At 42.5% G+C, this 42,818-nt stretch carries 37 protein-coding genes and 1 rRNA gene; 17 read left to right on the top strand and 21 right to left on the bottom strand.

Annotated features, from left to right (window positions below; genetic code table 11):
• Positions 1-301 precede the first annotated feature (301 nt).
• The 9 genes from FTU36_RS13185 to FTU36_RS13145 all read left to right on the top strand — a co-directional run bounded on the left by FTU36_RS13185 (position 302) and on the right by FTU36_RS13145 (position 6,809).
• The gene (locus FTU36_RS13185; protein ID WP_078191625.1) at positions 302-1,015 is read left to right on the top strand and encodes an FKBP-type peptidyl-prolyl cis-trans isomerase; all 714 of its coding nucleotides are present in this window, start codon (positions 302-304) and stop codon (positions 1,013-1,015) included.
• A 54-nt stretch (positions 1,016-1,069) separates the two neighbouring features.
• Positions 1,070-1,762 (top strand): FKBP-type peptidyl-prolyl cis-trans isomerase, encoded by a 693-nt coding sequence (locus tag FTU36_RS13180; protein WP_180118217.1) that lies wholly within the window; start codon positions 1,070-1,072, stop codon positions 1,760-1,762.
• Between the two features lie 193 nt (positions 1,763-1,955).
• Complete coding sequence (locus FTU36_RS13175) at positions 1,956-2,696, top strand: dienelactone hydrolase family protein (protein ID WP_180118215.1); 741 nt, start codon at positions 1,956-1,958, stop codon at positions 2,694-2,696.
• A 59-nt stretch (positions 2,697-2,755) separates the two neighbouring features.
• On the top strand, positions 2,756-3,115 hold the full coding sequence (locus tag FTU36_RS13170) for an HIT family protein (protein ID WP_078191628.1): 360 nt from the start codon (positions 2,756-2,758) through the stop codon (positions 3,113-3,115).
• A 155-nt stretch (positions 3,116-3,270) separates the two neighbouring features.
• The gene (gene mutY / locus FTU36_RS13165; RefSeq protein WP_180118213.1) at positions 3,271-4,317 is read left to right on the top strand and encodes an A/G-specific adenine glycosylase; all 1,047 of its coding nucleotides are present in this window, start codon (positions 3,271-3,273) and stop codon (positions 4,315-4,317) included.
• A gap of 67 nt (positions 4,318-4,384) precedes the next feature.
• Positions 4,385-4,912, top strand: a complete 528-nt coding sequence (locus FTU36_RS13160) for a M23 family metallopeptidase (RefSeq protein WP_168379469.1) — start codon at positions 4,385-4,387, stop codon at positions 4,910-4,912.
• A 15-nt stretch (positions 4,913-4,927) separates the two neighbouring features.
• Positions 4,928-5,173 (top strand): hypothetical protein, encoded by a 246-nt coding sequence (locus FTU36_RS13155; RefSeq protein ID WP_180003637.1) that lies wholly within the window; start codon positions 4,928-4,930, stop codon positions 5,171-5,173.
• Positions 5,174-5,192: 19 nt separating this feature from the next.
• Positions 5,193-5,762 (top strand): DNA-3-methyladenine glycosylase I, encoded by a 570-nt coding sequence (locus tag FTU36_RS13150; protein ID WP_180078956.1) that lies wholly within the window; start codon positions 5,193-5,195, stop codon positions 5,760-5,762.
• A 24-nt stretch (positions 5,763-5,786) separates the two neighbouring features.
• Complete coding sequence (locus FTU36_RS13145) at positions 5,787-6,809, top strand: NAD(P)-dependent alcohol dehydrogenase (protein WP_180118211.1); 1,023 nt, start codon at positions 5,787-5,789, stop codon at positions 6,807-6,809.
• Between the two features lie 82 nt (positions 6,810-6,891).
• On the opposite strand, the gene FTU36_RS13140 is transcribed toward FTU36_RS13145, so the two are convergent.
• Positions 6,892-8,316, bottom strand: a complete 1,425-nt coding sequence (locus FTU36_RS13140) for a PLP-dependent aminotransferase family protein (RefSeq protein ID WP_180118209.1) — start codon at positions 8,314-8,316, stop codon at positions 6,892-6,894.
• A 107-nt stretch (positions 8,317-8,423) separates the two neighbouring features.
• Between FTU36_RS13140 and FTU36_RS13135 the strand changes: the two genes are divergently transcribed.
• A complete protein-coding gene (locus FTU36_RS13135; RefSeq protein ID WP_257222997.1) occupies positions 8,424-8,852 on the top strand; it encodes a hypothetical protein in 429 nt (142 codons plus the stop codon).
• A 32-nt stretch (positions 8,853-8,884) separates the two neighbouring features.
• Here FTU36_RS13135 and FTU36_RS13130 read toward each other — a convergent pair whose 3' ends face one another.
• Together FTU36_RS13130 and dapB are read right to left on the bottom strand one after the other, a co-directional pair.
• On the bottom strand, positions 8,885-9,529 hold the full coding sequence (locus FTU36_RS13130) for an START domain-containing protein (RefSeq protein WP_078191634.1): 645 nt from the start codon (positions 9,527-9,529) through the stop codon (positions 8,885-8,887).
• A 58-nt stretch (positions 9,530-9,587) separates the two neighbouring features.
• Positions 9,588-10,409 (bottom strand): 4-hydroxy-tetrahydrodipicolinate reductase, encoded by an 822-nt coding sequence (dapB, locus tag FTU36_RS13125; protein WP_078194102.1) that lies wholly within the window; start codon positions 10,407-10,409, stop codon positions 9,588-9,590.
• Positions 10,410-10,607: 198 nt separating this feature from the next.
• Here dapB and FTU36_RS13120 point away from each other — a divergent pair, with 198 nt between their 5' ends.
• Positions 10,608-12,251 carry a PglL family O-oligosaccharyltransferase gene (locus FTU36_RS13120; RefSeq protein ID WP_180118207.1) on the top strand — a complete coding sequence of 548 codons (1,644 nt, stop codon included), beginning with the start codon at positions 10,608-10,610 and terminating at the stop codon, positions 12,249-12,251.
• Between the two features lie 84 nt (positions 12,252-12,335).
• Here FTU36_RS13120 and dnaJ read toward each other — a convergent pair whose 3' ends face one another.
• From dnaJ to FTU36_RS13100, 4 genes are all read right to left on the bottom strand, one after another.
• On the bottom strand, positions 12,336-13,454 hold the full coding sequence (gene dnaJ / locus FTU36_RS13115) for a molecular chaperone DnaJ (RefSeq protein WP_111885156.1): 1,119 nt from the start codon (positions 13,452-13,454) through the stop codon (positions 12,336-12,338).
• A 106-nt stretch (positions 13,455-13,560) separates the two neighbouring features.
• Positions 13,561-13,938 (bottom strand): hypothetical protein, encoded by a 378-nt coding sequence (locus tag FTU36_RS13110; RefSeq protein WP_078194105.1) that lies wholly within the window; start codon positions 13,936-13,938, stop codon positions 13,561-13,563.
• Between the two features lie 133 nt (positions 13,939-14,071).
• Positions 14,072-17,209, bottom strand: a complete 3,138-nt coding sequence (locus FTU36_RS13105; RefSeq protein ID WP_180118205.1) for an efflux RND transporter permease subunit — start codon at positions 17,207-17,209, stop codon at positions 14,072-14,074.
• Positions 17,209-18,315 (bottom strand): efflux RND transporter periplasmic adaptor subunit, encoded by a 1,107-nt coding sequence (locus FTU36_RS13100; RefSeq protein WP_180118203.1) that lies wholly within the window; start codon positions 18,313-18,315, stop codon positions 17,209-17,211. The genes FTU36_RS13105 and FTU36_RS13100 overlap by 1 nt, the downstream gene beginning before the upstream one ends.
• 151 nt (positions 18,316-18,466) lie before the next feature.
• Between FTU36_RS13100 and FTU36_RS13095 the strand changes: the two genes are divergently transcribed.
• From FTU36_RS13095 to FTU36_RS13080, 4 genes are all read left to right on the top strand, one after another.
• Positions 18,467-19,090, top strand: a complete 624-nt coding sequence (locus tag FTU36_RS13095) for a TetR/AcrR family transcriptional regulator (RefSeq protein ID WP_180110863.1) — start codon at positions 18,467-18,469, stop codon at positions 19,088-19,090.
• A 153-nt stretch (positions 19,091-19,243) separates the two neighbouring features.
• On the top strand, positions 19,244-21,928 hold the full coding sequence (ppc, locus tag FTU36_RS13090; protein ID WP_180118201.1) for a phosphoenolpyruvate carboxylase: 2,685 nt from the start codon (positions 19,244-19,246) through the stop codon (positions 21,926-21,928).
• 297 nt (positions 21,929-22,225) lie between these two features.
• Positions 22,226-23,530 carry a solute carrier family 23 protein gene (locus FTU36_RS13085; RefSeq protein WP_078191643.1) on the top strand — a complete coding sequence of 435 codons (1,305 nt, stop codon included), beginning with the start codon at positions 22,226-22,228 and terminating at the stop codon, positions 23,528-23,530.
• A 114-nt stretch (positions 23,531-23,644) separates the two neighbouring features.
• A complete protein-coding gene (locus FTU36_RS13080; RefSeq protein WP_180005351.1) occupies positions 23,645-24,547 on the top strand; it encodes a LysR family transcriptional regulator in 903 nt (300 codons plus the stop codon).
• 9 nt (positions 24,548-24,556) lie between these two features.
• Here FTU36_RS13080 and FTU36_RS13075 read toward each other — a convergent pair whose 3' ends face one another.
• From FTU36_RS13075 to ilvD (FTU36_RS13040), 8 genes are all read right to left on the bottom strand, one after another.
• A complete protein-coding gene (locus FTU36_RS13075) occupies positions 24,557-25,294 on the bottom strand; it encodes a sulfite exporter TauE/SafE family protein (RefSeq protein ID WP_168379429.1) in 738 nt (245 codons plus the stop codon).
• A gap of 163 nt (positions 25,295-25,457) precedes the next feature.
• Entirely contained in the window at positions 25,458-26,123 is a 666-nt protein-coding gene (locus FTU36_RS13070) for a hypothetical protein (protein WP_180005352.1), read from the bottom strand.
• Entirely contained in the window at positions 26,123-26,974 is an 852-nt protein-coding gene (locus FTU36_RS13065) for a PAAR domain-containing protein (protein ID WP_180005353.1), read from the bottom strand. The genes FTU36_RS13070 and FTU36_RS13065 overlap by 1 nt, the downstream gene beginning before the upstream one ends.
• Positions 26,967-27,416: a PAAR domain-containing protein gene (locus tag FTU36_RS13060; protein ID WP_180005354.1), complete on the bottom strand. Its 450-nt coding sequence runs from the start codon at positions 27,414-27,416 to the stop codon at positions 26,967-26,969. The genes FTU36_RS13065 and FTU36_RS13060 overlap by 8 nt, the downstream gene beginning before the upstream one ends.
• A gap of 146 nt (positions 27,417-27,562) precedes the next feature.
• Positions 27,563-27,850, bottom strand: coding sequence for a chorismate mutase (locus FTU36_RS13055; RefSeq protein WP_078191648.1), 288 nt, complete (start codon positions 27,848-27,850; stop codon positions 27,563-27,565).
• A complete protein-coding gene (locus FTU36_RS13050) occupies positions 27,831-29,153 on the bottom strand; it encodes a hypothetical protein (RefSeq protein ID WP_180118199.1) in 1,323 nt (440 codons plus the stop codon). Before FTU36_RS13050 ends, FTU36_RS13055 begins: the two co-directional genes overlap by 20 nt.
• 151 nt (positions 29,154-29,304) lie before the next feature.
• On the bottom strand, positions 29,305-30,990 hold the full coding sequence (gene ilvD / locus FTU36_RS13045; RefSeq protein ID WP_180009589.1) for a dihydroxy-acid dehydratase: 1,686 nt from the start codon (positions 30,988-30,990) through the stop codon (positions 29,305-29,307).
• A 686-nt stretch (positions 30,991-31,676) separates the two neighbouring features.
• Entirely contained in the window at positions 31,677-33,506 is a 1,830-nt protein-coding gene (gene ilvD / locus FTU36_RS13040; RefSeq protein ID WP_111885144.1) for a dihydroxy-acid dehydratase, read from the bottom strand.
• 437 nt (positions 33,507-33,943) lie between these two features.
• Between ilvD (FTU36_RS13040) and fmt the strand changes: the two genes are divergently transcribed.
• Positions 33,944-34,903, top strand: a complete 960-nt coding sequence (gene fmt / locus FTU36_RS13035) for a methionyl-tRNA formyltransferase (protein ID WP_180005357.1) — start codon at positions 33,944-33,946, stop codon at positions 34,901-34,903.
• Positions 34,903-36,210, top strand: a complete 1,308-nt coding sequence (gene rsmB, locus FTU36_RS13030) for a 16S rRNA (cytosine(967)-C(5))-methyltransferase RsmB (RefSeq protein ID WP_180026227.1) — start codon at positions 34,903-34,905, stop codon at positions 36,208-36,210. Before fmt ends, rsmB begins: the two co-directional genes overlap by 1 nt.
• Before the next feature lie 82 nt (positions 36,211-36,292).
• Here rsmB and FTU36_RS13025 read toward each other — a convergent pair whose 3' ends face one another.
• The 6 genes from FTU36_RS13025 to rrf form a co-directional block, all read right to left on the bottom strand.
• Entirely contained in the window at positions 36,293-36,403 is a 111-nt protein-coding gene (locus tag FTU36_RS13025; protein WP_180005359.1) for a methionine/alanine import family NSS transporter small subunit, read from the bottom strand.
• Position 36,404: 1 nt separating this feature from the next.
• Positions 36,405-37,889, bottom strand: coding sequence for a sodium-dependent transporter (locus FTU36_RS13020; protein WP_180005360.1), 1,485 nt, complete (start codon positions 37,887-37,889; stop codon positions 36,405-36,407).
• 367 nt (positions 37,890-38,256) lie between these two features.
• Positions 38,257-38,787 (bottom strand): DUF1287 domain-containing protein, encoded by a 531-nt coding sequence (locus tag FTU36_RS13015; RefSeq protein WP_373685143.1) that lies wholly within the window; start codon positions 38,785-38,787, stop codon positions 38,257-38,259.
• Positions 38,788-38,904: 117 nt separating this feature from the next.
• Positions 38,905-40,350: an aldehyde dehydrogenase family protein gene (locus tag FTU36_RS13010; protein ID WP_180118197.1), complete on the bottom strand. Its 1,446-nt coding sequence runs from the start codon at positions 40,348-40,350 to the stop codon at positions 38,905-38,907.
• Positions 40,351-40,709: 359 nt separating this feature from the next.
• Positions 40,710-42,083: an MFS transporter gene (locus FTU36_RS13005; protein ID WP_180041594.1), complete on the bottom strand. Its 1,374-nt coding sequence runs from the start codon at positions 42,081-42,083 to the stop codon at positions 40,710-40,712.
• A 630-nt stretch (positions 42,084-42,713) separates the two neighbouring features.
• Positions 42,714-42,818: ribosomal RNA gene (rrf, locus tag FTU36_RS13000) — 5S ribosomal RNA — on the bottom strand; the annotation flags it as partial.

Genomic DNA, 42,818 nt, shown 5'->3' with positions numbered 1-42,818 from the left:
CAATGGCTTTTATGGCTTCAGCTTTAAATTCTGCGGTGTAAGTCTTCTGTTTCTTGCTCATGGTAAACTCCTAATGAGTATGTATAGTTTACCAAGTTAAACCCTCCTGTTTTTTAAGCACACATCATTCTGTATAAAAAATGTTTTATATATTCATACCGTTATAGTATAAAAATAAGAACATGACTATGATGATCTTTCCTGCACCTTACCTGATCATAGAGATAGGTAAGCGCTGAACAGGAAAAGTCTGCTAGAATTTCAGCAACTTTTTACATATAAAATAATTGTGGGAAAATATATGAGTAAGGCCCTACCTATCGCTGTCGCTGTATTACTCGGCGGTGCCGCACTTGTTCCTGTTTACTATGCAACTAAAACACCTGCTACGCAATCAGCAACATCAACTCAACCAGCTGCAAATGCTTCTGCTGTCGCTAAAATCAGTTATGCCCTTGGTTATGAAGTTGCCCATCAAACGCCTCCAGAATTAGATATTGATAGCTTTGTCACTGGCGTTCGTGCAGGCCATGCTCGTGCAAAACCTGCATATACTGAAGAAGAATTACAAAAAGCATATGCTGAGTTCCAGCAAGAAATGCAAAACAAGCAGCTTGAAAGCAATAAGCAAGCACAAAGTAGCAGTGATAATTTCTTAACGGAAAACAAAAGCAAAGCGGGGGTTAAAACCACTGCTTCTGGTTTACAGTACCTAACAACGAAAGAAGGTACAGGTAAACAACCGCAAGCCACATCAGTTGTTAAAGTTCACTACACAGGTAAGTTAGTGGATGGCACAGTATTTGATAGTTCAGTACAGCGCGGCGAGCCAATTGAATTCCCATTGAACCAAGTAATTCCGGGTTGGACTGAAGGTCTGCAGTTAATGAAGGAAGGTGGCAAAGCTACTTTATATATTCCCTCAAACCTAGGTTATGGTGCTCAAGGTGTTCCAGGAACGATTCCACCGAACAGTACTTTAATTTTTGATGTAGAACTCATTGAAGTTAAATAATAAAAACGGTACAGGAGAGCTTTTCGCTCTCCTGCTTTATTTTGAGACTCGGTCATGAAATTACAGATCAGTATGTTGTGTTTGGCACTCTGCTCAAGCACTGTATTTGCCAAAGACGTCAGTAATAAAAGTAGTGCTGCAGAACAAGTCGGTTATAGTTTTGGTTATTTAATGGGACGCAGTAATGCTGAATCCATTAAGGACTTAGATATTGATGCTTTTGTTGCAGGTTTAAAGGCAGCATCTAAAGGTCAAACTTCGTCATTAACAGATGAAGAAATGACCCGTGCCTTAACCCAATATAAAAAGCAAACCGAAGCGAAACAACTGATTGAACTGAAGCAAAAAGCGGATGCGAATGCCACCATTGGTGCAGCTTTCCTTGCTGAAAATGCCAAAAAACCGAGCATTCTGGTCACGAAATCTGGCCTGCAGTATCAAGTCATTCAAGCCGGCAAAGGTAAATCACCCAAAGCCAATTCAACAGTGAAAGTTCACTATGAAGGTCGCTTAATTGATGGCACTGTTTTTGATAGTTCAATTGCACGTAACCAACCTGCGATGTTCCAAGTGAGTCAAGTCATTCAGGGTTGGACAGAAGGTCTACAGTTGATGAAAGAAGGTGCAAAATATCGCTTCTTCATTCCTGCAAATTTAGGCTATGGTCAAATTGGTTCAGCAGACGTCATTGAGCCAAATAGCACGCTGATTTTTGATGTAGAGCTCATTGAAGTTCTCCCGAAATAACAATACTCTCTTTAGGAGCATCGACAAATCTCGGTGCTCCTCAATATTTCTTCTTTCCATTATTTTCTTTTACAATTTTTTTGATTGATTTGACTTAAAATTCACATTGATATCTTATATTTATTTCACAAAAACTCATTTCCCTTTATTTTAAATCTTCATTAACTGCGTAGCCGCACATAAGGATTTGACCATGACCGTTAAAATTAAGACGCGCGAAATTCAATATACAGCAGCGGATGGAACTCAACTTTTTGGCTATTTTGCCGCACCAGAGTCAGACACTGCGATCGCAGGTGTATTAGTTGCCCCTGAATGGTGGGGACGCAATGAATATACCGAACAACGTGCGCGTGAATTGGCAGAACAAGGCTATGCTGCTTTCGCTTTGGATATGTATGGTGACAAAAAAGTCACCACAGATGCCAAGCAAGCTTATGAATGGATGATGCAGACTTTTGATCATGCCGACACCATTGTGACCCGTGCGTCTGCTGCATTAAACACTTTGGCACAGCAAAAAGAAGTAAATGCAGATAAACTCGCAGCTATAGGCTTTTGCTATGGTGGAAAAGTCGTGCTGGATTTAGCTCGTTCAGGTGCTGCATTAAAAGCCGTGGTGACTTTCCATGCAACACTTGCTACAGCGACTCCTGCACAAACAGGACAAGTCCAAGCAGAGATTTTAGTGCAACATGGTGCGCTCGACTCGATGGTGAGCTTAGATGATGTTGCAACCTTTAGAAATGAAATGGATGCTGCCCAAGTGCAGTATCAAATCAATATTTATGAAGGTGCAAAACATGGCTTTAGCAACCCGATGGCGGATGAACGTGCCAAAGCCAACGGCGTAGATTTAGCTTATAACGCTGCTGCAGAACAGCAAAGCTTAGCGGCCATGTATGCCTTGTTAGCACGCCAGCTTGGTTCTTAAAGCCATAAGAGCCAATACCAATATTTAATTCTAAGGTTTATAAAAATGAGGAGAGCACAATGACAGAACTCAATTGTCCATATTGCAATTTTGACGAATATGACGTTATTGCAAAAAATGATTTTGGTGTTGTACTTCCTGAACCACATACACTGTCTAAAGGACATGCTGTCATTGTCCCACTACGGCATGTTGGTTCATTTTTTGAAATTACTGATAAAGAACGTAAAAGTTTAATGTCCTTACTTGAACAAGCGCGTAATGAATTAAATTTACGCTATCAACCCACTGGTTTTCATATTGGGTTTAATGATGGACAAGTTTTTGGCGAAGCCACTGAACATGTGCATATTCACATTATTCCACGTTATGAAAACCAAACATTGGCGCTTGATACCCGCTGGGGCTTTAAAAGCTAAAATTTAAAAATTGACACTCACTAAGGAGCTTCGGCTCCTTTTTTGATAGCCACTATTTTTGCATTTCCCCTGATATACAGTTTTCGTTTTGAACAAAAAGAATGCCTATTGAAAGATGTATACTAGGCAGGTTTTTTCAATTTTGACTGTATTGCATGTTTAACTTTTCTGATGCCCTTCTCGACTGGTTTGATGTCCATGGTCGTCATGACTTACCGTGGCAAGTGAAGGATGACCCTTACAAAGTGTGGGTTTCAGAAATTATGCTGCAACAAACCCAAGTCAAAACTGTCCTACAATATTTTGATCGATTTATTCAACGATTTCCGACTGTTGAAGATTTAGGCCATGCCTCTTGGGATGATGTGGCGCCCTATTGGGCTGGCTTAGGCTACTATGCACGGGCTCGGAACTTACACAAAGCCGCGGGTATTGTTGCACGTCAGGGACATTTTCCAATCAATCTTGAGCAGTGGATGGAACTACCAGGCATCGGCCCGTCTACCGCAGGTGCGCTGATGTCTTTGGGTTTAAGACAATATGGCGTGATTATGGACGGCAACGTCAAGCGAGTATTGTCTCGATTCTTTGCTATTGAAGATGATTTATCGAAACCTGTACATGAACGGGCCATGTGGCAACTGGCGACAGAGCTCTGCCCCATTGAACGCAACCACGATTATACCCAAGCGATTATGGATCTGGGTGCAACGGTATGCACGCCGAAAAAAACACTCTGTTTATATTGTCCCATGCAACAGCACTGCAAAGCACATGCTCAGGGTTTAGAGACTGAATTACCTTATAAAAAGCCTAAAAAGCCTGTTCCAGTGAGAGAGGCCCAAGTCATGCTGATTCAATCTGCAGGAGAATGGTTGTGGATACAACGTCCGAATAGCGGTCTATGGGGTGGTCTGTGGTGTTTACCTATTTTTGATCAACCCCATGAGTTTCAATCCTACACTCAGCAGCTTGGACTGAAGCCTACCACTACTCAAGTGCAAATATCGCATAGTTTTACCCACTTCACTTGGCTTTTAGAAGCTACTGTATTTACTGTTGCTGCCGATCAAAAAGAGCATTTAGCGATTGAATGCAACGGACAGTGGTTTAGCCCGATACAAGCCACTGCACTCGGTATTCCAACCGCCATGAAAAAACTCATTTCTACGCTAGAACTCGAAAGCCATTCTATGCCATAGTTTTGAACTGCTCATCAATTGAATAGGGACAAATGTGACTCAAGGATTTTTTCAGCTTCGCAAAGGGTTGTTCGGCGGTATTGGTTTTATTTTGCTTTTACTCAGCGCCTGTACGTCGACTCCACCCAAACCATCAGGCAGTACATTGCCTGCTCATGAAGTGAAAAAATTACAAAACATGCGTTTATCCAATCAATTGCCTGTTCCTGTTCATCAAGTCAAACGAAGTGCGCTCAAGGATACTTGGGGCGCAGCGCGTAGCCAAGGACGAAGCCACGAAGGCATTGATATTATTGTTCCACGTGGAACAAAAGTTCTCAGTGCTACAGAAGGTTTAGTTGCTGACTTACGTAATAACAATTTGGGTGGTAAAGTGATATGGATTATGGGGCCCGCAGGTTCTTGGCATTATTATGCGCATCTTGATGGTCATAAACGTGGCTTAAATGTCGGCGACTATGTCAAAAAAGGTGATGTCATTGGCTATGTAGGTAATACTGGCAATGCTCGACATACTGCACCACATTTGCATTATGGCATTTACTTGGGTGGTAAAGGTCGCAATGCCGTTAACCCCTATCCGTATTTACGTTAATTTTAGGAAACATACATGTCAGAAGCGTTGATCAATCGTCTGGTGGAATTTGCAGAATCTGGTAATCAACAAAAAATCAGCCTCAATGGACAGTCTTATCAGGGCTGGATCATGGAGATCACTGAAGAAGCATTACTCATCAGCACCGGCTACGCAGACAAATCAGGTAAAGATGTATGGATTCAATTTGCCGATCTCGATCAAGCGGAACTGTTGTATTGGGACAATAAAAACGACCAATGGACAGCTTTTAAAATTTAATTCAAAAGGAGCATTCAACATGACAACACAACGCTGTGCTTGGTGCTCCGAAGATCCTTTATATATTGCCTACCACGACACTGAGTGGGCTAAACCTAGTTTTGATGAGCAGCATCTCTTTGAAATGCTGTGTCTTGAAGGACAACAAGCGGGGCTGTCTTGGATCACTGTGCTGAAAAAGCGGGCTTGTTATCAGCAGCATTTTTTTCAATATCCCATTGCCGAAATCGCAGCGTTGAGTGACCTTCAATTACAAGAAAAATTACAAGATTCAGGTTTGATTCGTCATATCGGCAAACTCACTGCCATTCGAGATAATGCAAAAGCATGGCAACAGTTAAAAGCCCAAGGGATTCATCCTGTGGAATTTCTTTGGAGTTTTGTCGAAGGTCACATTGCCAATAATGATGTAGTTGAATATCGTAGCGCCCCTGCACAAACCGCTCAAAGTCAGGCCATGTCCAAAGCATTAAAAAAGCATGGCTTTAAATTTGTCGGCCCAACGACTTGCTATGCTCTGATGCAAGCTATCGGCATGGTCAATGATCATGAAAATCACTGTGACTTTAAATACACGCACGCAGAATGACCTCAAAACATAAAGGATAGAATAATGAGTGACAATACAATCCACGCCTATGCAGCAATGAACAGTGGTGAAGCCCTTGTTCCCTACCAATTTGATCCAGGTGAATTACAAGCCCATCAGGTTGAAGTCAAAGTCGAGTATTGCGGTCTTTGTCACTCAGATATTTCTATTATCCAAAATGATTGGAAATCTTCGGTATATCCTGTGGTCCCAGGGCATGAAGTGATTGGAACCATTACCCAACTCGGCAGCGAAGCAAAAGGACTCAAAGTCGGACAACGTGTAGGCATTGGCTGGACAGCAGAAAGTTGTCAACACTGTGACTCGTGTATCGATGGTCGCCAAGTGCAATGTACTGGAACCAAGACAGCGACAATCGTCGGTCATGCAGGTGGCTTTGCCGACAAAGTCCGTGCTGGCTGGCAATGGGTTATTCCGCTTCCAGATGATCTTGATCCAACCAGTGCTGGTCCTCTGCTCTGCGGCGGGATTACGGTATTTGATCCCATTTTACAGCACCAAATTCAGGCCATTCACCATGTTGCCGTGATCGGCATTGGTGGTTTAGGTCATATGGCGATTAAACTGCTCAAAGCTTGGGGCTGTGAAATTACTGCGTTCAGTTCAAACTTAGATAAAACCGATGAACTTAAAGCCATGGGAGCTGACCATGTGGTGAATAGTCGTGATCTTGCTGCAATTAAAGCACAGCGTGGGAAGTTTAATTTGATTTTAAGCACGGTCAATGTGACGTTGGATTGGCAAGCCTACCTTTCGACTTTGGCACCGAATGGAAGCGTTCACATGCTCGGCCTAGCACTTGAGCCGATGCAAATCCCCGCAGGTATGCTGATCAGTGGTGCTAAATCAGTCACAGGCTCATCAACTGGCTCTCCTGCAGCACTGCGTGAATTACTTCGATTCGCTGCACGTCAAAATATTGCTCCACAAATTGAAATGTATCCAATGTCTCAGGTGAATGAAGCGATTGAACGTTTGCATTCAGGAAACGTGCGTTATCGTATCGTGTTGAAAGCTGATTTTTAACGGCAAAAATCTAAGCCCAAAAAGCCTGCTGCATGCAGGCTTTTTTGTGTCCTTTATACACTCATCAAAATTAGACGGTATTTCAGTTTATGTATTCCTTACGCACCCAATCTGCAAGCAATAAAATGGCCTGCTGAATTTCTGTCGACAACTCATGCCCTGCATTTAGGCGAATACAATTGTTATAACGATTGTCCTCACCAAAAATTAAACCTGGCACAATATTGATGCCATGTTTTTGCGCATGGTAATACAACGCCAAACTGTCTATTTGTTCAGGCATCTGCAACCACAGTGCATAACTGCCTTGTGGCCGATTTAGACGGATATCAACCCCTTGAAAAGCATCGTAAATATACTGACGATACTGCTCGACTTGCACCATTAATTTAGGACGCAATTCAGCAAGATGTTGGCGATACGCACGACTAAAAATCAAATCTGCAAGCCCTAACTGCAAAGGCGTATTCACCGAATCATTTTGCAAAAGTAATTTGGGACGCAAATGTTGCAAATGTGGTGGAAGACAAAACCACCCCACCCGATAAGAAGGCGATAAAGATTTTGAAATCGACGCACAATAGATCACATAGCCCGCCCGATCCCAATATTTGATAGGCAATGGTCGCTTTGCATTGAAACTACACTCAGCATAAATATCATCTTCAATCACATAACATTGATATTTTTCAGCCAGTTGTGCAATTCGTTCCTTATCTTCATTACTTAAACAAAAACCCAAAGGATTTTGAAAATTTGCAGTCAATAAGCATACTTTCGCGCCTGAATCCCGCATCGCCTGCTCTAAACGCTCTAAATCAAAACCTTCCGTATTGGCAGGAATTTCAACAATTTTCCGCTTCAATAAAGCCAATAATTGCAATTGCCCGTTATAGTTCGGCGTCGGAACAATGACACTCTCCCCTTCCGCACTCAGATTTTGCAACATCACTGACAAAGCAGGCATACAACCATTGCTGATGTAAATATCATCCTTAGGCATGTAAAAACCATCTTCAGCCCAATGTGCCGACAACGCTTCACGCAATTGTGGATGACCTTGCCGATTGTTATATAAAAAATCTTCTGGTTTACAATGCTTTAATGCCCTTTGGATTGAACGTCTGATTGCTTCAACAGGAACAAAATTGGGGGACAACTGAATTGAACCCAAATGAATCAGGCGACTATTTGCAGATGCTTCATGAATCTGAATTTGCAATTCTAAATTCGAAATTTCACGAGGTCGGGAATCAAAATCAGGATGATTCGGCACGGCAATTTGCTGGGCTTTCTGTGAGGATTGTACAAAATAACCAGACTTTTCTTTGACATAAATGAGGCCTTTGACTTCAAGTAATTCATAGCAGCGTTTCGCGGTATTTAAACTGATCTGATGCTGCTGTGAAAATTGACGTAGCGCATACAGACGCTGCCCTGCGGCCAATTCACCACTATAAATTTTCTGTGCCAACTGCTGCGCAAGCTGCTGATATTGAAAAGCCATCTGTACCCTTTTTTTAATCATTCTTGTATCTGTACCCATTAAGTTAACAGATTTAAGCTGATGGCATCAGGTTGATATCTCAAAAATAACGATAGGGGGACAATTAAATGAATGACTTCACACAGCTTCGAGCGGGTCTAATCATCATCAGCACACTCACGCTTATGGCGTGCCAACCCGAACAGCACACTCAAGCTCAAAGCCAGCAAAATTTTATCTGTAAATCTTTAATTCAAGGTTTTTTGAGTGCCCAAAAACTGACGCAATATGAACTTGAGCAGATCCAACCGATCACTAGCGGCGGGTTACATCAGCAGCTATATATTTATAAAGCCAAATCTGAAAACGGCATGAATATCATGCCGCAGCAAGCCAAACTTCGCTTTGCCTGTGAACAAATGACCGCGCGGCAATTTCAAATCAAGCTACATCCGCATCAATTTCCAGAACAGACCTTACTCAGTATCGAACTTCCAGAAGCACAGCACATGCAGCAGTTGACTGCTTTTCGCCTGCCTGAGATGCAAAGTCATTGATCGTTCATATTGAACTGAATCATTGCTAAGGCTTATTTTAAAATTTCGGGAAATGCCGTTGCAGTTTTGCTTTTACCCAACTGCACTTTCATTTTTTGTAGCATTTGATAAGGCTGTTGCTGCACAAACATATTCACGAAACTGAGCGGAATGGAACCTTCCGGATTGGCGTAGCCATAGGTCGACACTTTGACCTTTTGATTGCCTAAACGCTGGAAGGTCCAATCACCCTCATAGTCGGTTAGGCGTACATAATTGGGATTGATCGGATAACCTTTTTTAACTGCTTTATTTTGGATGCTAATAATGCCCTGTGCATCTTTACGCATTTTGCCTTGTACCACCAAATCACGGTCTTTTAAGGGAAAAGGAAAATCCAACACCATATATAAACTGAATTCACCTTTCTGGTCATCGCGGGATAAGACTTTGACACTGCCCATATAAGGGACCCAATTCACTGCATTTTCCACATCTAAAATCAGGGAAACCGCTTTTTCGATGGGCACATCAAAACTGGTTTCAGCTTTGTATTGAAAGACAGGATTTTGAGCATTTTGGTAGGTCCAAACCTTAATATTATTTTTATTAATCGTGAGTTTGGCATTATCCATAGTTTTCGCTTGTACTGCCGCAGTGAATGCGACAGCACAGGCCATAAAGATGACTTTTTTCATTCCATTGATCGTCTTATTTTAATTTTATGCTGTTGTTATAACGGATTTTAACGCGCTTTTATACGTCAATATCGTTAAAACCCAGTACATCTTTCATATCGTACTTACGTGCTTCACGACCAACTACCCATGCAGCTGCACGTACTGCACCAGAGGCAAAGTTCATACGGTTAGTCGCTTTATGGGTAATTTCAACACGTTCGCCATCCGCAATAAACATCGCAGTATGTTCACCGACAATGTCACCACCACGAATCGTTTGGAAGCCAATGGTTTGACGTTCACGTGGACCCGTATGACCTTCACGGCAATACACAGCATCTTGTTTTAAGTCACGTCCTAAAGCACCGGCAATGGCTTCGCCCCACATTAGCGCTGTACCTGATGGTGCATCAACTTTATGACGATGATGGGCTTCAATCACTTCAATATCCACAGTATCGCCAAATACTTTTGATGCCAATTCAAGAAGTTTGATTGAAACGTTTACACCGACAGAATAGTTCGCTGCATAGACCACTGGAGTTTCTGTTGCTGTTTCATCGAGATAAGCTTTTTGCTCATCATTCATACCTGTGGTACCAATGACAATCGCAACACCTGCTTCACGGCAAAGTTTAAGATGCTGTGCCGTTGCTGCAGGAGCAGTAAAGTCGATCACGACATCACAATCTTTTAAAACTTCAGCAAGGTTACCAACAACCTTTACGCCAACCGCGCCAATCCCTGCAAGTTCACCGGCATCTGCACCGACCAAGCTACTTTCAGGACGTTCTACCGCAGCAGCCAATTGATAGCCAGCTTGCTGAACCGCCTGAATTAAGATGCGTCCCATACGACCGCCTGCGCCCAAGATACCAATACGTGGAGCTGCTGACATAACATTTTCCTAATGTTGATTCGAAATTGGTCTTACTATATCAAAACTCCATGCGCAGGCTAAGTTACAAACAAAAAAATCCTGCATTTTCCGAAGGACTTTTGCAAATCAACTTCTACCACAGACGCTGACTATTCCCTCACCAAGTTTGGGTATTTTCACGGTATGATAGGCACGTTCTATTGATCTTGAATATTCATGAAAACCCTATTGTATCTTTGTGCGGCAGTCTGTATTGCACTGGCATGGCTGATTCCGATTCATTACCGACCTTGGGCCACGTATACCGGTGAGCTTTATACCTTTTTTGCCCTGTTTGCCTTAGCGGCAACATTCTTTAAAGAAAAGCTCATGGTGGCAAAAATTTCCTTGCCCCTGTTGCTCTTAGCGCTGATTCCCTTCATCCAACTGGCTTTTGGGCAGGTGTATTATTTTAGTATTGCCTTACTCTGTATGCTGTTTGTGTTCAGCTTCTGGCTGTGTATCAATCTAGGTTTTAGTCTCTCGCAAGGTACAGAAAAACGCGAAAAAACCTTCCTGTACCTAAGCTATACCTTTGTTGCTTCTGGGGTCATGACCGGACTCATCGCAATATGTCAGTGGTTAGATTTCGACTCGTTTCTTCCTTTTGTGATGAAAATTAGTGGAACTACGCGCCCATTTGCAAACTTTGCTCAGCCAAATAACATGGCCACGTTTCTGCTCATGTCCTTGTTAGCCTGCTTATATGTTTATGAACAGCAAAAAGTTAAAACCCGCTATTTGGTCGCTTGTGCAATTCCTATTTTAATTGGGGTCGCGCTCAGCCAATCTCGCACCTCTTGGGTGGCAAGTATCTGTGTCCTAGTCTATTTGGCTTATGCACAGTACAAAGATTATATCCGTCTTCGCTGGTTTTACAGCTTGGCCTGGTTTATGGGCTTTGTGGCACTGATTGTATTGATGCCAAAATTAAGTCAAATCATGAGCCAAATATCCGACATGAATATTCAAGAAAGTCGTGACGTAGCCGAACGTGCTAGTGGAGATATGTCTCGTTTAGCCATTTGGCAACAAATGGCGCATGCCGTAGCTGCACAGCCTTGGTTTGGCTATGGTTGGCATCAAACCAGTAGCGCGTTTGTCTCGATCTCGGACACGGTACAAGGGCCTGTATGGATTCGTAGCTCACACAACTTTATTTTGGATTTCTTATTGTGGAATGGCGCCATTATTGGTGTGCCGTTCTTGGCCTATTTCGCTTATTGGGGCATCCAATTACAGAAGTTAGCCAAGTCTGCATTATCTGTGATTGGCCTATTGATGGTCGGTGTCTTCGTTATTCATGCCATGTTGGAGTTTCCGCAAAACTACGCATACTTCTTACTGCCTGCGGGTTTTATTATCGGCATTCTTCAAGCAGCGAAGCCAGAGACGGCTACATTGAGTCTGTCTCCGTGGTTTATCCGCATTGTTTTCGTGATTGGCGCCGTGCTGATTACGGTGATTTATCGCGATTATGCCAATGCAGCGATTCAGCTGGGTCAGGCATCAAAATATGAAAAAACACCGGAGAAAATCACCAACCATGCGCCGATCTATTTACTCACGGAATTTAGACATCGGGTAGCGATTATTCGTTTAAATCCATATTCCATCGTTTCTGAACAAACCATTCAGGATACTGAAAAATTGGTTCGCAGCTATCCAGCGAAATACCACATCATTAAATATGCACGTTTATTGGCATTTAATGGTCGTGAGGCTGAAGCACGTCATCAGCTACAGCGTCTTAAAAATATCTATAGGCTCGACATGAGCTATGAGAGTTTATTACCGCCTACAGCACAGCCGAAACCTTAAAACGCTCAATAAAAAAGCCTGCAATTATGCAGGCTTTTTTATACCTGAGTTCACATCACAGCGAACTCAAGCAAATCATTTCAATTAATCAAACAAACGGTCGAAGAATGATTTTTTCTTCGGAGATGATTTATTGTCATCGCCATCCATCGTGTCTTGTAACTCTTTCAACAATTCACGTTGACGAGCCGTTAAGTTCACAGGCGTTTCCACCACGATACGGCAGAGTAAGTCACCGGTCATGCTGGTACGTACAGGCTTCACACCTTTACCACGTAAGCGGAACAATTTACCAGTTTGAGTCCCTTCAGGTACTTTCAAGCTCACACGACCATCGAGTGTCGGAATTTGAATTTCTTTACCCAATGCAGCATCTGCAATGCTTACAGGCACATCCATATATAGGTCAGCGCCATCACGTTGGAAGATTTCGTGTTCACGTACCACCACTTCTACATATAAGTCGCCTGCTTGGCCATCACGGATCGCCTCGCCTTTGCCACTTAAACGTACGCGGTCGCCATTGTCCACACCTGCAGGAATGGTCACCTCTAAAGTTTGCTGACGGTCAGAAACCCCTGAACCATGACATTTATTACATGGGTTCTTAATGATTTTACCTTGACCACGACAGGTGCTACAGGTTTGCTGCACAGAGAAGAAGCCCTGTTGCATACGCACTTGACCGGCACCATGACAGGTTTTACAGGTTTCAACGTCATTCGGATTTTTAGATCCTTTACCATCACAGGCATCACATGGCGCTGGCGCAGTAAAGGTAATGGTTTTTTTCACGCCCTTCACAGCTTCCTCAAGGGTAAGCTCCATAACATAGCGTAAGTCTGAACCACGGCGTGCACGTTGCTGACCACCACGGCCACCACCGCCAAATGCGCCACCGAATATGTCACCAAACTGACTAAAGATATCTTCTGCGCTAAAACCGCCACCGAAGCCACCGCCGCCGCCCATGCCGCCTTCAAAAGCTTGATGTCCCATACGGTCATACATACTACGTTTTTCGCTGTCCGATAAAACTTCATATGCTTCTGCAGCTTCTTTGAATTTTTCTTCAGCTTCTGGGTTATCTGGATTACGGTCAGGGTGATACTTCATCGCCAACTTACGGTAGGCTTTTTTAATTTCATCATCACTTGCGGTTTTAGATACACCTAAAACCTCATAATAATCACGTTTAGCCATGTCTGGCGATGCTCCTCACGGAATTTAATTTAATACTTAACTGTGGTCTGAAATTGGGGAATCAAACCATTTTTTCAAGGGGTAGGCAGGAAAAAAATAAATCGACTTAGAAAACAGCCTTATTTTTAACGAATTTGGATAGACCTTGGATCCATGCATTTAATAAATACAAAAAGGCAATCGCAGCAAAGACCACACCAATTACCGTGCATGCAGTCACCCAAAGATAGGTGTCCCAATAATAGAAAAATAAAGGAATAAACCACAGTGCGGCAAAAATGGCCATCATGGAATAAATCACGACGGTGCGCATGACCCAAAGCGCTTGGGCTTGGAGCCAAACTTCTGCAGAATCGATTTGAGTCACTTTGCGTGCAAAGCCGTAGGCAAATACACCACTAATCAGGGTAAATAAAGCGAAAAACATGAAGACATAAGAAATCGCAACATAACGGCGATACTTAGCTAAACTCTCTGCTGTCATCTGTGATTCAACCCCGTACACCACAATATGCCGCGCTGCACTTGTGGTTGTTTTACTTTTTAAAAATGTCTTTGTAGATCAGGTGCTACTATAGAGAAAAATTCAATATTTCGCACCCAATATTATGGCACTTTTAAGGATTCTGCTGAGTTTTTTTCACTTTAAACCACTGTGCATATAACGCAGGTAAAAAGAACAAGGTCAGCAGGGTCGCCACGATCAATCCACCCATAATCGCCACGGCCATTGGACCGAAGAAAATACTGCGAGAAAGTGGAATCATCGCCAATACAGCGGCCAATGCAGTCAGCACAATTGGACGGCAACGACGTACCGTCGCATTGATAATCGCATCCCAAGCCGACTCCCCAGACTGAATATCTTGTTCAATCTGATCAATCAAAATCAGCGAATTGCGCATAATCATTCCTGACAGTGCAATCGTGCCGAGCATTGCCACAAAACCAAAGGGTTTATTGAACAATAACAGGAATAACACCACGCCAATAATGCCCAAAGGTGCAGTTAAAAATACGATCATCGCCCGTGACATGCTGCGTAATTGAATCATCAACAAAGTCATGACAACTGCGAGGAATAATGGCATGCCCGCATTTACAGAAGTTTGACCACGTACTGACTCTTCCACAGTACCGCCTACTTCGAGGAGATATCCATTCGGCATCTCTGCACGTAACTGATCAAATGAATCTTTTAACTCACCCACCACCGTTGCAGGTTGCAATTTACTGCGAATATCCGCGCGCACAGTAATGGTCGGTAAACGGTTACGATGCCAAATCAAACCTTCTTCAAAGCTATACTCAATTTTCGCAATCTGCGCCAATGGCACTGAACCACCATTGCTGGTCGGTACAGCCAAACTGCTGAGAGAACCGACATCCAATCGCTCCGCTTGATCACCACGCATCCGAATTTCAATCAGCTCTCGTTTCTCACGATACTGATTAATCACTGCGCCACTGATTGAACTATTCAGGAAATTGGACAGATCTAGACTGGAAACCCCCATTTGACGTGCGCGATCTTGGTCGATGTCCAGTTTAATGACTTTGCTTGGTTCACCCCAATCCAAATGCACATTGGTGGTGTTCGGGTTTTCACTGACTTTTGCAGACACCCGTTGTGCCCACTCTCGAACCAAGCTCAGATCTTCACCCGACACGCGGAACTGCAATGGATAACCCACAGGTGGGCCATTTTCTAAAAGTGAAACGCGAGTACGTACTTCAGGTAAAAGCTTACGGATTTCTTCTGCTAATGACTGACGAATTTCATTGCGATCATCTAAAGATGAAGCCAATACCACAAACTGAGCAAAACTGGCTTGGGGTAGCTGTTGATCTAGAGGTAAATAAAACCGCGGTGAACCTGTCCCCACATAAGCCACAAAATTATCAATGCCTTGTTTTTTCGACAAGAACGCTTCGACTTTTTTTACGGCCGCTTCTGTGGCTTTCAGAGATGCACCTTCCTCGAGCTTTAAATCCACTAAAATTTCAGCACGGTTTGACGGTGGGAAGAACTGCTGTGGTACAGTTTTAAACATTAAAATCGATAACACAAAGATGCCAACCGTCGCGGCAATCACCGTCTTACGATAGGTCACACAAGTGTCAACCCAACCACGGAAACGTTGATAAAACGGAGACTGATAAGGATCATGATGTTCGCCGGCATGATGCACCATTGGCTGAGGTTCAGGTTGTTTGCGCAAACGTGCCCACAGGCGCTGATACCATGGGGCTTTTTGTACCAAATCTTTGTTGAAGTCGGGTAGTAATTTATCCCCCAGATATGGAACAAACAGTACTGCTGCAAACCATGACACCACCAATGCAATAGTGACCACTTGGAAAATCGAGCGGGTATATTCGCCTGTGCTCGATGCGGCTGTGGCAATCGGCAAAAATCCTGCAGCCGTAATTAGCGTGCCTGTCAGCATTGGAAATGCAGTGGTCCGCCATGCATGTCCGGCGGCTTGTAACCGGCTATAGCCCTGCTCCATTTTGATCGCCATCATTTCGACGGCAATAATCGCATCATCCACCAATAAACCGAGTGCGAGAATTAACGCCCCCAAAGAAATCTTGTGCAACCCGACATCAAACATCTGCATGCCTGCAAAGGTCATGGCCAAGACCAATGGAATGGAAAAAGCCACAACCAATCCCGTACGGAAACCCAAGGAGAAGAAACTCACCAATAGGACGATAATCACCGCCTCAGCGAGGACTTTCATAAACTCATTGACGCTGCGCTTCACGGCTACAGGCTGATCAGAAACTTTTTTCAGTTCCATACCCAAGGGCAAAGTTTTTTGCAAGCGGGCAAATTCTGTTTCTAGGTTTTTACCCAAAGCCAGAATGTCGCCACCTTTACGCATCGACACGGCAATGCCTAAACCATTTTCGCCCATAAAACGCATACGCGGCTGTGGTGGATCACTAAAGCCACGATGTACATCAGCCACATCACCCAATTGAATCGTTCGACCATTCACCAATAAGGGCATCTGACGCAGTTCATCAATGTTTTGTAAATTGCCGCTGACACGCACTTGAATCCGGTCTGAATTGGTTTCAAAAAAGCCGGCACTGGCAACTGTGTTTTGCTGCTGCAAGGCTTGTTGAATCGCCGTCACGGGTATGCCCATTTGTGTGGCTTTGGTGTTGGAAATTTCAATCCAAACTTTTTGATCTTGTAGACCAATTAAATCCACTTTCGCAACGTCTTTGACCCGTTGTAACTGGAGCTGTAAACGGTCGGCATATTCCTTCATGATGGCATAGTCAAAGTCTTTGCCGGTCAGCACATAGATATTACCAAAGGTGTCACCAAACTCATCATTAAAGAAAGGACCTTGCACCCCAGATGGCAATTGATGGCGAATATCATTGACCTTTTTACGCACGGTGTACCAAACATCGGGGACTTGCTGCGAACGTAAACTGTCCTTGGCCACAAAGGTCACCATGGATTCACCCGGACGTGAATACGCCATGATGCGTTCATACTGCCCCGTGGTCATCAGTTCTTTTTCAATTCGATCGGTGACCTGCATTGATACTTCTTTGGCTGTTGCACCAGGCCAATAGGTTTGAATCACCATGACTTTAAAGGTAAATGGCGGGTCTTCACTCTGCGACAATTTGGAATAAGAAAATATCCCAACGATGCCCAGTAGAATCATAAAATAAAGGATTAAGCCTTTATTTTTTAGTGCCCACTCAGACAAGTTAAAATTCATTATTTAACTCCTGCCTGAATGTGTACCGCTCGATTTTCACGATCAACAGGTTGTATTTTTTGTTTTTCGCGGAGCAAATGCACGCCGCCAACCACCACAAAATCCCCTGCTTGCAGACCACTAAGTACGGGCACGCTGTCACGTCCGTATTCGCCTAAAGTTACTGGAACTTTACGTACCGTATTATCTGCATTGACCACCATCACATACGCCTGCTGACCACTCGCAGACACACTCGATAACGGCACATGCAAAACATTCTGCTGTGCTTTGGTTAAAAATACCCGTGCACTTTGCCCCAGTTGAATGGCGCTATTGCCTTCACGTAATGCCACTTTGACACTATAAGTACGAGACTGATCGGCTGCAGGACTAATTTCACGCACATACGCAGCAAATTTTTCCTGTGGTTTAGACCATAAAGTGACCCAGGCATCCTGCCCGGCTTTAATATCGGTTACAGCTTGTTCCGGCACCCCAATCACCACCTCACGTTCACCGGCAATCGCCAACTGATAGGCGGGCTGACCGGCTGAAATCACTTGGCCAATTTCAATATTACGCTCAGTAATCACACCATTTTTATTGGCGATTAATTGGTTATAACCGGTTTGATTACGACTGACATCATAATTGGATTGCGCTTGTTTTAAATTCGACTGCGCTGCTTTATATTGGTTTTCTACCGCATCGTACTGCGAGCGACTCACGGCATTGACTGGTAGTAATTGCTTGAAGCGCTTTAATTCATCTTCAGCAATTTGCGCTGCGGAACGTGCGCTTTCAAGCTGTGCTTGCGCAGCATTGAGTTGTAATTGTGCATCTTTGACGTCTAATTTTGCCAAGACTTGCCCGACTCGGACTTGGTCTCCAACATCGACATAGCGCTCAGTGATTTGACCGCCAACCCGAAACGCTAAAGCTGTTTGCTGGCGTGCTTGTACATCACCCGCATAACTTTTTTGTTCAAAATGTGTGGCGCCTGGCTGAGTCACCATCACAAATGGCACTTCCTGTTCCGTTTGGGCTTTATCCTTGCTGCATCCCCATAAGGTCACACTGCAAACGATAATCATGCTGACAACTGTGATCTTAATCGTACTCATGAAGTTCGCTCTTAATAAAAAGTCTTTTTTAGGGCAGAATATTATTCAATTAATTTGGTTATTTTTTAATTAATAAACCATGCGGTACATTAATTAGATTAATTATCCTAAATCAATGACCTTTTCGCCTTTTTTGGAATTTTTTCAGCAAATGAATGTCGGCCGCCCAAAAGACTTAGAAAAACGACAACGGATTTTAGAGTCTGCAAAACAATTATTTTTAGAAATGGGCTATCACGGTTGCAGCATGAATCAGATTGCGCAACATGCAGGAGTCACCAAACTGACGGTCTATAACCATTTTCAGGACAAAGCCACTTTATTTACCAGTGCAATTGAAGATACCTGTGAATATATTTTAAATACTCGCCCGCGACATCTGCACAGCGAAAGTCATTTTATGCAGGCTTTCGTTGAAATTTGTGAGTTGGGGCTGAACATCATGAATTTGCCAGAAGCCATTAAACTGGACTTATTACTTTTGGAGTTGGCTGCCGAACACAGTCCCTTGGTGGAACAGTTTTTCCGTGCCTCACATTTAAAAATGCGCCAAGTCTGGGAAAACTTTTTTCAAGACGCAGCAGCTTTAAATTTCATTCAGCAGGATCACCCTGCCCGACAAACTGAACTGATTGTGTCGCTACTGATGGGACTACGCCATCAAGAAGTCTTATTGGGCATGCGCCCAGTACCTGAAACAGCAGAGCGACAGGCCATTATTCACTCTGCCATCGACATCTTTATGCTGAAATATCAACTCGGCACACAGAGCTAAGCATTTTCTGAAATATTTCAAGGCTAAACTGAAACAAATGGCATAGCTACTGCTCATTTACCTAGAAAAGTCATCCGACTTTTGTCTGTACCCCCCTTTTGCCACAGCACTTTCGGGGTATAGTCGAGACAGGAATACGCGGAGAAATAACAAATGATTCAACAAATTGATGCTCCATTACGTGAAGACGTGCGCTTACTGGGCAATTTATTAGGTGAAACCCTAAAGCAGCATGCAGGACAAGATTTGTTTAATCAAGTAGAGCAAATTCGTGCTTTGTCTAAAGGCGCGCGCGATGGACAAGTTGAAGCTGAAAAACAGTTAGAACAATTATTTTTAAATTTAAAAGATGAAGAAATTCTGCCACTGACCCGTGCATTTACGCACTTTCTCAACTTTGCCAATATTGCCGAACAGTACAATGTTGTGCGTAGCCGTCGCCAAAGTGAGTTTGATGAGCAGGCACCCTCACCGAATCCACTGGATCATTTATTTGAAAAATTTAAAAGCAATAACATCAGTGCAGAACAACTGTTCCAACAAATCTGTGAATTAAAAATTGAACTGGTCCTGACTGCACATCCAACTGAAGTCAGCCGCCGTACCTTGATCCAGAAATATGATGGGATTAATGATTGCCTGTTTAAAATGGATCAACAAAAACTTACGCCACGCGAACGCAAAGCCGTACTGGATGATTTAAAACAACTGATTTGCTCGGCATGGCAAACAGATGAAATTCGTCAACATCGCCCGACGCCTGTCGACGAAGCCAAATGGGGTTTCACAACCATCGAACAGACCTTGTGGAATGCTGTACCCAAATTCATGCGTGAATTGGATGGCATGGTTCAAGATCATTGTGGCAAGACGTTGCCTTTAAATGTTTCCCCTGTGCGCTTTGCATCTTGGATGGGCGGTGACCGTGATGGCAACCCAAACGTCACCCATAATATTACTCAAGAAGTGCTGTGGCTTTCACGTTGGAAAGCTGCCGACTTGTATTTACGCGATATCGAAGACCTGCGTTGGGAACTCTCTATTCAAGAATGCAGCAAAGAGCTTAGTGATGCCTTGGGTCATTTCCACCCTGAACCGTATCGTGAATATCTACGTGATGCACGGGAACGCCTCAAAGCCACTCGTCACTGGTTGGCACTAAAACTCCGTGGTGAAGATGCGGACGATAGCCAAGTCATTAAAAGCCGCCATGAACTGCTTGATCCACTATTGGTTTGCTACCGTTCACTGATTGACAGCGGTTTACCTGAAATTGCCAATGGTCAGTTACTCGACTTTATTCATCGGGTGAATTGTTTCGGTATCGAATTACTCAAACTCGATATTCGTCAGGAGTCGACTCGTCATCGCCAAGCCATTTCTGCCATTACGGAATATTTAGGTTTAGGCAATTTTGAAACATGGACGGAGCAAGCCCGTCAAAATTTCTTGATTCAGGAACTGCAAAGCAAACGTCCATTGCTACCGAAGTTTTTAAATGAGCCAAAACAAAGCCTGATTGAACATCCGGATGTACAAGAAATCTTTGCAACCATGCGGACTTTGGCAGAGCAACCACCTGAAAGTTTAGGGGCTTATATTATTTCCATGGCAGAGCATCCGAGTGATGTCTTGGCCGTATTGTTACTGCAAAAAGAAGCGGGCATCAAACAAGCGCTACGCGTTGTGCCACTGTTTGAAACTTTAAAAGATTTGGATGGTGCCGCCCGTACCATGAATACCCTATTCAATATGCATTGGTATAAGCAGCATATTCAGGGTAAACATGAGGTGATGATTGGCTATTCAGACTCAGCCAAAGATGCAGGCTTTATGTCAGCAAACTGGGCACAGTATCGTGCGCAGGAAGAATTAACCGCGGTTGCGAAAAAACATGATGTACAACTGACATTATTCCATGGCCGTGGCGGTTCAATCAGCCGTGGTGGTGCGCCGACACAGCAAGCCCTATTTTCACAGCCACCAGGTTCGATTTCAGGAGCGATTCGTGTCACAGAACAAGGGGAAATGATTCGCTTCAAGTTTGGATTAGAAGGCATTGCCTTACAAAACTTAGAAATTTACACCGCAGCGACCTTAGAAGCGACCTTATTACCACCGCCTGAACCGAAACAGGAATGGCGTCAGCTCATGCACAGCATGACGGATCTGTCGGTACAGGTGTATCGTCAAACCGTGCGTGAAAATCCGCATTTTGTAAAATACCTACGGACTGTAACGCCAGAACTGGAACTACAAATGTTACCGCTCGGATCACGCCCAGCCAAACGTAAAGTTAGCGGTGGGATTGAGTCATTACGTGCGATTCCGTGGGTGTTCGCATGGACGCAAATCCGTTTGATGCTTCCTGCTTGGCTAGGTACTGGTGCTGCGATTAATCAAGTGATTGATCAAGGTCAAAAGCAGACACTCGAAGAAATGTTAGAGCAATGGCCTTATTTCCAAACGTTAATTGATATGTTGGAAATGGTCTTGTCTAAGGCTGATGGTCATGTGGCGCTGTATTATGAGTCTCATCTGACGGATGACTCAGACCTCAAACAGTTGGGTGAAGAGTTACGTCAGCGTTTACGTGATGCGGTACAAACGCTATTAGCACTCAAAGGTGAATCGAAATTACTCAGCAGTAACGATGTGCTCGACCAATCCATGAAGGTGCGTAAGCCTTATTTATTGCCGCTACATTTACTACAAGCCGAACTGATGAAACGCCGCCGTGCATACCTTGCCGAGCGTCAAGCTGAAAATACCCCAGTCGACCATGCGTTGATGGTCAGCATCGCGGGTATTGCGGCAGGTTTGCGTAACACTGGCTAAATCTTCCAAGTTTTCAAAAAGCACACAGAACTGTGTGCTTTTTTTTTGATCAGTCATATTGGTTTTAATTTATTTTGGAATATATAGAATAAGAAAAATTTATGAAGTATTGACTCTTATCCTATTTGATTAATTGCATGATTTAATGCCTTTTTTACACCCTTAAAACTTTTACCATTTGGTAAATTTACATGTAAAGTCATGTAATTAGTTTGAACAAAATATTTTTAAAAGAGATTAAATCTTCTAAAAAACAAGAGTATGATGTGCACAATTTATCTATTGAGTGCTCATTTTATGTCCAATTGGTTTCCCAAATGGCGCCCTTACGAAGGCAATATTGATGCACGTCCTGTAGGTACAAATGAGTACCTACCTCCGGTGCAAAGTGTTGTATTGGGGATACAACATGCCTTTGCAATGTTTGGTGCAACTGTCCTTGCGCCATTTTTGATGGGCTTTGATGCCAACCTTGCGATTTTAATGTCGGGGATCTGTACCATCCTGTTCTTCTTTATGACAGGTGGTCGTGTACCAAGTTATTTAGGCTCTAGTTTTGCCTTTATTGGTGTGGTGATCGCGGCAACCGGTTATGCAGCATCAGGTACTGGCGCGCCAAATGCCAATATCGCAATGGCGGCAGGCGGGATCATGGCCTGCGGTATCTTATATGCCATTTTTGGTTTTATCGTGATGGCAACGGGTACGCGTTGGATTGAAAAACTCATGCCACCTGTCGTTACAGGTGCGGTGGTGATGATTATTGGTCTGAACCTAGCTCCTGTGACTATTAAAGGGGTTGCAGGCAACAACTTTAATATGTGGATGGCATTAGTCACTGTACTATGTATGGGTTCGATTGCGGTGTTCACGAAGGGCTTATTACAACGCTTATTGCTGTTGGTGGGTCTGTTACTGGCATATTTGGTGTATTACATCATTTCCAATGTCATGGGTCATGGTACACCAATCAATTTCGTTCCCGTACAAGAAGCCGCTTGGTTTGGTGTTCCGCACTTCCATTCACCCGTCTTTGACTTCAATGCCATGCTTATCATTGCACCGATTGCGTTAATTTTGGTTGCAGAAAACCTTGGGCACATCAAAGCTGTGGGCGCGATGACAGGTGAAAACCTCGATCCGCACATTGGTAAAGCCTTCGTTGCAGATGGTGTTGCGACTACACTTTCAGGCGGTGTCGGCGGTCCGGGTATGACCACTTATGGCGAAAATATTGGTGTGATGGCAGTAACGCGTGTTTACTCGACCATCGTGTTTGTATTTGCAGGTGTATTCGCCATCTTCCTTGGTCTTTCTCCAAAGTTTGGTGCGATTATTCATACCATTCCGCAAGCCATTTTGACAGGTGCATCGATTGTTGTATTTGGTCTAATTACCATTGCAGGTGCGAAAATTTGGATTGAAAACAAAGTCGATTTCTCAAAAAATAAAAACCTGATGGTGGCAGCAGTCACGATTATTTTAGGTACAGGTGACTTTGCACTTCAATTCGGTAACTTCAACTTAGGTGGTATTGGTACTGCTACATTTGCAGCGCTGATTTTGAACTGGTTCTTTAGCTTGGGCGACAAATCAGAATAAGCCCCAAGACATTTAAAAAAGAATACAACATTCATTTGAAAAGCGACCGAAAGGTCGCTTTTTTTTATAGCTACTCTTTCGGTAAGATAAGGCATTAGCCAAGGAATGCACCGTATGCGACTGGATTTATTCGACCTTCAATTGGTACTGCACATTGTAGACAGCGGTAGTCTGACCAAAGGCGCTGCTCGTTCTGCCATCTCGCTACAAGCAGCCAGTGAACGAATTAAAAAACTCGAACAGCATTACCGCACGACCCTGTTCACTCGCCAAGCCAAAGGGGTCAAACTGACCCTTGCCGGTCAAACCTTGGTTGAACATGCACAGCGCATCTTAGGTGAGGGGCAACAATTAGAACACGCGATGCTGCCCTTTGCCCACGGGCTAAGTTCCAATATGACCTTATGGTGTAATTCATCTGCACAAAGTGAATATTTGCCGGTCTTGCTACCACGCTATTTGCTGGAAAATCCCAACACACAAATTGAGCTGCATGAAGCCGAGTCTAAAGACATCATTGCAGCGATAGAGCAAGGTAATGCACAACTAGGCTTAATTTCAGGCTTCTTTAAATCCGAACAACTACAAACACTTGAGTTTGCCGATGATCCTTTGGTTCTGATCTGCCCTGTAAGCCATGAACTGGCCGCCACACCTAGCATCAAACCCGCAGAGATTTTGAATTATCCCTTTGTCGGTCTGATGCAATATCATTCCTTGCAACAATCAATCGAGGCTCAAGCCAAATTATTCGGCTGTGAAATACAGTATCGGTTACGTTTGCCGAACTTTGCCGCGATCGCCCAAGTGGTGGCGAATGGTGTGGGCATTGCCATCATGCCAAAACGTGCAGCCCAACGATTAATCAGTTTATATGCCTTTGCCCAAGTTGAGCTCAGCGGTGACTGGGCCAATCGAAAATTGCTGCTCACCGCACGTAATTTTGATGATTTACCCTTAAATTATCAGCATTTCAGTCAGTTTCTACTGTCACAAAAATCTACTTTAGATGGCTAAGTCTAGGCTTCAAATCACGCCAAACTGGTGCAGCATCATATAGCCACCGAGGGCAATCAACCCGATAAAAAACACCTTACGGAATTTTTGTTCTGGAATGCGATAACGGATTTTTTTCCCTGCCCACATGCCAATGAGCGCAGGAACCAGTGCCATGGCTGACATGGCATAATCAATCGGGAGATCTTCCACAGGATTTTGCTGTAAGAACACCGCCAAACAAATGGTTGACGTGGTAAAGGCCAAACCGAGTGACTGTACGAGATCATCGCGTTTGAGTTGCAAACCTTGCAAATATGGCACCACCGGGATCACCACCACACCTGTGGCTACAGTCAGCGCTCCACCGAGATAACCGATCATTGGAGATAGCCATTTTTCATGTGGTGCAAAGTTCGGCAAGCTTTTCGCACAAAGCCCATACAGTCCGTATAGTGCCAACATGCCCCCCAGTAAAGCTTCACTTTTAAATTCACCATGTCCTAAAGTTGGAAAAATACTCCAAATTGAACCGACGATAATCCCAAGTAACAAGGGCCAAAAGCGTTGAATTAGTCGCAGCACCTGCCCTTCGGCAAATAATTGCCAAAAGTTGGTGACCATAGATGGAATGATTAATAACGTCGCTGCCTGAAATGGACTGATCACCATGGTGAGTAAGCCCATCGATACCGCAGGCAGGCCTAACCCAATCGTGCCTTTAATTAGACCTGCGATTGCAAAAACTGTGATGACGAACCAAATCATGGCGAAACTCGCTGAAGAATTGGTTCTATGCTATGCAATTCAGGCGCTTTGAAAAATCAGTGTTTTTGGAATAGAGCCTCAATAAAAAGTTGAGGCTGTGCTTGAAATCAGCTATAGACAAGGTAGTTGAATTCAATAAAAAAGGAATTACAACTTATTTATTTTAATTATTGTCATAACTACTCTTTTGCTCTTCAGCTAATTCATAAGAACTTTCGAATTGATATTTCACCGTTTCATCTTGAATTGAATCAATAAATTTTTTTAATTTATTTTTATATTCAACGTTCCCAGATTTATACATTGATAGCAAATAGCCCCACTCACCATAAATATACTGAGGGTCATTTTTTGATACTTTCCTTAATTCTTCTTTTAAAATCAATGCTAAATCGGAATAACATTTTTCATATTCATCTTTCGATCTTTTAGCATAATAGCTTAACTCACACTGAGTCACTAAAAGTTCCTGACTGAAAGAGTCCTTTAACATTTTATGATTAAGATTATAAGCCTCTTCATACATGCCTGTTGCTAAGTAGATTTGCATTTCAATCTTTTGTCGTTCTTGATCATTCGTGATCTTTTTTATTTCAGACAAACTATCTTTCATTACTTTATCTGCGTTTTCTTTATCTCTCAGATTAAGTTTATTAATAGTATTTTTATAATCATTTATTATAGCTGTATCTTCTTTAGACAGCGTTGAAATTGATTCTTTTTTTTGAGCTTCTTTAACTTCATGATGATTCAAACTAATTTTCTCAGACGAGCAAGCAGTACTACCAAATATAAAAAATAAGGTTAAGAAAATAAAAAAATGCTTCATCAAACTTCTCTCGCTGCGGAGTTTAAGGTAAAGGTATGAGTTTTAAAACTAGGAATTGGTGTAACTGTTCCACCATCAAACTTCAGTATATATCCCAAATCTAATTCAACTTTTAAGAGTGATATATCAGGTTCAGGTAAGTTGATATTACAAGATCCAACTGGCTCTTTTCCTTTTTCAGTATTCCAAATACCATTAGCAATTTTTAACTCTTGAGTTTTTAACAAGTCAAATTTTCTATTTTTTTCTTTAAATAGTCTTAGGGTCGCACGCGGAATAATTTTACTTGCATCATTTTTAACCACCGGCGGCATATATGACACCGTTACAAAAAGTTCTTTATTTTTAACAACATACGTAACAATAAAATCACATACTCCAGAGGCTAATTGTGCAACAATTCCAAATAATCCTTTTTTATCCTCATCATATGGAGGGATCGCAGTCTTAAATTTCACATAATCAGTTTGGTTTCTCTCTATATAGTAATTTTCATATTTTTTCTTATCACTTACAAAACTATTCGTTAAATTATTCTGCAACATACTTGGCTTAAAAATTGGGCTATTTAATGAACTTATTCCACCACTAGTCCCTACAACATGTACTTGGTTTGGCATCAATGAAGCCCCACAAGTAAATTTATCACCTACATAAGCCACGGCCTTTCCATCAAAAATCACATGATCATTACTCTTAATTAAGGTAGACCAAGTTTTACATTTTGGACAGGCGAAACCATCTCCCGCACGAAGAAAGAGATTCCCCATCTGTGAACTTCGGGACTGCGTGGACATGACTGTCCCACCGTGACTTGTTGTTGAGCCATGAATGCCAAATCCTTTAGACATTATTTGAGTCTCCCAAAGTTGGATTCATAAAACCTTCAGGGATAGCTGCATCATGATATAAGCGTAAAACATGGGAAGTGACCGGACTATCAATAATTTCATCGCCATTTTCTAATAATGATCCGATAAGTGCTGCGGCTCTGCCATCAACATTTAGAAGAAATCCTGCGCCGGAGATAATTTTTGCTGTCGAACCATCTAAATATATAGCTTCATCACCGACCAAAGCTAAAGAGATCCCGTTGACCTTATAAGCATGATTAGATGCTCGAACTAACCCACCTTTTTTTGTTTTTGAACCATTAAAAGCTGCATAATATTTGGTATGCGGCTTATGATTCCAATAGAGTTGTTCTGCTTGATGAATCTTTTGAATATCGTCTTGAGAAAGTTTTTTTAGCTGTTCTTCTGACAGTTCATGTAAAAAAGTAGGGCTAGTCATGCTAGATCCAATTATTGTAATTAGAAGTAGAATAACAAATAAAAAAATTAATAAAATTTCAAAATGTAAATCAAATCATCATCTTTTCAGTTGGTGATATTAAAAAAGAACATTAATAAATTTGATCTAATCTCAAAAACTAAAAATTACGGTCGAATCTCTTTCAACTCACGTTGAATAAAATGCTGAATCATATCGCGGTATAAACGTTCCACAATATCTGCATTTACACCGTGCTCTGTGGCTTGTAGACGAATTTTACTAATCACCGCTTCGACACGTTCTGGTGATTGAACATCCTGTACTGAACGCTTAAAACGCACCGCTTGATCAACATAAAACTGACGTGCAGCAATGAGCTCAATAATTCCCTGATCAATCACATCAATCTGTGCGCGGGCTTGCTCTAATGACTCAACTTTTTCTTTCTTCATCTTCTCTGGCTTCACTTTCAGCGGTGTTTTCACTTTTATACTTCTCTTCTAACACATTACTGAAAATACTTTCAATCATCCATACGCGGTATAAGCTATTAAATACATAGCTTTGACCTGCAATACGTAATTCTAAAACAGGAAAATCGGGCTGTGACTTCATCTCACAGTGCATATCATTTTCTTTTAATTTTTCAGCAATATCCTCAGTGATCAGTTCAGAAATCTCTAACTCATACTGTAAAGCCTGAAAATGTGCTTTGAAGGATAAATCACGCCCTTTGGTCCATACAGCCTCCAAAATGCGATACATCGCATCAATACGCTGCTCTTCGGGCGCACTGTAGTAAAGCTGTGACATAGCTAATGTCGCAGCTTCTGTAGGCCGGCAAAATGGCGTGAACTTAACTTCGGTCCGTTTAGACAGACGTGTTGCCAAACTCCAGTCAAACAAATCACGACCGTGATACGACAATGGATACACATTCAACTGAATATTATAATAGTCCGCCAATTCCTCACGAATATAAGCCAACAGTAACCATGAAATCGGATCTTCCATCGCGATGTAGAGATCAAGCTCAGGATCGAGTCCCTGAATTTCATTCAACTCTTCTGCATCACTGATCAGGTGCTCACGCCATTCAATATGATTGATCATAAAGATCGGGTTATCTGTCAGGAGTTTTTGTTGTTTTAAACGGCGCGTTAAACGCAGTAAATCATCTACAGCATGGTACTTACGTTCACCAAACTCAAAATATCCCGTCAAAATTGGTAAGTCAGAAAAGATCCGTTCTGGAAAATCCTGTGCTTTGTGATGGCGACTGGCCATCGCATACAGTGTTCTCAGCTTGCCATACTGCTTTTGCCACAGCATGTGGAACACATCTTCAAGTAAATAAAGAAAATCTTGGCCGCGTAATGGGGTATTTTTTAGAATGATTTCGGCTTGTTCTAAAGCTTCAGCGGTAGGCTGTTCAGGTGTTTCATGGAAACTAAAACGATGCTGCCGCGCTAAAATTTGGGCATCATTCAGACAATATTGTTGCCATTCTATCGAGGACATTTGATTAGGAGGTTCAGCACTCTGACGACAAATAATCACTTTTAGTGGTTTAATTTCATCACTGAGAATTTCTTCTAATTGAGGCAGTTGCTGCGCAGCCAAATAGCTATAAACATCATCCAGTCGAAGATAAACACTCAGACCTTGTTCCGTGGGTAACACCGCTTGTCGGGTCGGTTTCTGATAAAACCAACTCGATCGGATTGGATCGAACCAACGGCGTAACAGTGACATGCGTTTTTTGCCTCAAAATGATGAATTGTACCGAACCTGCCAGCACATGCTTAAAATTCAACTTCTATTATGAAGCTGTTTTAAATGAGATATAAGCCTTGTGCAAAACTTATATCAAGTCAGGGCTGAATGTTCAATGTTTAACAATGGATTAGACGTCTAGATTTAGGTCAGTCACCGCACCTTTTTCCGCACCAGAGGTCAACTTGGCAAATTTAGCCAAAGCGCCGTGGGTATAGTTTGGTTTCGGTTTGACCCAGGCCGCGCGACGTGCAGCAATTTCATCCTCAGCCACATGCCAAGTCATTTCACGGGTTTCAGCGTTAATTGAAATTTTATCGCCGTTTTTAACCAAGCCAATTGGGCCTCCTTCATAGGCTTCTGGTGTCACATGCCCAATCACAAAACCATGGCTGCCGCCCGAGAAACGCCCATCAGTCAACAGTGCAACAGATTGGCCTAGACCTTTACCAATAATCGCTGAAGTCGGTTTTAACATTTCCGGCATACCCGGCCCGCCTTTTGGCCCAACACCGCGGATCACCACCACTTCACCTTCTTGTACTTCGCCATCTAAAATACCGCGCATGGCACCCTGCTCACCCTCAAATACTCGCGCAGGCCCCTCAAAATACAGCCCTTCTTTACCGGTAATTTTAGCCACTGCACCCGTCGGCGACAAATTTCCTTTGAGTACCACCAAATGTGAATCCTTTTTAATTGGCGCATCAAACGGCAAAATAATTTGCTGTCCTTCAGGATAATCCTCTACATCGGCTAAGTTTTCCGCCAAAGTTTTGCCCGTAACGGTGAGGCAAGAACCGTCGAGCATGCCGGCATCCAGCATGCGTTTCATGAGCGGCTGAATGCCGCCAATGGCAATCAGTTCCGACATTAAATATTTACCCGATGGGCGCACATCGGCCACCACAGGAATATCTTTGCCAATACGCACAAAATCATCCAAAGACAGTTCCACGCCTGCGGTATGCGCCATGGCAATCAAATGCAGTACGCCATTGGTTGAACCGCCTAAAGCAATCAGCACTTTAATCGAGTTTTCAAAAGCGGCTTTGGTCATAATGTCGCGCGGCTTAATATCGAGACGCAGCAGGTTCATCACGGCTTCACCTGCGCGTTGGCAATCTTCAATTTTATCTGCTGAAACTGCTTCCTGCGCCGATGAACCTGGCAAGCTCATGCCTAAGGCTTCAATCGCTGAAGCCATCGAATTGGCCGTATACATACCGCCGCACGAACCCGGCCCCGGCAGCGCGACTTCTTCAATCTGCTTCACTTGAATTTCATTGATTTCGCCTTTGGCGTGCTGACCGACTGCTTCAAATACCGAAATCATATCGGTATGCCCTGCTCCGGGTTTGATGGTGCCACCATAAATAAACAGGCTCGGACGGTTTAATCGCGCCAAACCCATGATACAGCCTGGCATATTCTTGTCGCAGCCGCCTATGGCAATTACGCCATCATAGGCCTGACAGCCCAACACAGCTTCAATGGAATCGGCAATGATTTCCCGCGATAGCAATGAATACTTCATGCCTTCTGTACCGTTGGAAATGCCGTCAGAAATGGTGATGGTATTGAAAATAATGCCTTTCCCGCCTGCAGCATTCACCCCACTTTCAGCTTCACGCGCCAAGCCATCAATATGCATATTACACGGCGTGACATTGGCCCAAGTCGAAGCAATACCAATAAATGGGCGTTTAAAGTCTGCATCTTGGAAGCCCGTGGCACGCATCATGGAACGTGCAGGCGCATTCTCTATGCCTTCATAAACAGGAGCAGAATGTTCGCGGATATTATTTTTACTCATTGTTGTTCCTTGGCGATGGCTGATTTTGGCTTCAGCTTTGGCGGGTTCTTTTAAATTTATTGTATAGAAAGCGCTCGGCATGTAAAAGAAATTACATCTCAACAAAAAAGATTTTTAGCGCATGCAATACCATTCAATCACATGACAAAACGACATGGATGTCGCTGTTTTCCTGTATGGCAGGGATGCCATATCAGGAGAACAAAAGATTTTTGTTACTTTTGATCTTTCAAAAGTAAGGGATTGCCTACACAAAGCCATATAAATTATAGCTACTATTCGAGGCTGTCTTTTTAGAATTTTAATGACATCCACTAATTATTAAATTTTATTTATTTGCTTCAAGAAACATTATTTTTAATCAGATTAAGAAATCTATAACTTAGAATTATTGTCCCATTATTTCATTTAAAAGCTGATTACAGCGGAGTCTTACCTCTATAAAAGCTAATTTTCGGAGCTCGTATGTTACTTTTGTTTCGGCAAAAGTAACCAAAACCATTTGTCATCCGCAAAACTCGGCAACTGTTTGCAACTAAAAAAATGATCTCAGAAACATTCACTTTTAAATTACCGTTTGCCTCAGACAGTTGCGGATGACATTTCCTCGTATCCAATGCAAGTTATGTAGATGTAAATTAAAAAAGCACCCCATGTGGAGTGCTTTTTAATTAAACATCTAAAGTTTAGATTTCACGTACTGCGCCTTTCGCCGCACTCGTGGTATGCATTGCATACGCTTTCAATGCTTTCGAAATTTTGCGTGGACGCTCTTCAACTGGATGCCAACCTTTGGCTTCTTGCGCTGCACGGCGAGCGGCCATGGTTGCTTCATCAACAGCAAGGTTGATGGTACGGTTTGGAATATCAATTTCGATTAAATCGCCATCTTCCACCAAACCAATTGCACCACCTTCTGCTGCTTCAGGTGAAACGTGACCAATAGACAGGCCTGACGAACCGCCCGAGAAACGACCGTCAGTCAATAATGCACATTCTTTGCCTAGACCTTTCGATTTTAAGTAGCTGGTTGGGTACAACATTTCTTGCATACCCGGACCACCACGTGGGCCTTCATAGCGAATCACAACCACATCACCGGCTTTGATTTCATTGCCCAAGATCGCCTCTACTGCTGAATCTTGGCTTTCAAACACACGTGCAGTACCGTTGAATTTCAAGATTGAATCATCTACACCCGCAGTTTTTACGATACAACCATCGAGCGCAATGTTGCCGTAAAGCACAGCTAAGCCACCGTCTTTCGAGAACGCATGTTCAGCATTACGGATCACGCCATTTTCACGGTCACCATCTAGTCGTTGGTAATATCGATCTTGTGAGAATGCAGTTTGCGTTGGTACACCGCCCGGCGCTGAACGGAAGAATTGGTAAACGTCTTCATTTTCAGTACGGATAATGTCCCATTTATCTAAAGCATCTTTTAAGCTTGCTTCGTGAACAGTACCTACAGATGTGTCCAATAAGCCTGCACGGTCTAATTCACCGAGAATGGACATGATACCGCCAGCACGGTGTACATCTTCCATATGTACGTCGTTTTTCGCAGGTGCAACTTTACATAGAACAGGCACTTTGCGAGATAAACGGTCAATGTCATCCATCGTGAAATCAACACCCGCTTCATTGGCAGCCGCCAACAAGTGTAGAACGGTATTGGTTGAACCACCCATCGCGATGTCTAAAGTCATGGCATTTTCATACGAGGCTTTGGTCACCATTTCACGTGGCAATACGCTGTAATCATCTTGTTCATAATGACGTTTAGCCAATTCAACAATTAAAGAGCCTGCGCGTTCGAATAATTTTTTACGGTTTGCATGTGTTGCCAGTGTAGAACCGTTACCCGGTAAAGACAGGCCCAATGCTTCTGTTAAGCAGTTCATTGAGTTTGCGGTGAACATACCTGAGCATGAACCACAAGTTGGGCATGCAGAGCGTTCGTATTCTGCTACTTCTTCATCGGTATAGTTGTCATCTGCAGCCACAATCATGGCATCAATTAAGTCGATGGCTTTGTCGTTACCACGGATTTTAACTTTACCCGCTTCCATTGGACCACCAGAGACAAATACCACTGGAATGTTCAAACGCATTGCCGCCATCAACATCCCTGGAGTAATTTTGTCACAGTTGGAAATACATACCATGGCATCGGCACAGTGTGCGCTCACCATGTATTCAACAGAGTCTGCAATCAAGTCACGTGAAGGCAATGAATACAGCATACCGTCATGACCCATCGCAATACCGTCATCAACCGCAATGGTATTGAACTCTTTGGCTACACCGCCTGCTTGCTCAATTTGACGCGCCACGAGTTGACCAAGGTCTTTAAGATGAACGTGACCCGGTACAAATTGAGTAAATGAGTTCACGACGGCAATAATTGGTTTACCAAAGTCTTCATCTTTCATACCAGTTGCGCGCCATAAGCCGCGCGCACCCGCCATATTTCTTCCGTGTGTCGATGTTTTTGAACGATAGTCAGGCATTTTATATTTCCAACAAAGTTTGAGCTTGAAATGAATCCTACAGATTCACTCTGGCTAAATCATACTGACAATGATGTAAAATCAGTCGAATTTTAAACCTATCATACACCAAGCCATTGTTTTTAAAGATGGCTTTTTAAGCTGAGATTTGGGCAGATGGGTCTATCAATAAAAACGAGTGATTTGACGACAAAAATCTTTTAACTGAAATCTACTATACCGCCATCAATGGCTGCACAATACAAAACTTTCATGAATAATTTTTAAATTTTATATAAATATAATTTATTTAAAAATTGCAAATTTGCGATTTTGGGTTATGAAATCATTGAGCTTGGACAGCTTCAAAGTTGCAAAAATCAATTTCTAATGTTCTAAATTACGCATTAATCATTTGCTATAATCCACATATTCAACACAGATTCGGTTCATTCATTTTGAAAATCATCTTTGCCGGTACGCCAGAATTTGCCGCAACAGCACTAGCTGCATTGCTCAACACACAACATGAAATTGTTGCGGTATACACTCAACCTGACCGCAAAGCTGGACGTGGACAAAAACTCACAGCTTCTGCCGTAAAGCAATTGGCTTTAGAGCACCATCTTCCTGTTTACCAACCCCTTCATTTCAAATCATCGACTGAAGAAGGTTTAGCCGCACAAGCGGAATTAAAGGCCTTAAATGCCGATGTTATGGTGGTTGCAGCCTATGGTTTGATCTTGCCGCAAGTCGTGCTAGATACCCCGAAATATGGTTGCCTGAATATTCATGGTTCATTGCTGCCACGTTGGCGCGGTGCAGCACCGATTCAACGTGCCATCGCAACAGGTGATATTGAAACAGGTGTCACCATTATGAAAATGGCAGCCGGACTAGATACTGGCGACATGATGTATAAAACCATCTGCCCGATTGAAGCAACGGATACCTCTGCAACTTTGCATGACAAACTTGCAGAGCAAGGTGCAACTGCAATTGCTGCCGTTTTAGACACTGAACAAACATTGCAGCAATATTTAGACAGCCGTGAAGTTCAAGACGAAGCATTAACAGTTTATGCACATAAGCTATCAAAAGCTGAAGCAAAAATTGATTGGTCCATCGATGCCGTACAAATCGATCGCAACATCCGTGCCTTTAATCCGTGGCCGGTAGCATTTATTCAGTTAGATGAACAAAACAATTTACGCGTTTGGCATTCTGAACTTTCTGCTGCGTCTGCACCGAATGCTCAAGCAGGTGAAATCATTGCCATCGATAAAAAAGGCATACACGTTGCCTGTGCCAATGGCAGCGTGATTATTTTGACTTCTTTGCAATGGCCGGGTGCTAAACCACTCAACCCTGTACAAATTTTACAAACCCAAAAATTGACTATTGGACAAATTTTATAATGAAGCAATCTCCCAACGCCTCGACCCGAGACCTTAATTTACGTGCTCAGGTAGTGAAGACGTTATTGGCTGTCCAAAATGGTCAATCGCTGCAATCGGTACTCGCGCAGCAAATGAATATCGTGTCAGATAAAGACCGTGCGTTATTCCATGAATTGGTGCTTGGTTGTTTACGTCAATGGTACGCATTGAAACAACTGACTTTACCATTACTGTCTAAACCTGTAGATAACCAAGTGGTTGAAACCTGTTTATACCTTGGTTTGTATCAATTGTTGTGTACCCGTGTCGCGGCTCACGCTGCAATTTCTGAAACGGTGGAAGCTGCAAAACAATTGGGTATGGGAAGTCTAAGTGGCTTAATCAACGCAATTTTGCGCCGTGCAACACGTGAAACAGAACAGTTCTACGACGTACTTGAACAAGCCACCAATTTACCAAGTTGGTTAACCAAACGTCTGAAAAAAGACTGGGGTGAACAATTTGACGAGCTCAGCTATGAGCTTAAACAAATTGCGCCACTGACTTTACGTGTCAATACACGCCAAGTGAGCCGTGATGAATACCTTGATATTCTGGAAGATGAAGGCATCGATGCACATCGTTGTGAACTCTCTAATGTCGGTATTGTGATGGATGAAAGTCTACATATTCCAAGTTTGCCGGGCTTTGAAGCAGGTGGTTTTTCGGTACAGGATGAACATGCTCAGCTGTGTGCAACACTCTTACCAAATCTCGATGGTAAATTTGTGATTGATGCTTGTGCTGCGCCCGGTGGTAAAACTGCACACATTTTAGAGACCTTCCAACCGAAGAAACTCATCGCACTCGACCAAGATGAAAAGCGCCTGAAACGTGTAGTTGAAAACCTTGATCGTTTGGTTCTCGATGGTAAACATGTCGAAATCCAAACTGCCGATGCCATCACTTACACTGTTCCTGAGCTTGCTGATTGTATCGTGCTCGATGCGCCATGTACTGCTGTCGGTGTAATGCGTCGTCATCCTGACATTCGTTTACTACGTCAATCGGGCGACATTGCGAAAACAGTAGTATTACAAAAGCAAATTTTGGAAAACATGTGGAAGCAACTTAAAGTTGGCGGTACGCTGCTTTACATCACTTGCTCGATTTTAAAAGCTGAAAATGAACAGCAAATGGTTGAGTTCTTTGCCAATCATGCCGATGCCCAAGAAATTAAAATTGAAGCAGATTGGGGAGTTGAACAAATCCATGGTCGTCAACTTTTCCCGAAAGTGGGTTATGGCGATGGCTTCTATTATTGCCGTATAGTAAAAACGGCCTAAATCAATAAACACCTTTTTAGATGTAAACAATCATAAAAAATGCCCGATGATTTCATCGGGCATTTTTTTCGTCATTCTAAATTTAATCTTCAGCTTCGTCAGGATTTTTCACCAAATGAATCGTCGCTAAAAGTAAACCACCCCATAGCAAAACAATTGATAAAATCATCATGATCATTGCAGATGTATTCATATTAATTCTCCTCTGGACCTTTGTCTTTACACAAGCTTAATAGAACAGAACCCAATACAAAGAAGGCCAATACCGAACCACCCACCAACCAAAGTGTCGTTGCAGGATAACCGCCATAACCTTCAGTTGCGACAGCCTTAATCGTCAATACAAGTGCAACCAATAATGAAATTGGGGTGATCACGGTCAATAAGAAATTCCAACCTTGACCCAACTTGATACTTGAGTATTGATTTGCATGCTCTTGTAATTGTTTCATCAATGGACGATGGAACCACGACACCAAAATAATAGAGAGTAAACCACCACCCACGATCCCAATGTTATTGGCAAAGTAGTCAATGATATCAACAAAAGTAATGGCACTTTGTGTAGAGAATAAAAGTGTAGATACGATTGCTGAACCGCCCGCAACAATCGTTACAGCTTTATTTTTTGACCAACCCAATTTGTCTTGAAACGCTGCAATTGGCACTTGCAAGATACTCACCATAGAGGTAATCCCTGCAACCACCAACGAAGCAAAGAACAAGAAGCCAAACAAATCACCGCCTGCCCCCATACTCGAAATGATTTTCGGGAAGGCAATAAAGGCTAAACCAATACCACCAGATACTACTTCTTTTACAGGTACACCTGAACTTTGTGCCATGAAACCAAGTGCTGCAAAGACGCCAATACCCGCTAAGATTTCAAATGATGAGTTGGCTAATGCAACGACTACACCTGAACCGGTTAAGTTGGTTTTTGCTTTTAAGTAAGACGCATAGGTCAACATGATCCCGAAACCAATCGATAACGAGAAGAAGATATGACCAAAGGCTGCTAACCATACTTTATAGTCGGTCATCGCTTCCCAGTTTGGCGTAAAGAATGCATTTAAGCCTTCTGCCGCACCCGGTAGACGCAATGCTTGAATGACTAAAATGCTAAATAACACGATCAATAACGGCATAAAAATTTTATTGGCAAGTTCTACACCACGACGTACACCGCCATAGAGAATGAACATCACCACAGCCCAAACAATGACTAAACCAACAAATAAAGTCGGAACAAAACCAAATGTTAAGCCATCACCATTTTGTAGATAGGTTTTAAAGAAAAAGCTTTCCGTATCTGAGCCCCATTGTTGTCCAATGGCGTAATACATGTAACTACCGGCCCATGACAATACGCTGGCATAGTAGATCCCGATGATGAGTGTCACCATCACTTGCCACCAGCCTAATGCCTCACTGTTCATAAGTTTTTTATATGCAGTTGGCGGTGCTTTTCGGAATTTATGCCCCACTGCATAATCTAAGAACAATAAAGGCAAACCCGCTGCAAAAATTGCAATTAAATAGGGAATTAAAAATGCACCGCCACCATTTTCATACGCCACGTAAGGGAAACGCCAAATGTTTCCCAAACCTACAGCGGAACCAATAGCGGCAATGATAAATCCTGATCGTGCCGACCAGATTTCACGATTATCTGACATAGAACACCTAAACCTCAGGCATCTTTAACTGCTGCTTGTTATGGTTATATCGCGAGCAAAAAAAGAACCATAAAAATAAAATTCTGGGTGTTTGATCTGGTGAGATACCTTGTGAGCGTCTATACCAAATTGCAAACAGAAAAATCACATGCGCATTTTGGTTAAAAACACCACAAATAACTTTCCCTTTGTATGAATTAACAATACTCACTTTTTTTAAGTTTTTCTGTAATTTCTACGGCAAATATTCCATTTTTATAATGTGTTTAGGCTTAAATGTTCATTTAATCAGCTTATTTTTCATACAATTTAAGTTATTAATAATATAACTTTTAGGAATATTTTATTTCCAATTAAATTTTTAAAGTTATTTCACTCGATAATGTCCGGTAATTTGATAGGCATGCAAAAGATCTTCTTCCTGTGTGCCCTCTCCTATATTATGGATGATCAGCGGAACCCCGCTACCTTTCATTTTACGATCTGAAACCACACCGATATGCACTAAACCACGCCCTAAGTCCCAAGTGACAATATCACCTGCCAAATACTGCTTATCTTTGACTACATAGCCCTGGCGTTGCATCCAGGTTTGAATATTGGGAACACGCCGATGATCAATATTTTTATCAGTACTTTTTAAGCCCCATTTTTGTGGATACTGCTTAAAATTGGCTTTCATATCTTCATGAATGGTTTGTTGTAAATCAATCCCTTGCTGTCGTAATGCACGAATTACCACGTCGGTACAAACACCCTTGATTAAAGGGACATCTCCCATTGGATAACGCAGTGCAGTATACGCAGGATCATAATATAAGGTTTTCCCAATTTGACTGCGTGCATCCGTCACCATTTGAGTGGCGTTAAAGGCAAAGACAGCCATATTCACGGTCATCAAACTGACCAATAATAAAATTCGTTTCATTTTTCTTATTCACTTTAGATTTTTTGAAATGATTCAAAAACTGGGCTTCGAACAGATCCATACTGAACCAAGCCTAAGTTTAAACTGCTACAGTTTTATCGCCAATACGCGTTCTTCTTGCATATCTCGAATGGCAGACTGAATCCCTTCACGACCTAAGCCAGAATCTTTTACGCCACCATATGGCATGTTATCAACACGGAAAGATGGAATGTCATTAATAATCACTCCACCGACATCTAAGTGATTCCACGCATACAACATTTTATTCAAATTTTGCGTATAGACGCCCGCTTGTAAACCAAAACGGCTGCTATTAATTTTGGCGATGCCTTTTTCAAAATTTTTGTATTTTTCTAGAATCGCTACAGGACCAAAGATTTCATCTTTATACACTTCCAGTGATTCATCGACATTTTCTAATAAAATTGGATCGAGCAAAGCCCCCTGATGTTCACCACGAACCAAAGCTTTAGCTCCTTTTTTGACTGCTTTATCGACCCATTTATGCACGCGTGTTGCTTCTGCTTCCTTAATCATTGGACCGACCATGGTGCTTTCCAACTGTGGATCATCCGCTTTAAGCTGCTTCATTCTCGCCACGAGTTTTTTCTTCACATCGGCATAGATATCGGCATGCACCAAGATGCGTTGAACACTAATACACACCTGCCCTGCATGGTTATACGCCCCACCGACTAAGCGTTCAATAAATGCCGCTGAAATTTCAGTATCAGGCTCAACCAATACAGCAGCGTTGCCACCGAGTTCCAAAGTCACTTTTTTACGCCCCGCACGCGCTTTCATATCCCAGCCGACAACATCGGAACCGGTAAAGCTGAGCAGTTTAAATCGGTCATCTGTGACCAAGACATCTGCATGTTCACGTGGACAAGGTAAAACTGAAAAAGCACCTTTAGGTAAATCCGTTTCTGCCAAAACTTCCGCAATTTTTAAAGCTGAAATAGGCGTCAAACTTGCAGGCTTCAAAACAAATGGACAGCCTGCGGCAATGGCAGGTGCAATTTTATGCGCAGTCAGATTGATCGGAAAATTAAACGGGCTGATCAAGGATACAGGGCCTATCGGCACATGTTTGACCATGCCTTGATAGCCAGATGCCGCTGCAGTAACCGCCAATGGGATCATGCGACCATCATCCATCTGTGTGACAGCATCGGCAGCAATTTGAAAGGTATTAATTAAACGTTCAACTTCAGCAGCTGCGGCTTTACACGGTTTTCCACCTTCCGCAATTAAAATTTCAGTCAATTCTGCACGCATTTCATTAAAACGTTTAACACAGTGCAGTAAGATTTTTTGTTTTTGAAAAGGTTCCAATGCCGCCATTGCAGCGCTAGATTTAACCGCTGAATCAATGGCTTTTTCAATGGTTGCAGCATCTGCGAGTGCAACGCGTGCATATACGTCTTGGGTATATTTTTGATCCACTTCTAACCACTGATCGGTAGTCAATGCTTTACCTGCAACATAGAGCGGATAGTCTTTTATATCTTGTACGGCTTTGGACATGACGATATTTCCATGATCTTGAGACATTATTGATAAATGTGAATAAATCTATGCCCTCTATCATGCGCTGACTGAGCCCAGAGTTCACTATATTTAAGTAACAAAATAAACCACAAGCCTCAAACTCAGCTACCTAATTGCCCTGAATACCATCACTATTTTCAGATCTATGCTTGCACTGAAAACACGATGATCGAGTCTCTATATAACAATGACATTAAATTAGAAAGCTGTTTAAAATATTTAATTACATTATTTATCAAATCATTAATAAATTTTTCAAAGTTAAATTAATCAAAAAAAATATGAGTACAACATAAAAAAAGCCCATCAAATGACGGGCTTTTTAAATCTATGTTTTAGCTATACGAACGCTGTGTTTTCACTGAAGTCTTATTCACATTTTCTAAAGCGGCAACCTCTTCATCCGTTTGCGCTTTGCGAATAAAGAACACTGCAATCGCTGCGATGACTACTGGAATTCCCACGGCCATAAAGTTAATTTGATGTGGCAATTCTTGTGATAATAAATAGCCGATCAGAATCGGGCCAACAATCGCACCTGTACGACCGACTGCAGATGCCCATCCAATACCTGTCGAACGTACAGACAACGGATAGTACTGTGCAACATAGCTATAGAGTAAGATTTGAGAACCAATTGCTGATGCACCTGCGACTGCAACCAAAAGATAGATCACAGGCTGTGGTGAATTAAAGCCGAGTAAAGATAGTGCCACAGCACCTGCAAGACATAATGTAATGATCACCGGTTTTAAGTGGAATTTGTCCGCTAAAATACCGCCGCCAATCGTACCAATTACGGCACCAATATTCATCGCCAATAGGAAGGTCAAACTGCTACCTAATGAATAACCTGCGGCCATCATTAGTTTTGGTAACCAACTGCCTAATGCATAAAGCGTTAATAGACACATAAAGAAACACAGCCAAAACAACATCGTACTTACGCCACGACCTTGCTTATACAACGCTTTAACAGACGTTCCACCCGGAACCGCAACTTCAGTCAGTTCCAGTTGAGTATTTGCAGTCACGGTTTGTTCAGGTGCAATGGTTTGAATCATACGACGTGCTTCATCATGACGATTCACCTTAACCAAAAATGTGAGCGATTCAGGTAAAAATTTCCAAGCAAATGGCAACAGTAACAGTGGAATACCCGCAATGAAGAACATGATTTGCCAGCCATAATCCGCAGTAAACCATGAACCAAAGAGAGCCGCCATGATGCCACCCATTGCATAACCACTGAACATAGTGGTCACTAAAGTACTGCGTAGATGCTTAGGTGCATATTCAGATGTCAATGCCACAAGGTTCGGTAATACCCCACCAATGCCAAGTCCAGCAATAAAACGTAACGCGCCAAATTCCGTTGGATTTGATGCAAAACCGCCTAAAAATGTGAATGTACTGAATAAAAATACACAAATCATGATAACTTTTTTACGGCCAATCTTATCAGCCAAAGTACCAAACATCATGGCACCAAACATCATCCCTGCAAGTGCTGTACTCGCTAGCATACCTGCCTGAACAGCTGTTAATCCCCAATCTTTCATCAATAAAGGCAGCGCAACACCATTGATCGCTAAGTCGTAACCATCAAATAAAATAAGAATTAGACACCACATCATGATGCTAAAATGCGATTTTGTGAACTTAGCGTTATCGACAACGCTATTCACATTCATTGTGCTTGTAGACATTGAACCTCACCTCCAATTGTGAGTTTTATTTTTCGCTACAATGCCGTTTTTGACTGTAAATTGTCCAAAATTACAAAGGTATAGACCCATACCTTTCAGATATATCCATGTTGTTTGGGAATAAAATGTCATAAAAACTCGGATATTTTTGAAATATTTATACATAAAAAAGTCGATGGACTGCGGGTCTAGTTTTTATAATGATTAATTATCAATGTGTTATTAGAAGCTAAATCACAATCAGACGATAGATTATTTGATATGAAAATTGTCAGAATAAAACTCAAATTTTATAGAAAAAAATCGCAACTCTACGATCTAAGTCGTAGATTTCTAAATCATAAGTCATCAGACATCACTTAAGTCGATAGTTAGACATTTAAACTGTTGTTTTAGCTGACTTACATTCAGATTTTCCGGCATTTTAAGCTGAGAATTACTTTAATTGATGATTTTTGAATGCGTTGATTGTCTAATAATCATCCATGTTTAGATAATTCAAGCCTCAATCTAACAATATTTTTATCATTTCCCTATTTTATCCTGCTGCTTTTCTTATTATTTTTTTCCCTTTTTTCTCCTTGCATAAAAAAACACCCCCTGACGTATCAGGGGGTGTTTCGAATAATGAGCTGGCGATGACTTACTCTCACATGGGTAACCCCACACTACCATCAGCGCTAAGAGGTTTCACTTCTGAGTTCGGGAAGGGATCAGGTGGTTCACTCTTGCTAT

The sequence above is a fragment of the Acinetobacter sp. YH12096 genome (assembly GCF_013419215.1).
GTDB classification, from domain to species: domain Bacteria; phylum Pseudomonadota; class Gammaproteobacteria; order Pseudomonadales; family Moraxellaceae; genus Acinetobacter; species Acinetobacter amyesii.
This window is presented reverse-complemented; position numbering and strand designations above follow the sequence as displayed.

What these genes read in the sequence shown, in the direction of transcription:
- FTU36_RS13185 (WP_078191625.1), top strand. Translation starts at nt 302, where the DNA reads ATGAGTAAGGCCCTACCTATCGCTGTCGCTGTATTACTCGGCGGTGCC.
- FTU36_RS13180 (WP_180118217.1), top strand. Translation starts at nt 1,070, where the DNA reads ATGAAATTACAGATCAGTATGTTGTGTTTGGCACTCTGCTCAAGCACT.
- FTU36_RS13175 (WP_180118215.1), top strand. Translation starts at nt 1,956, where the DNA reads ATGACCGTTAAAATTAAGACGCGCGAAATTCAATATACAGCAGCGGAT.
- FTU36_RS13170 (WP_078191628.1), top strand. Translation starts at nt 2,756, where the DNA reads ATGACAGAACTCAATTGTCCATATTGCAATTTTGACGAATATGACGTT.
- mutY (WP_180118213.1), top strand. Translation starts at nt 3,271, where the DNA reads ATGTTTAACTTTTCTGATGCCCTTCTCGACTGGTTTGATGTCCATGGT.
- FTU36_RS13155 (WP_180003637.1), top strand. Translation starts at nt 4,928, where the DNA reads ATGTCAGAAGCGTTGATCAATCGTCTGGTGGAATTTGCAGAATCTGGT.
- FTU36_RS13150 (WP_180078956.1), top strand. Translation starts at nt 5,193, where the DNA reads ATGACAACACAACGCTGTGCTTGGTGCTCCGAAGATCCTTTATATATT.
- FTU36_RS13145 (WP_180118211.1), top strand. Translation starts at nt 5,787, where the DNA reads ATGAGTGACAATACAATCCACGCCTATGCAGCAATGAACAGTGGTGAA.
- FTU36_RS13140 (WP_180118209.1), bottom strand. Translation starts at nt 8,316, where the DNA reads ATGGCTTTTCAATATCAGCAGCTTGCGCAGCAGTTGGCACAGAAAATT.
- FTU36_RS13135 (WP_257222997.1), top strand. Translation starts at nt 8,424, where the DNA reads ATGAATGACTTCACACAGCTTCGAGCGGGTCTAATCATCATCAGCACA.
- FTU36_RS13130 (WP_078191634.1), bottom strand. Translation starts at nt 9,529, where the DNA reads ATGAAAAAAGTCATCTTTATGGCCTGTGCTGTCGCATTCACTGCGGCA.
- dapB (WP_078194102.1), bottom strand. Translation starts at nt 10,409, where the DNA reads ATGTCAGCAGCTCCACGTATTGGTATCTTGGGCGCAGGCGGTCGTATG.
- FTU36_RS13120 (WP_180118207.1), top strand. Translation starts at nt 10,608, where the DNA reads ATGAAAACCCTATTGTATCTTTGTGCGGCAGTCTGTATTGCACTGGCA.
- dnaJ (WP_111885156.1), bottom strand. Translation starts at nt 13,454, where the DNA reads ATGGCTAAACGTGATTATTATGAGGTTTTAGGTGTATCTAAAACCGCA.
- FTU36_RS13110 (WP_078194105.1), bottom strand. Translation starts at nt 13,938, where the DNA reads ATGACAGCAGAGAGTTTAGCTAAGTATCGCCGTTATGTTGCGATTTCT.
- FTU36_RS13105 (WP_180118205.1), bottom strand. Translation starts at nt 17,209, where the DNA reads ATGAATTTTAACTTGTCTGAGTGGGCACTAAAAAATAAAGGCTTAATC.
- FTU36_RS13100 (WP_180118203.1), bottom strand. Translation starts at nt 18,315, where the DNA reads ATGAGTACGATTAAGATCACAGTTGTCAGCATGATTATCGTTTGCAGT.
- FTU36_RS13095 (WP_180110863.1), top strand. Translation starts at nt 18,467, where the DNA reads ATGAATGTCGGCCGCCCAAAAGACTTAGAAAAACGACAACGGATTTTA.
- ppc (WP_180118201.1), top strand. Translation starts at nt 19,244, where the DNA reads ATGATTCAACAAATTGATGCTCCATTACGTGAAGACGTGCGCTTACTG.
- FTU36_RS13085 (WP_078191643.1), top strand. Translation starts at nt 22,226, where the DNA reads ATGTCCAATTGGTTTCCCAAATGGCGCCCTTACGAAGGCAATATTGAT.
- FTU36_RS13080 (WP_180005351.1), top strand. Translation starts at nt 23,645, where the DNA reads ATGCGACTGGATTTATTCGACCTTCAATTGGTACTGCACATTGTAGAC.
- FTU36_RS13075 (WP_168379429.1), bottom strand. Translation starts at nt 25,294, where the DNA reads ATGATTTGGTTCGTCATCACAGTTTTTGCAATCGCAGGTCTAATTAAA.
- FTU36_RS13070 (WP_180005352.1), bottom strand. Translation starts at nt 26,123, where the DNA reads ATGAAGCATTTTTTTATTTTCTTAACCTTATTTTTTATATTTGGTAGT.
- FTU36_RS13065 (WP_180005353.1), bottom strand. Translation starts at nt 26,974, where the DNA reads ATGTCTAAAGGATTTGGCATTCATGGCTCAACAACAAGTCACGGTGGG.
- FTU36_RS13060 (WP_180005354.1), bottom strand. Translation starts at nt 27,416, where the DNA reads ATGACTAGCCCTACTTTTTTACATGAACTGTCAGAAGAACAGCTAAAA.
- FTU36_RS13055 (WP_078191648.1), bottom strand. Translation starts at nt 27,850, where the DNA reads ATGAAGAAAGAAAAAGTTGAGTCATTAGAGCAAGCCCGCGCACAGATT.
- FTU36_RS13050 (WP_180118199.1), bottom strand. Translation starts at nt 29,153, where the DNA reads ATGTCACTGTTACGCCGTTGGTTCGATCCAATCCGATCGAGTTGGTTT.
- ilvD (WP_180009589.1), bottom strand. Translation starts at nt 30,990, where the DNA reads ATGAGTAAAAATAATATCCGCGAACATTCTGCTCCTGTTTATGAAGGC.
- ilvD (WP_111885144.1), bottom strand. Translation starts at nt 33,506, where the DNA reads ATGCCTGACTATCGTTCAAAAACATCGACACACGGAAGAAATATGGCG.
- rsmB (WP_180026227.1), top strand. Translation starts at nt 34,903, where the DNA reads ATGAAGCAATCTCCCAACGCCTCGACCCGAGACCTTAATTTACGTGCT.
- FTU36_RS13025 (WP_180005359.1), bottom strand. Translation starts at nt 36,403, where the DNA reads ATGAATACATCTGCAATGATCATGATGATTTTATCAATTGTTTTGCTA.
- FTU36_RS13020 (WP_180005360.1), bottom strand. Translation starts at nt 37,889, where the DNA reads ATGTCAGATAATCGTGAAATCTGGTCGGCACGATCAGGATTTATCATT.
- FTU36_RS13015 (WP_373685143.1), bottom strand. Translation starts at nt 38,787, where the DNA reads ATGACCGTGAATATGGCTGTCTTTGCCTTTAACGCCACTCAAATGGTG.
- FTU36_RS13010 (WP_180118197.1), bottom strand. Translation starts at nt 40,350, where the DNA reads ATGTCCAAAGCCGTACAAGATATAAAAGACTATCCGCTCTATGTTGCA.
- FTU36_RS13005 (WP_180041594.1), bottom strand. Translation starts at nt 42,083, where the DNA reads ATGTCTACAAGCACAATGAATGTGAATAGCGTTGTCGATAACGCTAAG.